We start from the raw sequence: 57,671 nt of genomic DNA, 5'->3' as shown, positions 1-57,671 counted from the left end.
GCCCATGCGGCAGCGGCAAGAAATACAAGCACTGCCACGGACAGAACGCTTAAGGAAAGGTGATTAACATGATCGAAGCCAACGTAAAGCATGATATGCGCGAAATCGCCAAGAAATTATCCAATCTTAGGGGGTCTCTTTGACTTAGATCTTAAGCAAGAGATGATCGCCAACTATGAGGAAAAAATGGCGGCGCCGGATTTTTGGGACGACAACGAGAAGGCCCAAGCGACTATCGCCGAGATGAACGCCGTGAAATCCTCCGTTGACCAGTACCTGGCGTTGCAGGGGGAATACGACGACATCGAAACAATGGCCGAGCTGGCTGAGGAGGAAGGCGACGAGTCGCTGGCGGCGGAGATTTCCGAATCCGTCACGGCTATGGTGAGGAAGCTTGAGAATTTCGAGCTTGGGCTGCTGCTCAATCAGCCTTACGACAAAATGAACGCTATTTTGGAGCTTCACCCCGGCGCGGGCGGCACCGAGTCCCAGGACTGGGGGCAAATGCTGCTGCGGATGTACACCCGCTGGGCCGAGAAACGCGGCTTCAAGGTAGAGACGCTGGACTACTTGCCCGGCGACGAAGCGGGGATCAAAAGCGTAACGCTGCTGATTAAAGGGTACAATGCGTACGGCTACCTGAAGGCGGAAAAAGGCGTACACCGCTTGGTGCGGATTTCGCCGTTTGACGCTTCCGGGCGGCGTCACACCTCGTTCGTGTCCTGCGATGTCGTGCCGGAGATCAGCGAAGACGTCGAAGTCGAAGTCCGTCCCGAGGACTTGAAGATCGACACGTACCGTGCCAGCGGCGCCGGCGGCCAGCACATCAATACGACCGACTCGGCGGTGCGGATTACGCACATTCCAACCGGGATCGTCGTGACATGCCAGAACGAACGCTCCCAGATCAAAAACCGCGAGCGCGCCATGACGATGCTTCGTTCCAAGCTGTACGAGCGCAAGCTCGAAGAGCAGCAGAAGGAACTGGACGAAATCCGCGGCGAGCAATCCGATATCGCCTGGGGCAGCCAGATCCGTTCCTACGTGTTCCACCCGTACAGCATGGTGAAAGATCACCGCACCTCGGTGGAGACGGGCAACATCGGCGCGGTCATGGACGGTGACCTGGACGCGTTTATCGACGGATATTTGCGCAGCCAAATTCGCTCCGAGGCCTAATTTCGTCCTTGTGCCGCATTCAACTATAGAACCGAAAACCCACCTCAGGCGAAGGGCTTGTCCCGCCTTGATCGGGTGGGTTTTTCTTTTTCGGGTGCATACATACATAATAGTTTTAGAAGCGATCAATAAGGAGGGGCCGCGGTGCCGCCGAAAACCCGCAAACGCAGATTTGGCGATTATATTCCTTTAACCGGACCGGTACGCCATGCGATCGACACGGCGATGATTTTCGTGGGATCGCTGATCACGGCGCTGGCCTTCAACTTGTTTCTCGTCCCGAACCACATCGCCTCGGGCGGCGTATCGGGGATTTCGATTATCGCGCAAGCACTGTTTGGCATGGAGCCGGCGTACACTCAATGGGCGCTGAATATCCCTCTTTTTGTCGCGGGGTATTTACTGCTCGGGCGGGATTATGCGATTCGCTCTTTGCTTGGCACGATCGTTTTGCCGTTATTCGTGTTTTTGACCAAAGATTTCCCGGTCCCAACGACCGATCCGCTGCTAGCCTCCTTATATGGGGGGATTGGCGTAGGCCTGGGGCTGGGCATCGTTTTTCGGGGGCGCGGATCGACCGGCGGTTTGTCCACGCTCGCGCAAATCATTCAGAAGTACAGCGGGCTCAGCCTGTCCGTTTGCGTCGTCCTGATGGACGGTACCGTGATTGCGCTGGCTATGTTTATACTGTCGCCGGAAAAGGCGCTGTATGCCTTGATCGGCCTGTACATCACCGGTAAAATCATCGACGCGATCGAGCTTGGCTTCAACTATACGAAAGTGGCCTATATCATCGCCGAAAAGACCGAACAAATCTCGGAGGCCGTGCTGTCGCAATTGGACCGCGGGCTCACCAAGCTGGACGGGCGCGGCGGATATACCGGCGACAAACGGACCGTGCTGATGGTGGTCGTGGGGCAAAGCGAGGTCACCCGGCTCAAAACGCTCGTGCAGACGCTGGACCCCACCGCCTTCGTTATCATCACAAATGCCCATGAGGTTTTGGGAGAAGGATTTAAGCGAGGCTAGGGAAAAACTCCTCTATAATTAGCGGTTAAAGTAACTTCGCTAATTATAGAGGAGTTTTTTTTAGTAAGCTTTAAGTTGAGGCTCAGTGAAAATTCAGATTGGGCGGTTATGATGGATTCCAGAAAACCAAAACCAAATTAAGGAAAGGCGGTTGGGGAGACCATATGAATAAGTCAGCTTTTATGAAAATAATGAGTGTGAGCATGTTGGCACTGCTGTTGCTAAGCGCATGCAACTCCACACAAGGACAAAGCAGCGGAGAGGCGGGAGCGGGCAACAGCGGCGCCGCGGCAACGGCCGAGGCCGATACCTCCGGAAACTCGTCTTCGGATACATCCGCCGCCGGGCAGCAAGCCGGTCCGGGCGGGGGCCAAATGGATGAAGGCCAAATGAAAATGATGCGAACCTTCCGCTCCTTGATTCGCATGGATGAACAGGAAGGGCTGGAGATTACGAAAGCACAGGCGGAATCGATGCTGCCTATCGTTCAGGAGGCCGTCACCGCAAGCGAATTGACGGACGATAATGAAGCCGGCATAACGGCTCTGCTCACGGAGCAGCAGCAAGCGTATTTGACGGAGTCCGCGTCGCAAATGGGCGGCAGGGGAGCGCGTGGCCAAGCGCCTTCAGGGGACGCAGGCCAAGGTGCACCGGGAGCCGGCCAGACGGGCGCATCGGATCAAGCGGCGGCAGGTACGGAAGGTGCTGCCGGAAGCGAGGCGGGAACGCCGCCGGAAAACGGCGGCCAGCCGACCACGCCGCCGCAAGGCGACGGACAAGCGCCGGCTGGCGACGGCCAGGATGCGGCCGAGCCGGCCGGGCGTAGCGGCGGTATGGGGCAGGGAGACACGGGCCCTGGTGGACCGGGCGGCATAGCCGACGCCGGCGAGCAGTTGATCGAGCTGCTGCAGTCCAAAACGACGGCTGCTGAATAATGCCTAATATACAGAATGAAGAGGGGCTCCGAAAGGAGTCCCTTCTTTGTTATGGAGGACAGCTTGATTGGATCAACTGCAAAAGTGCATTTGGTATTCCGTAAATCCCCATTTTGGAGCGCTTGAAGTGCAAAAGTGCATCTCATTTAAGGCCATACGATAAAAAAGTATCTTTTGACCGGAAATGAACTGCAGTTTTGCAGTTGGGCCGCCCATTTCGAGGAAATTCGACGAAAATCGCCTGCACTTTTGCATTTCAGCGGGTTTTGGAGAGACGGGGGCTGCCTTCCTGAGAGTATTCGATAGCCATGAAAGTCCCTTTTTCGTGCGTGTAAGAAACGTTGTTAGAGTCAAATCAAGCCATCATAGATGGACTGCTCGGTTTTCAGCGGAAACCGGACGCCCCGCTCCCAGGCCAGCTCGAATGACTCCAATTGGAGGTGCGGCGGAACATGCGGCCCCAACTTGCCGAATACTCGCTCAACGCTTAAGGTTTGCGATTCATGGGCTTCGAGCGCCCGGCGTTTGGCGTCCCAGCGGCTGGCGGCTTCCACGCGCAGCACGCTCGACTTATTCGAATCAAACGATCCGAATTGGTTATAGTACAACTTCTGTACCGTAGGCGCCTGGCCGCTAAATACCACATCATTAACGGCATAATGGATCACGATATGATCCTGATGCCCGGAAATGCCGTCCTCCGGAAACGTTACGACGACCTCGGCCTGATGGCGCTGTAAAAAATCGGCGATCTTCTCCCGCAGCAGGGCCGGGTCCGTTTCCTTCAGCTTGCCGTCCCCCATTCCTAGCTGCTCCACCGTGGAGATGCCTAAAATGTTGGCGGCTTTCTCCAATTCCAGGTCTCTTTTGGCGGCCAACTCCTCCCGGGTCATGGCCCCTAACCGCCCGGTTTTCCCCGCGTCTCCCCGGGTTGCCGTCAGCAGCACCGCATTGCCCCCTTCATCGGCGATTTGCCGGATCAGGTACGAACAGCCAAATGTCTCATCATCGGGATGAGCATAAATAAAAGCTACAGTTGTCATCATGAACCTCCTCCTTACTCTTGCTGTTTATGATTTACTATCTAACTATACTTTAATATGGCCAAGTCGTTAAGAGCGGCCGTTTCCTAACATTGTTGTGTAAATTTTTTGGAATGGGATTGTATTTATATAAGTTCACTCGTATAATAATACATATTTAATACGGTTTTATACATTCGAATGTTGGTTTGATAGAAACAGGCGAGCGAAGAAAGCGAGGGCAAGCAGGTGAACGGGGAAAAAGTAAAAGTTGCGATTGTCGGTTCTACGGGGTACGGCGGCGTGGAGCTGATTCGTTTTTTATGGGGGCATCCGGCGGTAGAGATCGTTTCGGTCATTTCGGCATCCAGCGCCGGAGCGCCGATCACGGAAGGGTTTCCGCATTTGTCGGATATTATCGTCCAGTCTTTGGACGCGGTGGAGCCGGAGGAAATCGCCGCCAAAGCGGATGTCGTATTTACCGCAACGCCATCCGGCGTCAGCGGCAAGCTGGTGCCTGAGCTGCTGAAGGCCGGGCTGAAGGTGATCGATCTTTCCGGCGATTTTCGGATTAAAGACGGAGACGTGTATGAAACATGGTATAAGCATGAGGCGCCGGACAGCCAGCTGCTGGACCGAGCGGTTTACGGACTTAGCGAAGTATACGGCGATGAGGTGCGCGGCGCAGGGCTGATCTCCAACCCCGGCTGTTATCCGACGGCGACCCTGCTTGGTCTGATCCCGGCACTCAGCGCAGGCTGGATCGATCCGGGCAGCATCATCATCGACGCCAAATCGGGCGTGTCCGGTTCGGGCAGAGGCACGAGCCTGACGACGCACTATGCGGAAATCAACGAAAATTTAAAAGCATACAAAGTGAATAAACATCAGCATATTCCCGAAATCGAGCAGGTTTTGTCCCAGGTCGCCGGCGAGCCGGTAACGGTGACGTTTACGACGCATCTGACGCCGATGACGAGGGGGATTATGAGCACGATGTACGCCGGGCTGAAGGGCGCATATACCGAGGAGGATTTAATTCAGCTGTACCGGCAGTTTTACAAAGGGCGTTCTTTTGTCCGTATTCGTGAAAATGGCATCTGGCCGGCGACGAAAGAAGTGTTCGGCTCGAATTATTGCGACATCGGGTTTGCGGCGGACCGGCGGACCGGAAGGCTGACGATTATTTCCGTGATCGACAACATGGTCAAAGGGGCCGCGGGCCAGGCGATTCAAAATTTAAACCTGATGATGGGCTGGGACGAAACGGCTGGACTGAATTACATCCCGGTATATCCGTAAGAATATTGGCTAAGGAGATGGAAAGGAGAACGTCATGGGAGTAGTTAGTTTATTTCGCGTTGCACCGGAGGGAAGCATTACCTCTCCAAAAGGCTTTCGGGCCGGCGGACTGCATTGCGGTTTGAAAAAAACATCGCGCAACGATTTAGGCGCGATCGTATGCGAGGTGCCGGCGGTGGCCGCGGCCGTGTACACGACGAACGTGTTCCAGGCCGCCCCGCTGAAGGTGACGCGGGAGAGCATCGCGTCGGGCGGGCGGCGGCTGCGGGCCGTCGTCGTCAACAGCGGCAACGCCAACGCCTGCACCGGCGCGCAAGGCGAAGCCGACGCGTACGCCATGCGCGCCGCGGCCGCCGCGGCGTTTGGGCTCGGCGAGCACGAAGTCGCCGTGGCCTCGACCGGGGTCATCGGCGAACTGCTGCCGATGGACCTCGTTTCCGCCGGCATCGCCGGTCTGCCGGCGAATTTGGCAGCAAGCGGCGAGGGCGCCGAGCGCTTTTGCCAGGCGATTTTGACGACCGACCTCGTGAAAAAAGAGGTGTGCGTCAAGCTCGACATAGGCGGGCGCGAGGTGACGATCGCCGGAGCGGCCAAAGGCTCGGGCATGATTCATCCGAACATGGCGACGATGCTCGCCTTTGTGACGACCGATGCCGCGATTGAGCCGCAGGCTTTGCAAAGCTTGCTGGGTGAGACGACCGACCTGACGTTTAATATGATCACGGTCGACGGAGATACCAGCACAAACGACATGCTGCTGGCGATGGCGAGCGGCCTTGCCGGTGGCGGCGAGCTTGCGCCGGGTCACGCCGATTGGGATGCCTTCACCGCCGCGTTCCGGTACGTGTGCGAGACGCTCGCCAAGGCGATCGCCCGCGATGGGGAAGGCGCCACGCGCCTTGTCGAGGTAACGGTCACGGGAGCCGTCAGCGATGCGTCCGCCCGCGCGATCGCCAAGACGATCGTCGGCTCGAGTCTGGTCAAATCGGCGGTGTTTGGCGCCGACGCCAACTGGGGCCGGATCATTGCGGCGGCGGGCCGCGCCGGCGAGCCGATCAACCCCGAGACCGTCGACATCAAGCTCGGCGACATCCTCGTGCTGTCGGGATCGCGGCCGATTCCTTTCGACGAGGATGAGGCGCTCGCTTACTTAAAGGGCGACACCGTGAATATTTTCGTTGACCTGCATAACGGCAAGGGTGAAGCGACCGCCTGGGGCTGCGATTTAACCTACGATTACGTGCGGATCAACGCCGCGTATCGGACTTAATTCATATATTTTGTTTTTGGAAAGGAGCTTTTGACGATGACAACGGCAGTAAACAGCGCCCCGGATGCCGCGGGTAAGCTTTCCGGAGGGCGGATGTTTGTCATGAAATGCGGAGGCAGCACGCTTGCGGAGCTGCCGGAATCTTTTTTCGGTGATCTCGTCAAGCTGCAGGAGAGTGGTGTTCAGCCGGTCATCGTGCACGGCGGCGGGCCGGCGATCTCGGAAAATCTCGGCAAGCTCGGGATCGAAAGCAAGTTCGTAAACGGGCTGCGCTATACCTCGGAAGAGGTGCTTGATGTGGTGGAAATGGTGCTGTCCGGCAGCATCAATAAAATGATCGTGCGGCGCATCGCCAAATCCGGCGGCAAGGCGCTTGGCCTGTCCGGCGTAGACGGCGGCCTGCTGCAGGCGAAGCCGGTGGCGGCAAGCCATGAAGTCGGCCTGGTCGGCGAAGTGACCGGCGTCAACGCCGATTTGGTTGGCGGCGTGCTGGATCTCGGCTACATGCCGGTCATCGCCCCCGTGGGCGTCGGCCCGGACGGTCAGCGCTACAACATCAACGCCGATACCGCCGCAGGCTCGGTAGCGTCCGAGTTGGGCGTGTCGAAGATGATTGTCGTGACGGACGTCCCCGGCATCATGAAGACCGTGAACGGGGAGAAGCGCGTGTTGGAGACGATCACCGTTCAGCAGATCGAGGACATGATTTTGGCCGGGGAAATTTACGGCGGCATGATTCCGAAGGTTCGCGCGGCGGTGGACTGCATCAGCGGCAAAGTCAAGGAAGTCGTCATCGTCAACGGCGCCGAACCCGGCGTGCTGGGGAAAGTGCTGTCCGGCGAAAAGATCGGCACCAGAATCGTCCGGATGCAGTAGCCCCATTGTTCCCGTTTGCGCTATAGTGCGTTATAGTTAGGTTAATAGAGTGAACGATAGGTACGGCGGACGCTAGATTACGGAGGTTAACTATATAAGTTGAACTAAAGAAATGCGGATTTCTACAGCATCTGAATTTAGTTAAATTGGAGAAATCCGCGAACAACAGCGATCGTAAGAACATTTCACACGGCTGCCCTGATCCGTACAATCAATAGTTCAACTTATATAGTAGCACGACCTCAAAATAACACGGCCCCATCAAAATAGCGGAACTTTAAGTTCTTATTTTCGGACATGAGCATGTTCATCCCCATTAGCGGACTTTTTTGTCCTTATTTTCCAAGGAACGGTGCGAAAAGGGTAAATTCTCTGTGATTCGGGAAAATAACGACATAAATTTCCTCTATTTCACGCAAAGTGGGAGATACCGCCGAAATAACGACATTTTTTACCGTTATGATACGTGTGCCGCCGCGAAAAGGGCTGCACAGCGAGCCGATTTTATTTCTTAATCATAGACAGGAGTGAAAAAGCTTATGGCACAAAGTGATCTTGCCTCAAACTCAAGCCCCAGCGCGATTTTCCCGAGCTACGCCCGGTATCCGATTCATCTTGTAAAAGGCCAGGGGAGCTGGCTGTGGGACGACAAAGGCAACCGCTATTTGGACTTTATGAGCGGCTTGGCCGTAGCCAATCTGGGACATGCGCCGGAAAAAGTGAAGGCCAAGGTGAAAGCCCAGCTCGACGAGTTGTGGCATGTCTCCAACCTGTTCCACATTCCGCAGCAGGAGACGGCGGCGCGGATGTTGACCGAGGTCAGCTGCGCCGATGTGGTGTTTTTCTGCAACAGCGGCGCGGAGGCGAACGAAGCGGCGATCAAGCTGGCGCGGCGGTACCATCAGAAGGTGAAGGGAACGGAACGTTATGAGATTATTACGTTCGAGCAATCGTTCCACGGCCGGACGCTGGCGACGCTGACGGCCACCGGCCAGCAAAAGGTGAAGGACGGCTTCCTGCCGCTGCCTGCCGGCTTTAAAACCGTGCCGCTGTATGACCTGGACGCGCTGAAGGCCGCCATCGGCCCGCACACCGCAGCGGTGATGCTGGAGATGGTTCAAGCCGAGGGCGGTGTGTATCCGGTCGATCAAGGCTTTGTGCAGGAGCTTGCGGCGCTGTGCCGGGAGCAGGGGCTCCTGCTGATCATCGACGAAGTGCAAACCGGCATGGGCCGGACCGGCAAATGGTTCGCTTACCAGCATTACGGCATTGAGCCGGACATTTTCACTTCGGCGAAAGGCATCGCCAGCGGGCTGCCAGCCGGCGCAATGCTGGCGAAGGAGTACTTGCGCGAGGCCTTCACGCCAGGAACCCATGCTTCCACCTTCGGCGGCAATCCGGTCATTGCGGCGGCGATCATCGCCACGCTCGAAACGATGAAGGAAGAGCGGATTCCCGAGCACGTGGACGAGATGGGCCGTTACCTAGTCAGCCGTCTGGAGGAAACGTTCCAGGCCGTTCCGTTCGTCAAGGAGGTTCGCGGCAAAGGCCTGTTGATCGGCATCGAATGCGCCGGACCGGTCGCGGATATCGTGACGCTTGGCCAGCAACAAGGCCTGCTGTTCGTCACGGCCGGACCCAACGTCATCCGTTTGCTGCCGAACCTGAAGGTAACGAAGGACGAAATCGATCAGGCCGTAGCAACGCTGGCCGATGTGATCGCAGCATATACCGCCAAGGAGGGGAAATAACCGATGACTTTGCTGGAGCAGGCGAAACGCAGCAGCATTAACCTGAGCGGACGTGATTTTATCGAATTAACCGATTATACTACGGAAGAGATCCACTATTTGATCGACCTGGCCGTTGAACTCAAGCGCAAACAGAAGAACGGCGAGGTGTACCAACCGCTCAAAGGCAAGACTATCGGGCTGATTTTCGAAAAATCGTCGACGCGGACGCGGGTATCTTTTGAAGTGGGAGTTTATCAATTGGGCGGCCATGCGTTGTTTTTGAGCAAAAACGATATCCAGCTCGGGCGCGGCGAGACGATCGCCGATACGGCCGGGGTGATGTCCCGCTATTTGGACGGCATGATGATCCGTACGTTCGGCCATGACAGAGTGGTCGATTTGGCCCGCTACGCTACTGTGCCGGTGATTAACGGCCTGAGCGATCTGGCTCACCCGTGCCAGGTGCTGGCCGACTTCCAGACGCTTTATGAGCATAAAGGGAAGCTGACAGGCTTGAAGCTGGCCTACATCGGCGACGGCAACAACATGGCGCATTCGCTGATGATCGGCGGGGCGAAGCTTGGAGTTCACGTATCGGTGGCGAGCCCGGAAGGTTACGAACCGGATCCGCAAATCGTGGCGGACGCGCAAGAAATCGCCAAAGCGACGGGCGCGCAGATTGAAGTGGTCCGCGATCCTAAGGCAGCCGTGCAGGACGCCGACGCGATTTATACGGACGTGTGGGCGAGCATGGGTTTCGAAGAGGAGCAAAAAATCCGGGAGACCGCCTTTAAGGATTATCAGGTCAACGAAGAGCTGGCGAAATACGCCAAACCGGACTACGTCTTTTTGCATTGTTTGCCGGCGCATCGCGGCGAAGAAGTCAGCGAAGGCGTGATCGACGGCCCGCACTCGATTATTTTTGACGAGGCCGAGAACCGGCTGCATGCCCAAAAAGCGCTGATGGCGGCTTTGCTCGGATAATTTGGGAGATGATGCCCGGGGAAGCCCGGGTTTCGCTTTGACAATCAACGAGGAGGATATCAGGATCATGGCAAAAGAAAAAATCGTGCTGGCCTATTCCGGGGGACTGGATACGTCGGTCATTCTCAAATGGTTAAAAGAAACGTACGACGCGGAGATCATTGCGTTCACCGCCGACATCGGCCAGAAGGAGGAGCTGGATGGGCTGGAAGCGAAGGCGCTGGCCACCGGCGCTTCGAAAGTATATATCGACGACCTGCGCGAGGAGTTCGCCAAGGACTTTATTTTCCCGATGTTCCAGTCAGGGGCTTTGTATGAAGGACAGTACCTGCTCGGAACGAGCATCGCGCGCCCGCTGATTGCGAAGCGTATGGTGGAAATCGCCCGCGCCGAAGGGGCGACGGCGATTGCGCACGGAGCCACCGGCAAAGGCAACGACCAGGTGCGCTTCGAACTAGCCGCCGCGACGCTGGCCCCGGAGATCAAAGTGATCGCGCCATGGCGGCTTTCCGAGTTCCGCGACCGCTTCCCGGGCCGCGCGCAAATGATCGCTTACGCCGAAGCGAACGGCATCCCGGTGACGGCCTCCGCGGCCAAGCCGTATTCGATGGACCGCAATCTGCTGCACATCAGCTACGAGAGCGGTGTGCTGGAGGATCCGTGGTTTGACGCGGCCGCGCCGGAGAACAAAGATATGTACCTGCTCAGCGTGTCGCCGGAGGATGCGCCGGATCAGCCGGAATATTTGGAGCTGGAATTCGAGCAGGGCAACTGCGTGGCGCTAAACGGCGAACGTTTGAACCCGCTGGCAGTGATGGAGAAGCTGAACGAGCTGGGCGGCAAACACGGCATCGGCCGCGTCGATATGGTGGAAAACCGCTTTGTCGGCATGAAAAGCCGCGGGGTGTACGAAACGCCGGGCGGCACGATCCTGTTCACGGCCCATCGCAAAATGGAGTCGCTGACGATGGACCGCGAAGTGATGAACCTGCGCGACAGCTTGATCACACGCTACAGCACGCTCGTGTACAACGGCTTCTGGTTTGCCCCGGAACGCCTGGCAGTGCAGGCTCTGGTGACCGAAAGCCAGAGGAATGTAACGGGCACCGTGCGCGTGAAGCTGTACAAAGGCAACATCATCGCCGCCGGCGTCAAGAGCCCGGTCAGCCTGTACAATCCGGACATCGCCACCATGGAGGAAGATCCGACCCAGGCCTACGACCAGGGCGATGCGACAGGGTTCATTCATCTGAACGCCCTGCGGCTTAAAGTAAGCTCCGGCGTGGAACAAAACAAAAGCAAGTAAGCCGTTGAACGAGCTTTATAAGTTACCTCTATAGCAGATAAGGGAGTGGATCAGGTGAGCAAACTGTGGGGAGGCCGCTTCACGAAGCAGACCAACCGTTTAGTCGAGGAATATACCGCCTCCATCGGGTTTGATAAAGCACTGGCCGAGGAGGATGTGCAGGGGAGTCTCGCGCATGTGACGATGCTGGGCAGATGCGGGATTCTGTCCGAGGAGGACGTGGACAAAATCAAGGAAGGCCTGCATGCCGTCTTGCACAAAATCCGGCGCGGCGAGCTGGAGTACTCCGTGTCGGATGAAGACATTCATATGAATATCGAAAAACAGCTGATCGAAGAGGTCGGCGGGGTCGGCGGGAAGCTGCATACCGGGCGGAGCCGGAACGATCAGGTGGCGACGGACATGCATTTGTACCTGCGCAAACGGGTCGTCGAATTCGTCGCCCTGCTGCAGGATTTGCAGGAGGCGCTGCTGGGACAGGCCAAAGCAAACCAGGATACGATCGTTCCCGGGTACACCCATCTGCAGCGGGCACAGCCGATTTTGTTCGCCCATCATTTGCTGGCGTATGTGTCGATGTTCCAGCGCGACATTGAACGCCTGCAGGACAGCTACAAGCGGATCAACGTGCTGCCGCTGGGGGCCGGGGCGCTGGCGGGGACGACGTTCCCGATCGACCGGCATTTCGTGGCCGAGCAGCTGCATTTTGACGGCGTTTATGAAAACAGCCTTGATGCGGTCAGCGACCGCGACTTTATTCTCGAATTTTTGGCGGACGCTTCGATTTTGATGATGCATCTGTCCCGGCTCAGTGAAGAGCTGGTGTTGTGGAGCAGCACCGAATTCCGCTTTATTGAGCTGGACGATGCGTTTTGTACGGGCAGCAGCATCATGCCGCAGAAGAAAAACCCGGACGTGCCGGAACTGGTACGCGGCAAGACGGGGCGGGTGTACGGCAATCTGATGGGGCTGCTCACCGTGCTCAAGTCGCTGCCGCTGGCGTACAACAAAGACATGCAGGAGGACAAGGAAGGCATGTTCGATACGGTCGCCACGCTGGAGGGGGCGCTGCAGCTGTTTGCTCCGATGATCGCCACGATGAAGGTGAACAAGGAACGGATGCGCGAAGCGGTGAACCAGGATTTTTCCAACGCGACCGACATTGCCGACTTCCTGGCGAACAAAGGCCTGCCGTTCCGCCAGGCGCATGAGGTCATCGGCAAAACGGTGCTGTACTGCATCCAAAACGGAAAATATTTGCTGGACCTTACGCTGGAGGAATTCAAACAGTTTTCGCCGCTGTTCGACAACAGCATCTATCAGGTGCTGCAGCCGGAAAGCGTGGTAAATGCACGGAATGTTTATGGAGGCACGGCAACCGGACAAGTGATCGCGGCGATCGAACGCGCGGAGCAGAAGCTGGAAAGCGGCCGGGCGTGGGTGCAGGAGTACGCGGAAAAAAGCAAATAAACAGCTGGCCCATGCTGGGCTGATCTGTAAATCGAAAGCAGCCATCGTCATTGACGAGCGGCTGCTTTTTTTGTTAGCGGACGGAACTCCTAAACCATTCCAATTTTGTATGAAAAAATGAAAGGAATCTATAATATTTTTCATTGAAATTTCAAAAATGCTCTATAAAAAGTGCCATAAACTGTCGAAATATAGATTATGCCACTTTATGTGAATGATCTTTAACCCCCTCCTCAATCAAACGTGATCCCTATCAACCCAGTTTACTTTTAAATCTTACACATACCGCAAAGGAGAGAGTTTAATGAAAGCTTTTTGGAATCGTCTGCTTAGTTTATTGGAAGTCAGGACATTGCGCAACCGGATGCTCCTTATTTTTGCCGTCTTGCTGATCATCCCGAACCTGGTCATCGCATATTCCAGCTATACCAGCGCCAGCGGGCAGCTGCGCTCCAAAATGGAGGAAAGCGTCAAATCGAACGTAAACCTGCTGGATGAAACGCTGAATCAAATCATCGAAGCGGAGAGCCGCAACGTCGAACAACTGGTGATGCAAATCGATTCGGCGCAAATCGACGCGAAGTCGCCCGAGGTCCAGGAGCTGATAGAATTATTTATGGAGAAACATCCCGAGCTGGAGGTCCTGACCGTCGGGAATCAAAACGGGGCGTGGATGAAAGCGCCGGATCAAGGCCAGCAGGACTATGATCCGCGGGATAGAGACTGGTACAAGGCCGCGATGAAGGCTCCGAATGAAACGGTTATCATCGACCCGTTCACTTCGTCGTCGACCGGTCACTACAATTTGTTCATCAGCCGCGCGTTGGCGGATGGACAGGGGGCGATCACGGTATCCCTCGATCTGGCTCAGTTGAACGAAATGGTTAAAACGATACGTCTGGGCAAAAACGGGTACATTTATATTATGGACCGGACCAGCAAGTTTGTGTCGCATCCGACAAATGCCGTTGGAGAAGAAGCGAGCGGAAATCAAATCGCCAAAATTCAGGGTACGGAATCGGGATTTATGGAGTATGTCAACCCAACTACAGACTTGCCGCAAAGCGTATTTTTCATGACGAACAAACTTACGGGATTCAAGATCGTCGGCGTATTGGAACTACAGGAATTTAGCGAGGCCTCCATGCCGATTTTATGGACATCCTTGATTGTATTGGGAATTTCGCTGGTGGTTGCCGGTATCGTGCTGTTTTTCGTCATCCGCAGCATTACCCGTCCGATCGAACGGTTGAACCGATCGGCGCGCCGGGTTAGTGAAGGCTACTTAAACGAAGACGTCGAAACCAAGCGGAAGGATGAAATCGGAGAGCTGGCCATGAATTACAACGGCATGCTGAATTCCTTGCGCACCATGGTACAGGAAATGTCCGAAACCGCCAGCCAGCTCGCCGCTTCGAGCGAAGAACTGACGGCCGGAACGGAGCAAAACGCGAAAGCGGTCGAGCATGTCGTGGAATTGGTGCAGGAAGCTTCGGGCGATGCGGAGAGTCAGGCTTCGTCTTCGGCCGAAAGCGCCAAAACGATGGACGAAATGTCCATGGGCATCCGCAAAATCGCCGAAGCTTCGTCTACCATTGTTCAGTCGTCTTCGCAAACGGTATCCGATGTGCAGAACGGCAGCGAGAAGGTTGCTCAGGTCGGGCTGCAAATGGAAGAAATTCGCCGCTCTACCCGCGAATCGGCGGAGCTGATGCAGCAGATGAACGAGCTCAGCGCGTTGGTCGCCGAGATGAGCGGCTCGATTTCGGACATCGCCGGGCAAACGAATCTGCTGGCGCTGAACGCGGCGATCGAGGCGGCCCGGGCTGGTGAAGAAGGCCGCGGCTTTGCGGTCGTGGCGGGCGAGGTGCGCAAGCTGGCCGAGCAGTCGCGCGGGACGGCGGACCTCATCCAGCAGCATATCGAACAAATGACCGAGCTTACCGGCAAGGCGTACCAAATGATCAAGCTGGACGTCAACGCAAATGTGGACCGGGGCATGTCCGTTACCGAAGAAGCCCAGCAGGCGTTCCGCGAAATCGAGCGCTCAACGCAGCGCATTTCGGAACAAATCCATGAAGTGTCGGCCATTACCGAGCAGATGTCGGCCAGCGCGGACGAAATCGCAAATTCGGTCGAACAGATTGCGACGACCTCGGCGAAAAGCCTGGAAAGCTTCCAAGGCGTAACCGCCGCCACCGAGGAGCAGCTCGCTTCGATGGAAGAGATCTCCTCGGCATCGGAAGGCCTGGCGCGGATGGCAGCCGATGTCAATGCGCAGATCGAACGGTTTAAGCTTTAAACGGCTTTCTTTTAACCTCATACCTCATTTCGCTGCGTGCGCCTCTGTTCCTGCAAAGGAAAGGGCCGCACGTTTTTTTTGAACCTGCGGAACTTCGGTAACCTGATAAGCAAGAAAAACTACCGACAGCCCACTACGTTGGGGATCTGTTTGCGAAGACCTCGGAGGACACGGAAATAGCGGTAAAAAATGTATCTATTTTCGGAAAGAAGGAGGTTTAGGTGGAATAAAGGATTTTTTTACCGCTATGTTTGGCGGATGTGGCCTGATTCGTGTTTTTTCCTAAGCTGTTATCAAAATAAGACCAAAAAGTGCCGCTATGCCGCCGGCAAGAGGCAAATTGTTATAAATAACGCCTAAAATTACCGTTATGCGATTCAGGATTTCTGGCCTGAGCAGCTTGGGTTAGATCACCGCGCGTCGACAAAACCTCGCCGGCCAGCGGCATACCCAAACAGGATGGTCAGGACCGAAAGGGCGACGATGGCGGCCAGCGGCGCGTTCCACCCTCCGCTGAGATCATGGATATAACCGAACAATGCAGGCCCAAGCGCCGCCACCAGGTATCCGACCGATTGGGCCATGCCGGACAGCTGACCGGCTTGCTCCGCCGTACGCGAGCGCAGCGAAAAAAAGACGATCACCAGGCTGAACGTCGTACCGCTGGCGATACCGAGCAAAACAATGAACAGCGGAGCGAGCGCCGCCGGACCAAGCCAGATTCCGCCGAATCCGATGAGGAAGAGAGCGGACGAAGCGGCGGTCAACACTTTTTGGTCATTCGTTCGCGCGGCGATGAGCGGCATCAGGAAGGAGCCGCCCATGCTGACGATCTGCATCAGCGAAAGCATCCAGCCGGCTTTTTCGGGACTCATCCCTTTCACCTGTAAAATATCCGGCAGCCACGAAACGCTCACATAAAACATAATCGACTGTGAGCCCATAAAAATGGTGACGAGCCAGGCTGTTTTGGAACGCCAAATTCCGCCTCGCCGGGCGGGAGCGCCTGCCGTCGTCCGGGAATGCTGCCCCTTGGCTTCGCCAGAGGCCGCAGGGCGGCGGCGAAGCTGCGGAACCCACGCCAAAGCCGCCACCGCCGCCAGCACGGCCCAGCAGCCCAGCGCTCCCCGCCAGCCCAGGGCGGTAGCGGCGAGCGGAACGCTAATGCCGGAGGAGATCGCCGCCCAGAGATTGAGGGACGAGGTGTACAAGCTGGTCATCAGCCCTACGCGCTGCTGGAAATCTCGCTTGATCAGCGCCGGAAGCAGGACGTTGCACACAGCGATCCCCACTCCGATCAGTGCGGTTCCGGCAAAAAGCGCCGCAATAGAGGGCAGCGATCGTATGATAACGCCGGCAGTCATGAGTACCATACTATAAAAAAGCGTTCTCTCCATGCCCCACAAAGCGGACAATGTGGGGGCGGCGAGCGCAAAAACGGCGAAGGCGATCAGCGGCAGCGTCGTCAGCATGCCCGACAGCGCATGGGACAAGCCGGTGGCGGCCTCGATTTGGCCGATCATGGCGCCGACCCCGGTGATCGGCGAACGCAGCGTGGCGGCGGTTAGCAGTACGGCGGCGATAAGCAGTCCGGCCGAGGCGCTGCGCGCCCCGGCGGCTTGGCCCCCGGCGGTCTGCCCTCCGGTGGCCTGCCCCCCGGAAACGGTCGTTGTTTTATGCATTGATGTTGAACCCTCCTTGGAAGAAAAACGAATCATAAAGCCGCTATTTGTAGTTTGAATCCTATATCGTACCTTTGATGCGTTTTTTGTCACATAGACAAGCTTACTCCAGTATACTTTAGTTGCCACAGCTTGTTAAACCTAAAAAGGGCTCAAAACCAAACTCCAGCATAGAACATAAGGGCGAAAAATGGCGTTATTCCGGCGATATCCGTCCATTTGAGAGAAATAGAGGCAAATTATGTCGCTATATTCCCCCGTCGCAGGAAATGCCCGTATTCTGGTACATTCATGGGAAAATAAGGGCAAAAAATGTCGCTAATGGAGATGAACATGCTAGGGCTCCGGATAATAAGTACATAAAGTGCCAAGTGCCGCTATGTTTGAAGGCCGACAGTTGGTCGTTCCGGTAGCCTGCTGTCATCTGCCGATTTCTAGGTTGAACCGTAAAAACTGCCGATTTCTGGTGTATTCGGTAATCCACTATTGCGTTTTTTCCGTAATATGGTAAACTACTAATCAAGTTAATCATTTAATTGCTGCGGTTAAATAGCCGGGAGTCAGGGGCTGGTCATCCGCAGGTCAGGCCGTGAAGCGCACGCCTTTTGTTTACGAACGTTGTCGTAGACGAAAGGCGTTTTATTTTTTCTTGGAGGTGTGATCAATGGCATTTGAGGAGTTGTATTCGCAGTGGATCGCTAGGCATTTGGCCTCGCGTCAAGGCGAGCGGGGAAGAAGGCTTAAGGAGGGGCATGGCCATGCGGAAAGTTTGTTTGTGGAAAAAGTTTGGTGGCCGTCATTCTGGAGTTTGGATCATCTGCACCCGGAATATGAAGTCAATGATTTTAAGGACGGGTATCGCTATCTCGACTTTGCTTATATCCGCTCAGGCCTGCTGCTGGCTGTGGAGATTGACGGGTATGGGCCCCACTTGCGCAACATCAGCCGGCTGCAGTTTTCGGATCACTGCCGCCGGCAAAACGACCTGATCCTGGATGGCTGGAAAGTGTTGCGGTTTACCTACGACGATGTGAAGGAGAGTCCGCGCTACTGCCAGCAGACGCTGCAGCAGTTTATGGGGAGATGGCTTGGCGAAGGGAAGACAGTTCCGGAGATCGACTACATTGAGAAGGAAATCATCCGCTTGTTTCTGCGGACGGGACACCCGCTTACCCCAAGCGATATTTGCCTGCATATGAGGGTGGAAAACAAAACGGCAAGAAAGTGGCTCCGCCAAATGGCGGGCAAAAATTGGATTGAGCCAGCCAGAGGCAGCGAGCGGATTCGGTCCTATCAGCTCAGTATGGAGGGCAAGCGATTTGTGATCTAGTCAGGTGTGCCAGGTGTGCCAGGTGTGCGATGTGGCTGAGATGGGAAGAGGGGCGGGGGACGAGTGAGGGGGGGCTAGCGGAGGGGAACAAGCGGATGGCTGGTTCCACTGATAAATAGCGCCCTTTTATGGGCCTATTTGACCGAAGGAGACAATTTCCGGGGAAATAACGGAATAAAATGTCTCTATTTTATGAAGATGGGCTATGCAGGTGCCTTTTTATGCGGGAGATTGCAAAATAACGCCATTTATTTCCGCTATTTTTGCCCCAGGGGATGAATTTTTCAAATAACGCCATAAAATGCCGCTACTTTTCGAGGATGTCGTGATTGGCCGGAAAGAGGAAGATGGTGTGGCCGACAAGCATGCATCTATCGGAAATTCGGCCCTTGCACGCCGTCCTCCAAAATTTGCTTAGGTGTGGATTTGTCTGAAGCCCCGCCTTTGCTACCCGAAGAGTTTTCGGTTCCACCGACAGCGATAACCGCCGGCTGCGCCGGGTAGATGTCTTCGGAGATGCGAATTCGTTCCACGGTGCGGCCGTCGATTTTTTTTATCCGGTACGTTTCGACGACATAGCCCTGCTTTCCTGGCAAGACCAGTTGCTTGCTTCCCGCAGGGAGCGCTCCGTTAACGACATGTTTTTCCGGCGCGGGGATCACTTCCATTGTACGCGATTCGATGGCATAGGCGACGTTTTCGGGCAGATCGCCAAACAGCTTGACGGTCAGCCGTTTGTTTTCGACTTCCGCGCGGATCAGAAGGTGGTGGCCGGATGTATTTTTAAAGCGGAAATTGATGTGGCCTTGCGCGAACGTAGCATCCTGTCCTTTGGGCAAATAGCTGACCGGCACGGAATGGTTGCGGCGCTCCACGATATCAAGCCCGGCGCGCACCGCCGCATTGTACAACGTGCTGGACACCTGGCAGATGCCGCCTCCCACTCCCGGTACAAGCTTACCCGCAAAAATAACCGGCGCTTCGCGGAACCCGTACGTTTTTTCCGCGTATTCCACCGCTTTGCCGTAGTCGAAAATTTCGCCCGGCGCCAGCACTTTTCCGTCAATGCTCCGCGCGGCCGCATCGACATTGTGGATTCTTCCCGCGCCGCTGGTCAGCAGCCCGGTGGAAAACTGCACGATTTTGCGGCGAATGCCTTCTTTTTTCAAGGTTGTAACCGTAACCTTCGGCTGAACCGTGCGCAGCGGGACAACAAGGCGGACGGGAGCGGAAGCGCCGGGGGCATATTCGCCCGGGCTCTTCTCGCCGGAGGCGTTCCCGTCTCCAGGGCCGGATCCATCTCCGGACCCGGGCCGCCGCCGCTCAACGAGCCTGCGGCTCCATTCCGTTTCCGCGGATTTTGCCAGCGCGGGCGCAAAGCGCTCCCAATCGACACGCTGCGCTGTTTTTTCGGGCAAGTAGCGGATTTGATCGTCAGGCGTAATCGTTCGGACCGCGTCCGTTGGATCGCCGAATTGAGACTTTTCCCAGGAGGGTGGAAAGATCGCATGCAGCTTTTTTTCATTTAAAGTAATCTTGAGCTCCCACTGCTTCGGGAAATTTTTGCGGGTTTGCACCCGTTCCCACAGCGTTCCGGCCCCCAACTGCCGGACCGCCGCACGAAAGGAGGAGGTGTCGAAGGAGATTCCGGTCTCCTGCCAGGTCAGCGTTTTTTCGCTTTCGTCTGCCGATAAAATCACTTTTTTCTTCAGTATCAGGGCAATCTCTTCATTCAGCAGCCCCAGCGCATCAGCACTTTGGCGGCCGCCCAGCGGGAGGCCGGCGACAACCGTTCCCCGAGGAATCGTGCCCTGCCCCGCATATAAATGCAGCCCGCCGAGCAGCAGCGAGCCGGTAATTATGACCAATCCGATGGAGATCATTGCCAAACGATTTTTTTTCATAACCCGCTCCTTCAACGGTTTGATCTTTACTTAAGGCTGGAAAAATCCTTGTACAACCATATATATGATGGAAAACAGGAAACTTTCGGGTACTCAAAAAGTAACATCTTTGTTACAATGTTAATCGGACTAAAATGAAATTGCTCAGGTTTTAAAGGATTTGGCAAGAACGTGTCGAATGTAAATTAGGGCTGTCTAATGTGCTGTCTAATGTTCAAAAAATAAGGTTTCGGAATCAAGGTTTAGGACGTGATGAAGTGATAGAGATGCAGGATGTCTGGAAGACGTATCCAAATGGAACCCATGCCCTGAAAGGGGTATCGGTCAAAATAGACCGCAATGAATTCGTTTATCTGGTTGGACCCTCCGGTGCGGGGAAGTCGACCTTTATGAAGCTTATATACCGGGAAGAGGTGCCCACCAAAGGGCAAATTTCCGTCAATGGTTTTAACATCGGCAAGCTTAAACCCCGCAAAATTCCGTATGTTCGCCGAAATATCGGCGTCATTTTCCAAGATTTTCGCCTGCTTCCAAAGCTTACGGCTTACGAAAACGTTGCGTTTGCTTTGGAGGTTATCGAAGCTCCCAAAAAAGTAATCAAAAAACGCGTGACGGAAGTGCTCGAACTGGTCGGGCTGAAAAATAAAGCAAACCGCGATCCTTCCCAGCTCTCCGGCGGCGAACAGCAGCGCGTCGCAATCGCGAGAGCGATTGTCAACAGTCCGTCCGTCATCATCGCGGACGAGCCTACCGGCAACCTGGATCCCGAGACGTCATGGGGCATCATGCAGTTGCTTGATGAAATCAATTTCCGCGGTACGACGATCGTCATGGCCACCCATAACAAAGAAATCGTCAACACCATGCGCAAGCGCGTGATTGCCATCGAACACGGCAACATCGTGCGAGACCAGCTGAGAGGGGAATACGGTTATGACTATTAGCACCTTCTTCCGGCATTTGCGGGAAGGCGCGAAAAGCGTGTTCCGCAACGGCTGGATGTCGGTGGCGTCGATTACTTCAATCATCGTTTCGCTGCTGATTCTCGGCGTGTTTATCCTGCTAGTGCTGAATGTCAACTCGTTTGTCGACGAAGCGGACAGCCAGGTGCAGATCAAGGCGTACCTGAATTCCAACGTCACCGAAGCCGTGCGCAATCAGCTTTCCAACGAAATTGGTTCGATGGCCGAAGTCAGCCGGGTGACCCTGATCCCAAAAGCGCAAGGTTTGAAGGATTTCAGGGAAAAGCTGGGGGAACAAGGCAAGGATTTGCTGGAGGGTTACGACGAAACGACGAACCCGATCCCCGATACGTTCCAGGTGGAAGTTGTCGAACCGACGACGATCCCTTTTGTGGCGAACAAGATCCAGGCGCTTAACGATAAATATGACGGCGACCCGATCTATAAGGTCAATTACGGACAAGGCACGGTCGAGAAATTGTTTAAAATCACGCGTTTGATCCGCAACATCGGGTTTGCGTTTGTAGCGGGCCTCGGCTTGATGGCGATGTTTCTCATCTCCAATACGATTCGCGTGACCATTTTGGCCCGCCGCCGTGAGATCGGCATCATGAAGCTGGTTGGCGCGACGAACAGGTTCATCCGCTGGCCGTTTTTCGTGGAGGGCGCGCTGATCGGCCTGATCGGCTCCCTCATTACGGTAGCGATTCTATACATCAGTTACAATCAACTGGTTCAGTCCGTGAAAGCGGACATTACGCTGGCGTTCCGGCTCGTGCCGGTCAGCGAAATCGGTCTGGAGATCGGCGGGCTGCTTGTCGGCCTGGGCCTACTGATCGGCATTTGGGGCAGCACGATGTCGATCCGCAAGTTTTTGAAGGTGTAGTGCGAGAAAACTTCGCGATAAGAAGTTGAAGTTGAATTATAATCCGAGTCAAAAATTCGACTTTTCAGCGCCGAGAAGGTTGGATGAAGCCGGGAGTGAGTAGCGGAGCGTAGGGTAGCCTACGTGAGCAACGGAGCGACCGGCTGAATTCAAGATTCGATGTCGGTATCACTCCCAGAGTTACTTCGCGATCAAAAGTTGAATTTTTGACAACATCTATAAGAAGGATGGGGAAACGAAGTTGAAAAAATGGGTATCCACGATCGCCGTAGTGTCCTTAGCCGCTTTGATCTTCCAGCCTGGCGAAGGCTCCGCCAAAACGATCAGCCAAATCGACAAAGAACTGAAACAGCTTCAGCAGCAAGCTGCCGAAGCCAAAAAGACGCAGGAAAAGGCCGCCGGCCAAAAGCAGGAAGCGCAGCATTACGTCAACAAAAACAGGAATTATCTCAAACAGCTGTTGGCGCAAATCGATGTGGTCAGCAACCAGTTGACGAAGATTTCCGTCGAAATCGATCAAACGAAAGAGGATTTGCGCAACACCGGGCAGCAGATGGAAGCAACGGAAGCGCGGATCAAGGAGCGCTCGCATTTGCTGGATACCCGGGTCCGGCTGATGTATACCGACGGGGCCGTCTCCTATTTGGATGTTTTGCTGTCCTCGACGAGTTTTACGGATTTTCTCGAACGCGCCGATTCGCTGCAGGCGATTATTAATCAGGACCAAGTTCTGCTGGAGGAGCATAAACGGGACAAAGAACTGATCGCGAAGCAGCAGGCGCAGCTAGAGAAGGACTATAAGAAGGTCAAACAGCTGTATGCCGATGCCGAAGACCGCAAAAGCGAGCTTGAGACCAAAGAAGAAGAGAAACAGCAACTGATCGCCCAATATAGTTCGGAGATCGAAGAATCCGACGATATCAGCGAAGAGCAGGAAAAGCTGCTGGTTGAGCTGGCGACCAAACGGGCTGCCCTTGAAAAGGAAAAGAACAAGCTCAAGGCGGCTCAGGTCTATACTTACAGAAAGAGCTCCTCAGGTTCCGGCGGTTTTAAGGGGAACGGCGGCGACTTTGGTCTTCCGGTGAACGGGGCCCGGATTTCTTCAGGGTACGGAACGCGAATCCATCCGATTACCGGGGTGAAGAAGAAGCATACCGGGGTGGATTTTGCGGCACCGCAAGGAACCGATATCCATGCCGCGGAAGACGGGGTCGTCATCGTCGCCGAATGGTGGAGCGGTTACGGGAACGCGGTAATCATCGACCATGGCGACAACGTTTGGACGCTGTACGGACATATCCGCAACGGCGGGATTAAAGTCGAAACAGGACAGAAGGTCAAAAAAGGCGAAAAAATCGCCGAAGTCGGCAGCACCGGCAATTCCACGGGGCCTCACTGCCACTTTGAGGTGCGGATTAACGGGACACCGGTAGACCCGATGCCGTATTTATAATAAAATAGCGTTATGATGCGATAGAAAAAACGGATACCGCCCGGCCGGGACGGATTATCCGTTTTTCCGTTGTTCATGCGGGATTGGTAAATATTTATTATGGACAGAACATATACTATGGGACGTTCCATTTTTGGACTTGCTGGGCCTTACCTACTGTTTGGCCGATCAATCGGAGGCGGTGAATTTATTTATGTTTAAAGGACGTACGGTTACATTTCTTGTCGTGGTGTCCATGCTGGTCAGCTGCTTGCTGACCTTAACTTTGACGGGCGAATGGAGTTTCGCCGGTTCTGCGCCGCTGCGCAGCGGGCTGTTTGCCGACAGCACCGGGCAAAGCAGCAAAGCCGGCATCGAGAAAATCGAAAAGGCGCTGGCCCTGGTGGAAAAAAATTATGTCGAAGACGTCGACCAGAAGAAGCTGGTGGACGGGGCGATCGACGGTATGATGGGCGCGTTGGGGGACCCTTTCTCGTCCTATATGGCGCCGGACACGGCGCAGCAGTTCTCGGAGCAGATCGAAGGCTCTTTTACCGGCATCGGGGCGGAAGTGTCGATGGAAAACGGCAATGTAGTTGTCGTATCCCCGATCAAAGGCTCTCCGGCCGAAAAGGCCGGGATTCAGCCGAAGGATATTTTGCTGTCGGTGAATGGCGAATCGTTTGAGGGGCTTAGCCTGAATGAAGCGGTAGCCAAAATCCGCGGCCCGAAAGGGACGGAAGCCAAAATCAAAGTGAAGCGGGCCGGCTCGGACACGACGCTCGAATTTAAGATCGTCCGCGCCGATATTGCCCTGGAAACGGTATATTCCCGGATGGAGAACGGCGGCGTTGGCGTGATCGAGGTCACCGAGTTTTCGATGAACACGGCGGAACGCTTCAAGGAGGAGTTGGCTTCTCTGGAGAAGCAGGGGATGAAAGGGCTGGTCATCGACGTGCGCAACAACCCGGGCGGCGTGCTGACCGTCGTCGAGGACATGTCCGAACAATTTGTGCCGAAAGGCAAGGTTATCGTGCAGGTTGAAGACAAAAACAAACGCCGCGATCAGACCTTGTCGAAAGGCAGTGGCAAAAAGTATCCGGTCGTGGTCGTCACGAACAAGGGCAGCGCCAGCGCTTCGGAAATTTTGGCCGGAGCGCTGCAGGAATCGGCCGGAGCGAAACTGGTCGGCGAGGCGACGTACGGCAAAGGTACGGTTCAATCGAGCTACACGCAGGAAATGGGCGACGGCAGCATGCTCAAAATCACGATCGCCAAGTGGCTAACGCCGGGCGGCGAGTGGATTCACAAAAAAGGCATCCAGCCGGATGTCCCCGTGTCGCAGCCGGATTATTTTTCGGTAGCGCCGATCAATAAAGAGAAAACGTTCAAATATGATATGCTGGGCGACGATATCAAAAGCGCGCAAACGATGCTGGACGGCTTGGGGCTGGACCCCGGACGCAAGGACGGGTACTTCGACAAGAAGACGGAGAGCGCCTTGAAGAAATTCCAAACAAGCCAAAACATGGAGCCGACCGGCTTGCTGGACGCCAAAACGGCGGAAGCGCTGGAGAGCAGCGTCATCGAGCAAATTCGCGATCCCAAAAATGACATGCAGTTAAAACGGGCGGTAGAGGAAATTCGGAAGGAAATCGCTTCGTAAGCGTCGAATCCATAGGAAGGCTGAAACTTAGCCTTCTTTTTTCTTTGTTTGTTTGCATTTTGAGCCAGATATAAATACACCTAGAAAAAGACGCTTCGGGAAACGGTCCGAAGTTGTCCGCTTGTTGCGAAAAGGAGCGTGAACACCCTTTGGATCTTATTCTTGAAGGATTGTGGAGTTTGGCGGAAACGGTAGCGCAGTTGTTTTTGCAGCCTTTTTACTATATTTCCATCATCATGATCGCGCTGCTTTATCGCCGGCAGGTGCTGCTGGAGCGCAAGTTGTTTCATGCGCGTCTGCATAGCTGGGGCGCTCAAACGTGGCGTACCGTTATCGCCGGTCTGTTGGCGGGCATTGCGGTATCCGTCCTATTTGCCTTCCTCGGAATGGATCTGACGCTGGAAGGCATCGTCTGCATCTGGGCCGTTACGATCGTGCTGCTGCTGCTGCGTGTCCGGTATTTATGCCTTGCCTACTCGGTGGGGCTGCTGGGGATCGTGCAGTTTGGCCTGAACCTGTTTCCGGGCTTTGCCGGGACGGGATGGGCCGCCGAAATCGTGCGTATCGTGAGGGAACTGAATATTCCGGCGCTGTTGTGCCTGGTCGGGCTGCTGCATATTGCGGAAGGGCTGCTTGTCCGCTGGCAGGGGGCTTCGTTTGCCGGTCCGCTGTTTTATGAAGGCAAGCGGGGCAAGCTGGTCGGCGGTTACCAAATGCAAAGCCTGTGGGCGGTGCCGCTGTTTTTGCTGGTCCCGATGGAGACGACGGGAAATGTGCTGCCGTGGACGCCGTTTTTTGGCGGTGACGCCTGGCAGGGCGGTTTTGGGATGATCGGACTTCCGATTATCATCGGTTTCTCGGAAATGACGATGGGCCTGCTGCCGAAGGACAAGGCCCGCGTGTCGTCCGGGCGCCTGCTGGCGTACGGCGCGGTGGTGCTGGTGCTGGCGCTGGCCGCCGCGTGGTGGAGCCCGCTGATGCTGCTGGCGGCGCTGGCGGCGTTTCTGCTGCACGAAGGGCTCGTCTGGTACAGCCGCTATGAGGAGCAGCAGCGCAGCCCGCTGTTCGTGAACCCGCAGGGCGGGGTGAGGGTGCTCGCGGTGCTGCCGGGGAGCCCGGCGGACGAGCTTGGCATCCGGGCCGGCGAAACGATCGTCAAAGTAAACGGTACGCCGGTGCCGACCAAGGAAGATCTGCACGCGGCGCTGCGGATCAACCCGGCTTATTGCAAGCTGGAGGTGCGGAATCTCGCGGGCGAGAGCAAATTCCTCCAGCGGGCGATTTACGCCGGCGATCATCACCAGCTCGGCGCGATTTTGGCGCCGGACGAGCTGGCGCCGGCGGCGGTGCGGCTGCAGCCGCTATCGCTGCTGCAGCTTGTGCGCCCGCGGCGGAGCGCCCGTGCGGTGCGGGGCGCTCGTGCGAGCGGCGGCGGTGGCGGGAGCGCCGCCGCCGCGGGGGGAGCGGGCCCGGCGGAAGCGGGCGGGCCCGGCCCTGGGGCCGCTGCGCCGGCTTCGCGGGCGGCGCAGCGGCAGGGCGGCTCGGCGGCGGACGGCCCGCCCGCCGAGGTGTAGCGCCCGCGCGGTGCGGGGCGCTCGTGTGAGCGGCGGCGGGGGCGGGAGCGCCGCCACCGCGGGGGGAGCGGGCCCGGGGGAAGCGGGCGGGCCCGGCCCTGGGGCGGCTGCGCCGGCTTCGCGGGCGATGCCGCCACCGCGACGCGCACTCCCGCGCTGTATATGTTGCGGTCGCGGAGCACAGCCAAAGTGGCAGACAACCAGCGTCCACGGGCTTTTCCGCGAATGCGTGCTTTTCTCTGCGAGCGTTGTATTGCAGAATAACCGCCTGGATGACCGTCATCCAGGCGGTTATTTTTGGATCGTCTGCCCTAACGGACACAGCAGCCCTTATTTGACTGAAATCACCTGTTTTTTTGCCCTAACGGACTGAGATGCACTTATTCCACTCAAACTGATGCTAAATTCCGCGTTTGTTGGTCAATAAGGTCTCTCCAGTCCTTTAGACTGGGAAATGACGCGGGAAATTACAAATAAGGTCTTTCCAGTCCGTTAGGAGACGTCCGTTAAAGGCACACTTTGCCTCACGTCTACCACATGCTTAACTGTACGCTAGTTGAATGCTAGGAGTACATAGGTTTCGCACTAGTCAACAACTTATCAACACACTCATCAACGTACTCATCAACACACTAATTAACACACTAATTAACACACTAATTAACACACTAATCATCACACCTACTTGCAGTCCCACGCTAGTCTTATGTCCACCGTTACGGTACTCTTAAGTTGTTCGCATCACTAGCCTTACGCCCACTCCTACGGTTTCTCAAAATGTCGCATCACTAGCCTTACGTCCACTCCTACAGTATTCTCAAATTGTCGCATGACTAGCCTTACGTCCACTCCTGCGGTATTCTCAAGTTGCCCACATCACTAGTCTTACGACCACCCCTACGGCATTCTAAAATTGCTCGCATCATTGGTCTTACGCCCATTCCTACGGTACTCTCACGTTGCTTGTATCACTAGCCTTGCGGGATTTGTGAGACTAGTTCACCACTTAAGTTGATACGTACGATAGCGGACATTTCCACCGGCTACAAACAAAATTTGCTTATCGACCAGTTCCAACAAAATGCGTCTGGTTTGACGAACCGATATTTGGAGATGTTCCGACAACTCGTTGGGCGTAAAGGGCCGCAACATACGGCGTGCGAACCGAACCGATTCCGCCTCCAACCAATTTAGCTCCGATTGTACATCGACAGCAACAAATTTTCGATAAACGAGAGCACTAACTGTTGGCATTGTTTGGGTTCGTCCATAATCGACAAGTACGCAATCGGCAAAAAAGTCCAGCCATCAAGTGCCAACAGACTGTGGCGCCAGCATAAGTCTTTAAAGCGTCTTACGTCGAGATCCCTTGCATGGGGGCCGTATCCTTGAATTTCAATGCCTCCTTTTGCCGTGTCCGGCATATACGCCAGATCCAAATAACGATAGCCGTTATTGAAATCCCGCACCTCCGATTCCGGATACAGATGATCGAAATTCCCCACCGCAGGAAACCAGACCCGACGTAAAAATTCCATTGTTCCGTGCCCCAAACCATGCTCAAGTATTTCGATCCGTCTATGATTTTTCTCTTCGGCAATATTAAGCCGCATCCATTCCTCAAAAGCTTGCTCAAACCGCATCCAAATTTCAACTCCCTTATCAACTAGTAAAAACACCGCCTCGATACATCAACCCGGGACAGGGCAGATACATCGAAACGGCGCGTGCTTCACGACCTATTCAAATATAGTTTAACGTTATTTCCATGTTCAGGCAACAGGGATGGGGAATCCGCAAAAATTGAACTCCAATGAACCGTACAGCTTGGCACTAGAGGATTTCGGAATCAAATGTCTAATACCTACTAAGGAAAACATGTGAACCGGGGCTGGCGTGGGGTTGTTGAAAAACAAATGCCTGGTCATCCGAATGAGGAACAAAAAAGGACTTCAAGGGCGACATGCTTCAATTTCAAGGGGAGAACAAGGACGTGCTAGAAAATGACGTTTAAACTATTAAAGTTAACCGAGGCCAACGCGCCTACCTATCTGCCTGTGATTTTTCAGTGGGCTGCCGACGAGACTGAAAAAGAGTACCATACTTGCCGTCCGATCAGAGAAATGGATAGTTACGAGGCATATAGAGAGAAGGTGACTTCCGGACTAAACCACGGAAAACTCCATTACATTATGATTGATGTTGAGGAAAATGAGGTTGTCGGCAAAATAAGCCTTTTTGATTATAATCCGAGGAATCGCAGTGCGGAATTTGGTTACTATGTTCCGACTTTGCATAGGGGCAAGGGAGTGGGACGCCGCTTGGTTCATCTATTCTTGAAAGAAGTGTTCCATGATCAATATTTAAATTTGAATAAAATCTATGCCACAACTGCAGCTTACAATAAACCTTCGATCAAGCTATTGGAGCGTTTCAACTTCAAATTCGAGGGCGCATATAGGGAGCATTACTGGTTTAGTGACGGTACAGTTTGCGATCAATACCACTACTCTTTACTAAAAAAAGAGTTAAGCGTGTGACAAACGGGGCTGATCGAGGCCACCGCGCAGAACCTAAACAAGGAGTGGGCGGGTTAATTCCCGAGCACTCCTTGTTTGCATCCATATTATTTGTTTCCGCCATTCCGAGGTACGTAAACTCTGCCGTGGAGGGCTTCCTCGGCCCATTTGGCCGATTCGGTTCCGGCTACCGGACCTTTTAAAATCGGATCGTCCGTGGACGACATCCAATTCGCCACTTTGCGGCGCAGTTCTTCGGCCACCTCCGCGTAGCCGGGATCGTGGATCAGATTCGTATATTCCAGCGGGTCCTTCTCCAGGTCGTAAAGCTCCTCCGGTTCGTTGGCGACATAAAACTGCTCCCGCACGTCCGGACCGGAAATACTGCGATGAATATCTACGGGCATGTAAATTTTCGGACCGTCTATAAAATTCTTGACGTATTTGAATCGGGCCGTACGGATGCCGCGCATCGGGTGGTACTTGTCATGCCAGGTCAGCTCGCAGAAAAATTCCTCCCGGGTCGGCGCATCATCGCCTCGCAGCAAGGGGGTGAAGCTGATGCCGTCGATATTTTCGGGAATCGGCGCTCCCGCCAGCTCAAGCAGCGTCGGCAGCATGTCGATATTGCATAGAAGCTCAGCGATGACCCGTCCGTTTCCTTGAATCCACTTGGGCCCGTACATGATCAGGGCCGTCTCCAGTCCGGCGTCCTTCATCGTTCCTTTCGCACGCGGAAAAGCGATGCCATGATCCGTGGTGTAAATAATCAGCGTATTCTCTAACAGCCCCGTCTCTTTCAGCGCGGCCTTGATCCGGCCTACGGCTTCGTCAAGCACTTTGACGGACCCATGAAATTGGGCAAAATCGCGACGGATATTTTCGGTGTCCGGCAAATAAGCAGGCACCTGCACGTTGTCTGCGTCGTCTTTGATGTTATCGTATTCGTCAAAAGAGCGGTGCGTCTCCCAAAAGCCGATATTGGCGAAGAACGGGCGGCCTTCCTCGACCGCCGCGGCCTTTTCCCGTAAATATTCGATCGCCGCATCCGCTACGCCTGGGGCTCTGGAGCCTTCGACTCCCATATATCTGTCATACCCCAGCTTGTGGGTTGAACTGTATATGCCCTTTTCGGTTTCGCCGATCGTTTCGTGGCTGAAGCCGATCAGCGCGGTTTCATAACCGGCTTTTTTCAATTCCATCGGCAAAGTAGACTCGTCCTCGTGGATATGAAAATTTAAGTGGGCCAGCCCGATCAGACCATTATTGTGCGGATATTTGCCGGTTAGGATGCTGCCCCGGCTGGGGCTGCATTGGGGAGCCGGACAGTAATACTGGTCGAAGCGGATCCCCTTTTCGGCCAACTCGTCAAGCTCCGGGGTCGGCACTTGATGGCCGTAGCAGCTAAGGTATCGTCCCGTGTCGTGAGAGATCATGAAGATAATGTTCGGTTGATTCATTGCGGTGACATCTCCTTTATCATTGGAGCATTTCTTCCAGCTCCGTTTTAATCAGGGCGACATGCGGGCCGTAAATAATTTGCACCCCTTTGCCTTTTACAATGACGCCTTTGGAACCGGTCTTTTGCAGCTCTTCCTTGGATACTTGGCTTTCATCCCGGACCGTAACGCGAAGCCGTGTTGCGCAGCAGTCCAAATCTTCAATATTGGCTTTGCCCCCCAGCGCCGACAGGATCGCTACTGTCTGTTGATCGGCATTTCCGGACGAACCGGCTGCGGCAGATTCACTGCCGGAAATGTCTTCATCTTCTCTGCCTGGGGTTTTCAGGTTGAGCTTCGTGATCAAAATACGGAACGTGAAATAATAAACGATAAAAAAGCCAATTCCCACAAGCGGCACAAGAATCCAGTTCGTTTTGTCGTTGCCCTGCAGGATGCCGAACAGCGTAAAGTCGATCAGCCCGGCGGAGAACGTCATGCCGACCGTGATGTTAAGGATGTGAGCCAGCATATAGGCGACTCCCCATAGCGCGGCGTGAATCACAAAAAGCAAGGGCGCCACGAACAAAAAGGCGAATTCCAGCGGCTCGGTGATCCCCGTCAGGAAGGAAGTGATCGCCCCGGTAAGCAGGAGGCCAAGCACTTTTTTCTTGTTTTCCGGCTTGGCGGTATGATACATGGCCAGTGCGGCTCCAAGCAGACCGAACATCATCGGGAAATATTTTCCGCTCATGAAGCGGGAGACGCCGACAAAGTACTGTTGGGTATTATGGTCCGCAAGCTGGGCGAAAAATATATTTTGCGCTCCCTGCACCTCAACCCCGTTGACGACCATGCTTCCGCCGAGCGCCGTTTGCCAGAACGGGAGATAGAAAATATGGTGAAGTCCGAGCGGTCCCAGCAATTTTACAATGAATCCGAACATAAAGGAGCCGAAATAACCCGTGCGGTCGACGATGCCGCCCAAGCTGGCAATCCCGGATTGCACCGGCGGCCAGACGACAAACATGACCATCCCCAGCAGTACGGCCGAGAAGGAACAAATGATCGGAATAAAGCGGGAGCCGCTGAAAAAACCAAGCCATTGCGGCAGTTTGACTTTGCCGAACTTTTTATGCAGATAGTAGGTCAAGAGGCCAACGATGACGCCGCCGAATACGCCCGTTTGCAGCGTTTGAATCCCCAGAATCATCCCTTGGCCTACGTCGGCCAGCTTTTCTTTGGCCAGCTTCCCGGTAACGACCAGAAGCGCGTTAATCGACGCATTCATCACCAGATAAGCCAGCAACGCGGCGAGCCCGGCTACGCCTTTGTCCGACTTCGCCAGTCCGACGGCGATCCCGATGGCGAAAATAATCGGCAGGTTGCTGAAAATAATTTGCCCCGCAAAGCTCATAATGGTGAAGATAGCCTGCAGCCACGGCTGGTCAAGAAACGGATAGTTGCCTAGCGTGTTGGGGTTGGTGAAGGCTCCCCCGATCCCCAGCAGCAGCCCGGCGGCAGGGAGTACGGCGATCGGCAGCATGATCGCTTTGCCGAAGACCTGGAATTTGCTGAACAAGCTTTTAAGCATAATGATCCCCTCTTTTCTAAGTTGTGAGTGATTCCGGGAAAACAAAAAGACCTAAAACGTTCAAGAGCAAAAAGGCTTTAAGCGCTCTTAAACATTTTAGGTCTTGCCTGCTTTCCAGTAACAATCCCCGATATGAAATTTCTTGGATACGGTTACATTGTAGACGGTTAAAATTTTTTCGTCAAGCCTTAAATATTTTCTAGGATGCGCTGCAGATGCAGCGCAATATACGCCATTTCCGATTCCGGAAAAGCAACGCCGTATTTTTGGTGAAGAAAAGATGCGGCATTTTGCGCGGTTTTGTAGCCTTTTTTATATTTTTTCTTAATGACTTTCAGCATGTCGTCGTCCAGCGTATGAAACGGTTTATTCTCGTAAAAGCGGTGGATGGCGTATTCCAGGTGCGTCAGCAGGCGATGATAGGAAATGCTGTCGCTGCTGATGCTTACGCCCAGATCCTTAAGCATAAAATCGCTGGCATCCTGCAGAATCAGCGCTTTTTTGATGGAGTCTTCGATATGGGCGTCCCCCATTTTGGCGGTATGGATATGCAGGGCGATAAAAGCCGCTTCATCCTCGGGAAACGTGATCCCCAGCTTCTCCTGCACATAGCGGAGCGCCCATTGCCCGATCTTAAATTCTTCGCGGTAAAGAATGCGGATTTCGTTCATCAGCTTGTTCCGGACTTCGATGCCCTGGTTTAAACGCTCGATGGCAAAGGTCAGGTGATCGGTTAAGGAAATATGAATGTGGTCGCTCAATTTCATGCCAAGCTGCTGTTCCGCGTAGGAAATAATATCCTCCCCCGCGGCAATATGAGCTTCGGGAACGGTGCTGAGAAGCTCCTGGAACTTGTGGCCCTCCTCCTTCAAAACGAAGGTCTTCTCGATCTTGCTCTGATCGATGACATCGTTTTTTCCTTTCTGAAACGCGATTCCCGCCCCCATAATTATTTTCTCGCTGTCCCCTTCTTTTACAACAACGGCGTTATTGTTCAGAACACGGCTGATTTTCATGAATCTTGCTCCTAGTCTTTAGTTCGTTTTGGTATAAACAACCATGTCCAGGCGTCAATTAAAGCTAATATTCCCGGAGAACAGTTAGTTCATGCCGCCAAAACGGAATTAGGTATACTATAATCTCGGATTTCCCCAAAAATCAACCCGGTTGCCAGAAAATAATTTATTTAAGTTTCTTTCAAAATGGATTTAAGCTGATATAATAACATTAGCTTTACCAGCGCAGATTAGCTTTATCAGCGTAGAAAGGAGAGGTAGGACGTGGATCAAGATCATAACAAGGCTACACCTTCTTGCTGTTCCCCGAAACGTTCAAAACCGGCTGCTGTCCGGCTGGGCAGTGGAGCCGCGGCATTTTCAGCGAACAGCGGGCGCCCTAAAGCGGCGGGAGTGCAAAGCAACATGATCCGCTTGGAGGGCGGGACGTTTTTGATGGGCACGGACGACAAAGAAGGCTTTCCTACGGATGGCGAAGGACCGGTAAGGGAAGTGACGGTGTCCCCGTTTTATATAGATTCCTACGCGGTAACCAACCGGCAGTTTTCTGAGTTTGTCCGGGCTACAGGCTACCGTACCGATGCCGAGAAATTCGGCAACTCGTTTGTATTTCATCTGTTTCTGCCGCCGGATGTGCTGGCCGATACGACGAATGTTGTCATGCAAACGCCGTGGTGGCGGCTGATCGAGGGGGCCGACTGGCAGCATCCCGAAGGGGCTGATTCCGGGCTTCAAGGAAGGATGGATCACCCCGTGGTCCATGTCTCTTGGCACGATGCGGAGGCATACTGCCGTTGGGCCGGCAAACGGCTGCCGACGGAAGCCGAGTGGGAATATGCCGCACGCGGCGGGCTGGTGCAGAAAAAATTTCCGTGGGGAGATGAACTCACCCCCGAAGGCAAGCATATGTGCAATATCTGGCAGGGGAAATTTCCCGTTCAGAACGAGGCGTTGGACGGATACGCGGGGACCGCTCCGGTAAATGCGTTCGAGCCTAACGGCTACGGTCTGTACAATATGGCGGGGAATGTCTGGGAATGGTGCGGGGATTGGTTCGACGTGCGTTACCACCGGACCCAAGACAACGTAAATCCGAAAGGTCCGTCCAAGGGAAATGTGAAATCCATGCGGGGCGGTTCGTATCTGTGCCACCACTCTTATTGCAATCGGTATCGGGTTGCGGCACGAAGCCGGAACTCGCCCGACAGCTCGTCCGGAAATGCCGGATTCCGCTGCGCCGCCGATGCTTGACGGTTAACCGGGGTTCTTTTTTCGGGAATCTAGCTTGCGGTTTGACAAGAAAAAACCATTCAAGTAAGATAAGTTTGCCAATAAAAGTGCGAGTTCAAAAAGCCGGTTTTTCAGAAAAGATGACTTTTTGAGCAACCTCTAAAATATCGGGGTTTGTTACTGTGAGCAGGCAATGCCCAAAACGAGTGATAAAGAGCGGTCCTCTTTATTTCGTTTTGGGCTTTTTTATTTTTGATTTTATAAAAATGGAGGATGGGGACTATGTTGCCTTGGACCAAAAAAAGCAAAAAACAAGCTGGGGATTTGGTAATAACCGCGCCGGTCAACGGGCTGGCTGTACCGCTTGATCGTGTGCCCGACCCGGCATTTGCCGAGCGGATGATGGGCGAGGGAGTTGCGATTGAGCCGGCCGAAGGAAAAGTGTATGCTCCGTTTGATGGAGTTGTCGCGCAACTGATCAAATCCAAACACGCCGTGATCCTTGAACATGAATCCGGCGCTCAACTCCTGATTCACATCGGCGTCGATACCGTTTCGCTAAAAGGGGAGGGCTTCACGCCCCGGGTAGAGACCGGAGACCGGATCAAGGCGGGACAATTGCTGTTGGAGTTTGATATCGCCCGGATTGTTGAAGCCGGCTTTCCGGTTATAACGCCGCTCATCGTTCCTGAAGGAATTGATGCCGTGCTTGAAGTTCACGCACATGAAGGAGAAGCGGCCGTCGGTATAGATCCCGTACTCACCATTAAACTGGCTTGATTTTTGACTACGCCGATTCGATTATAGCAACCCAGGAACAGGGGGGCATCGGAACGGCGTGTGTTTTTAAAATTTAGAATTGTCATGGGAAGAAGGATGGCCCGATGGGATCAACTGCAAAAGTGCATTCTATATTCCGTAAATTGTCACTATAGAGCGATTGAAATGCAAAAGTGCATCTCTTTTGAGGCTATCCGATAAAAAAGCAGCTTGTGGCCGGAAATGAACTGCACTTTTACATTTGAACCACCGGTTTAGAGGAGTTTCGACAAAAATCGCCTGCACTTTTGCATTTCGTGGGATTTCCCCTTTTCCTTGTATCGCAGTGTGGTGGGAGTGATCTGTAGTTTCCTTCCACGCAAAGTTTCAGTACGTTCAAGTTCCCGAATAGCGGCTTCAAGCCCCGCGTTCCAGCGCTGTAAAGCCATGCTCGACCTGCTTTTAAGTTGGTTTTCTTGCGTTTTTATGGAGGTTATGGGAATAACGATAAAAAAGGGGCTTATTTTCGTGAAAAAAGGGAGTGCAGCAAAAATAGAGGAACTTTTTACCTCTATTTATAGAAAGATGGGGGCAAACGGAGGCTTTTTCCAAACCTAGTCCCCAAATAACGGAAAAAATTTCCCCTATATTTGCGCTGGAAGGAGGAGACCTCAAAATAAAGACATAAATTGTCTCTATTTCCGGCAGAGCTTAGTTTTGGCACATCAGAAGACCGCCGAAGTGAATTCCTTCGGCGGTCTTTGCGCCGGAAGCCCCTCAGTCACTGCTGCAGTTGCCGCAGCACGGTGATTTCCACGCGGCGGTTTTTTTGGCGGCCTGCGGCAGTGTCGTTGTCGGCGGCCGGACGGGTGTCGGCGTAACCGGCGTATTGGAAATGCTGCGGATCGAGCTGCTCCTTGTCGACAAAAAAGCGGAGCACCGACAACGCGCGCGCGCCCGACAGCTCCCAGTTGTCCTTGAATTTGGACGACCGGCCGATCGGCTGGCTGTCCGTATGGCCTTCAATGCTGATGACGGTGTCGAGCTGCCCGAACAGGCTGGCGAGCTTGGACAGCGTTTTGGCCGAACCGTTTTTCAAATCCGCTTTGCCGGTGTCGAACAGGAAGTGATCGCTAAGCGTGATCGAGATGCCTTTCGGCAAATCGGCCACATGAATTTGCTCCTCCAGACTGTTCTCCTTAATGTACGCCTCGATCAACTGCATCAGGTTGCTCAGTTCTTCCTCCTGCTTGCGGAACGCCAGCTCGCGTTCGGTGAGCGGAGCCTGGCCGGAGCCCGCTTGAGCGGACGCCTGCTGGCCGCCGTTCCCGCTGCCGCCGTTCCCGCTGCTGCCGTTCTGGCCCGCACTGCCGCTTCCTTTACCATTCTGGACGGTGGAGGAGGGAGTTTTGGCGTTGTAGCTGTTGAGCGAACCGGTAACGCCGGCACCTTTATCCAGGATAGAGTTCCCATTGCTGAACGTCATTTGCAGGGACTGGGTGACGACTTCGTATTTTTCCACATCGAGCCGGCTCATTGCGTACATGATCACGAAAAAAATAAGCAGCAGCGTGATCAGATCCGCGTATGTAATCATCCAACGGTCCTTGGCATCTTGCTGTACCGCGCGGCGCTGCCGCCGCTGCCTCCCATGACCCGGAACCTCAGGCTTGTGATTACCGCTTGGCGATCCCGGACTAATCATATTTCATTCTCCCGGGAATCCACGTTGAACCGTGTATTCGGGCCAAGCTCGGCTCCCGTCCCCTGACCCGGTGTCCGGGCGTCGGCTACATACGACTCCAGCTTGCGGCGCACCAGCAGCGGATGGTCCCCGTTTTGAATCGACAAAATGCCCTCGATCATCATCTCCATCCGGTCGACTTCCTCTTCGCTGCGCGCTTTGATTTTGGAGGCGATCGGGAGGAAAATCAAGTTCGCGCTGGCTACCCCGTACAAAGTGGCGGTAAAAGCGAGCGCGATCGACGGCCCCAGCGCCGTCGGTTCGCTCAGGCTGCCGAGCACGTGGATCAGGCCCATTACCGTGCCGATGATGCCCATCGTCGGCGCGTAGCCGCCGGCCGCTTCGAAAACTTTGGCGTAGCTTTCATATTTTTTTTCCAAAGCGTCGATTTCGAGGTTCATAATTTGCTGGACCATGCTCCGTTCGGTCCCGTCCACGACAAGCTGAATCCCTTCGCGCAAAAAAGGATTCGGGTAGTCCGCCGCTCTTTTTTCCAGGGCAAGCACCCCTTCGCGCCGGGCGACCATGGACATGCCGACGATGTCTTCGATCAGTTCGCCCGAGTCCTGGGTCCGTGAGGAGAACGCGAGCGCCAGCCCCTTCGGCACCGTACGCAGCTTGGAGACCGGAAAGCTGATCAGCACCGCGGCGATCGTACCTCCAAACACGATAAGGGCGGAAGTGATCTGCATGAGCCCAACAAGCTCCCCGCCTTCCCACAAAAAACCGCCGACCAGGGCGACCAGACCGAGAATGATGCCAAGTAACGTTGCGATATCCATCGAGTGTGTACAACTCCTATTCTTCGACTTACCGTTTGCATCTATAAGATGAAAAAGGTATAATACATGGGAACACGCATTCCTATTTTGTAAATTAAGGAAGGTGTATAGTTTATTCATCGGAATCATGACCGATCCTGTTTAACAAACGAACACGATTAGGAAATTGGTCTCATTTATATATAGGTAAGACTAGGTAGAATTATGGAGTAACTTGTCGGATCCTCCTCTAGTATTTCATTTTAGACGATAGGGTGATGTTGGACAATGAGTGAAATTGTATTTAGCGATAATAAATTCGAGCTCGTCTCCGAGTTCACTCCGCAAGGGGATCAGCCGGAAGCGGTGAAACAGCTTGTTGAAGGCGTACGTGCCGGGAAAAGGCATCAAACGCTGCTTGGCGCAACCGGAACGGGCAAGACGTTTACGATCGCCAATACGATTGCGCAGATTGGCAGACCGACGCTGATCATCGCCCACAACAAGACGCTGGCGGCGCAACTGGCCAGTGAGTTTAAAGAATTTTTCCCCAACAACTCGGTGGACTATTTCGTCAGCTATTACGACTACTATCAACCGGAAGCCTATATTCCTTCCTCCGATACCTATATCGAGAAAGATTCCAGCATCAACGAAGAGATCGATAAACTGCGCCACTCCGCGACGAGCTCGCTGTTTGAACGGCGGGACGTCATTATTGTGGCGAGCGTGTCGTGCATCTACGGCCTCGGTTCGCCGATGGAATACCGCAATTTGGTGCTGTCGCTGCGGGTGGGGATGGAGAAACCGCGCAACCAGATTTTGAGCCGGCTCGTGGATATCCAGTACCAGCGGAACGACATCAATTTCGTGCGCGGTACGTTCCGGGTGCGCGGGGACGTGCTAGAGATTTTCCCGGCTTCCAAAGGGGAGCACGCCATTCGGGTGGAATTTTTCGGCGATGAAATCGAACGGATTACGGAAATCGACGTGCTGACCGGCGAATTGGTCGGCGAGCGCGAGCATGTGGCGATTTTCCCGGCATCCCACTTCGTTACGCAGGAGGAGACGATGCGGATCGCGCTCGTCAACATCGAGCGTGAGTTGGAGGAGCGGCTGGAGGAGCTTCGCTCGAAAGGAAAGCTGCTGGAGGCTCAGCGGCTGGAGCAGCGGACGCGTTACGACATTGAGATGATGAAGGAAGTTGGCTTCTGCTCCGGGATCGAAAACTATTCCGGGCCGCTGACGTTCCGCGAGCGGGGGGCTACCCCTTATACGCTGCTGGATTATTTTCCCGACGACTTCCTGATCGTGATCGACGAATCCCACCAGACGCTGCCGCAAATCCGGGCGATGTACAACGGTGACCAGGCGCGCAAAACGGTGCTGGTGGAGCACGGCTTCCGTCTGCCTTCAGCGCTGGATAACCGGCCGCTCAGGTTCGAGGAGTTCGATGCCAAGGCGAAGCAACTGATTTACGTATCCGCGACGCCGGGGCCTTACGAGCTGGAGCATTGCAATACGATGGTGCAGCAGATCATCCGGCCGACGGGCCTGCTCGATCCGGTGATCGAGGTGCGGCCGACGAAGGGGCAGATCGATGACCTGATCGGCGAAATCCGCGACCGCATCGATAAAGACGAGCGCGTACTCGTGACGACTTTAACCAAGAAAATGTCCGAGGATTTGACCGACTATTTAAAAGAAATCGGCATCAAGGTAAGGTATCTTCATTCCGATATCAAAACGTTAGAGCGGATGAGTATTTTGCGCGACCTGCGGCTTGGCACGTTCCATGTGCTGATCGGCATCAACCTCTTGCGCGAAGGGCTGGATTTGCCGGAGGTGTCGCTGGTGGCGATCCTGGACGCCGACAAGGAAGGTTTCCTGCGGTCGGAGCGCTCCTTGATCCAGACGATCGGGCGGGCGGCCCGGAACGCGGATGGCCGGGTGCTGATGTATGCGGACAGCATCACGGAATCGATGGACCAGGCGATCAAGGAAACCGAACGGCGGCGCACCATTCAGATCGCTTACAACGAGAAGCATGGCATTACGCCGCAGACGGTCCGCAAGAAGGTGCGCGATGTCATCGAAGCGACTAAGGTAGCCGAAAGCAAGAGCGAATATCTGGCCGATGCCGCCAAGGTGAAGATGTCCAAACGCGACCGCGAAGCGATGATCCGCCGCTTGGAAGCCGAAATGAAAGAAGCGGCGAAAAACCTCCAGTTCGAGCGGGCCGCCGAGCTGCGCGACGCGATTATGGAGCTTAAGGCGGAGTAAGCGGCAACGGATTGGGGTTAAAGCAAAAAGCAGCTTGAGTCAGCAGTTCAAAAATCCGGAAAGCCGGACTTTTGAACTGCCTCAGTTTTAATATAGATGTTTAAAAATTCGGCTTTTTGGCACTGAAGTGTATGCTTTGCGGATGTACGTTTTGGGTACGTGAGCAACTGAAATGTTTCCGTAGGAAACATGCTTCGGAAGCATATGCTTGGCCCGGCTGAATTCAAGATTCGACGCCGAATCATCATCTTAGAAATTAGCATCGTGATCAAAAGATGATTTTTGAACTACCTTTAAAGGGAGATGAAAGCGTGGCTAGTGAGAATATAGTCATCAAAGGCGCCAGAGCGCACAATTTGAAAAATATCAACATCACGATTCCGCGCGACAAGTTCGTGGTGTTAACGGGCTTAAGCGGTTCGGGCAAATCCTCGCTCGCCTTCGATACGATTTATGCCGAGGGGCAGCGCCGTTACGTCGAGTCGCTGTCCGCGTATGCCCGGCAATTTTTGGGCCAGATGGAGAAACCGGACGTGGACTCGATCGAGGGCTTGTCTCCGGCGATTTCCATCGACCAGAAGACGACGAGCCGCAACCCCCGTTCCACCGTCGGAACGGTGACCGAAATATACGATTATCTCCGCCTGCTGTTCGCCCGGGTTGGGCATCCGCACTGTCCGGAGCACGGCATCGAGATTACGTCCCAGACGGTCGAGCAAATGGTCGACCGCATTATGCAATATCCCGAACGCACAAGATTGCAAATTTTAGCCCCCGTTATTTCCGGGAAAAAAGGCGAGCATAAAAGCTTGTTCAGCGAAATCGCCAAACAAGGCTTTGTTCGGGTGCGGGTTGACGGCGAGCAGCGCGATTTGTCGGAAACCATCGAACTGGAAAAAAACAAAAAACACTCCATCGAAGTTATCGTCGACCGGATCGTGGTGAAGGAGGATGTCCGCAGCCGGTTGGCCGACTCGATCGAAACGGCGCTGAAAATGTCCGGTGGCCAAATTCTGGTCGACATCGTCGGCCAAGAGGAGCTGCGGTTCAGCTCCAATTTTGCGTGCCCGATTTGCGGATTCAGTATCGAAGAGCTGTCGCCGCGGATGTTTTCGTTCAACAGCCCGTTTGGCGCTTGTCCGGAATGCGACGGGCTTGGCGTCAAAATGATCATCGACCCCGATCTGCTCATCCCCGATCCGTCGAAGACGATTGAGGACGGCGCGTTTGAAGCGTGGGCCGGAGGCACATCGAATTACTATCCGCAGTTTTTGAATTCCGTTTGCGAACATTACGACATTCCGCAGGATGTGCCGGTGTCCGAACTGACGAAGGATCAAATGGATAAGCTGCTGTACGGAACGGGCGACACGAAAATCCGCTTCCGTTATCAAAACGATTTCGGGATGAGCAAGGACGCTTACGTGACGTTTGAAGGGATCATCCCGAACCTGGAGCGCCGTTACCGGGAAACCGCCTCGGAAGGCATCCGCGAGTTTATCGAAGAATTTATGGGCAGCAAACCTTGCGGCAACTGCAAAGGCCATCGATTGAAGAAAGAAACCCTCGCCGTCACGGTCAACGAGCAAAATATGGCTTATGTGACCTCGCTGTCGATCGGCGAAGCGATGGAGTTTTTCAGCGGGCTGGAGCTTAGCGAAAAAGAAAAGCAAATCGCCCACCTGATCCTGAAGGAAATCAACAACCGGCTTGGTTTTCTCGTAAACGTCGGGCTCGATTACCTGACGCTCAGCCGGGCGGCGGGGACGTTGTCCGGCGGGGAAGCGCAGCGCATCCGGCTGGCGACGCAAATCGGTTCGAGCCTGATGGGCGTGCTGTATATCCTGGACGAGCCGAGCATCGGCCTGCACCAGCGGGATAACGACCGGCTGATCTCCACGCTGGCGCATATGCGCGACATCGGCAACACGCTGATCGTTGTCGAGCATGACGAAGACACGATGCTGGCCGCCGATTACATCATCGATATCGGACCGGGGGCGGGGATTCACGGCGGCGAGGTGATCTCGCAAGGAACGCCGAAGGAAGTTATGAACGACCCGCGTTCCCTGACCGGCCAATACTTGAGCGGCAAAAAGTTCATTCCGGTGCCTTTGCAGCGGCGCAAACCGGACGGACGCTGGCTGGAGATCAAGGGAGCAAAGGAGAACAACCTGAAGAACATCAACGTCAAATTCCCGATCGGCGTGTTTACGGCTGTGACCGGGGTATCCGGTTCGGGGAAATCGACCCTGGTGAACGAAATCTTGAAAAAAACGCTGGCCCGCGATTTGAACAAGGCGAGAGTCCGGCCCGGCCAATACAAGGAAATCAAAGGGCTTGAGCACGTCGATAAGGTCGTGGACATCGACCAGTCGCCGATCGGGCGGACACCGCGTTCGAACCCGGCCACGTATACCGGCGTATTCGACGACATCCGCGATCTGTACTCGCAGACGAACGAAGCGAAGGTGCGCGGCTACAAGAAAGGGCGCTTCAGCTTCAACATCAAAGGCGGCCGCTGTGAGGCCTGCCGTGGCGACGGTATTATCAAAATTGAAATGCACTTCCTGCCGGATGTGTATGTGCCTTGCGAGGTGTGCAAAGGCAAACGCTACAACCGCGAGACGCTGGAAGTGAAATATAAGAATAAAAGCATTGCCGATGTGCTGGAGATGACGGTGGAGGATGCGACGGAATTTTTCCAAAACATCCCGAAAATCCACCGCAAGCTGCAAACGCTGCTTGACGTCGGGCTGGGCTACATCAACCTGGGACAGCCGGCGACGACGTTGTCCGGCGGGGAGGCCCAGCGCGTGAAGCTGGCTTCGGAGCTGTATCGCCGCAGCACCGGCAAGACGATCTATATCCTGGACGAACCGACCACCGGGCTGCATGTCGACGATATCGACCGGCTGCTCAAGGTGCTGCATCGTCTCGTCGATTCCGGCGACACGGTGCTGGTCATCGAGCATAATCTGGACGTGATCAAAACGGCCGATTACCTCATCGACCTCGGTCCGGAAGGAGGCAGCGGCGGCGGTACGATCATCGCCACCGGCACGCCGGAAGAGGTCGTGAAAGTGGAAAACTCCTACACCGGCCGTTACTTGGCCCCGGTTCTCGAGCGCGACGCGGAACGCACCAAGGAGCTTGAAAAGCTGGAAGTGGAAAGCCGCGAAGTGGGTTAAAACTATCCGCAGGACGTAATGCAGTAATGCAGAGTAATGCGTAAAGAATTGCAGGAAGAAGTATAGAAGAAGTTGTAGAAAAAGTTGTAGAAAAAGTGTTTAAGACAGTCTGCGGCGGTCCCTTGTGATTGCGGGCAGGCTGTTTTTTTGTCCGATTAAAGTAGGGTTCCATATGACGGGGGTGTGGACTTTTTGGTAAGAGGAAGATGGAGTTTGTGTGGCGACAAATATAGTGTTAGGACGGAATTAATTGCATTTCCTGCATTTGGGATGGCATGTTTGAGTCGGATGAGAGCAACAGTTGTAAAAAGTGCAATTAAATATAGGGTATAGAGGTTGGCCGCAACTAAGCTCTGTTTTAAATGCAGGTTATGCAATTAAAACAAAGGATTCAGCCAAATTTCCGAAAGTAATTGTAAGTTTTGCACTTATTCACTGCTGGCCTAGTAAATGAGGAAGGGGCTGGCATCAATCACCAGCCCTTTGCGATGCAATATCCGGTATCACGTTCTTTTACGAGGCAACCCCGGCCGCTAAAATGCTGCTGAGCTTCTCTTGGAAGGCGGGAGCGCCAACCCGGAGCACAAAGCTGTGGAAAGATTCTCCGGCGGTGCGCTGCTCTTTATAGAACAGCAGGAGCTGTTCCAGCACCTGAGCCACTTGATCGCCTTTGACGCGGCCTTTCAAAGCCTGGTTAAACTGCGCTTGCGATCCGTTTGGTCCGCCGCCTAAAGTGCCGCCCACGGCGATGTCGAACGCGTCGACCATGCCTTCTGGCGTTTTTACCAAAGAGCCTTGAAGTCCGATGTCGGCGATATGCTTCTGGCCGCAGGCGTTCGGGCAGCCGATGAAGTGGATGCGAACTTTTTCGTCCAGTTCGATGTTCTGGTCCAAATATTCGGCGACCTCGGCGGCGCGGCGTTTCGTTTCCACAATCGCGAGATTGCAGAACTCGTTGCCCGTGCAGGAGACAGTGCGGCTCATAAAAGGCTTCGGAAACGGCGTCAGCCGCTGCAGAACGGGAGCTTTTAGCGCTTCCTCCAATTTATCGTCCGGAATACCGCTTAGCAAAATGTTCTGGGACATCGTGGTGCGGATTTTTCCGTCACCGTATTGATCGGCCACATCAGCGAGCTGTACCAGCTCATCCGCATTGAGACGGCCGACGGGAACATTTAGGCCGAAGTAGTTCAAGCCCGCTTGCTTTTGCGGATGTACTCCGTCGAAATAGGCGGCTTGCCAGCCCACCGTTTTGTCTTCACCGCGCGAAGGCAGGTCACCGATTAATTCGATCAGCTTGTCTTTGAATTTTTCCGGCCCCCAATCGGCAACCAGGTATTTTAGGCGGGCTTGATGGCGTTTCTCACGATATCCGTAATCCCGGAAAATCGTCGTCACGCCGACCGCCACCTTCAGCACGTCCTCCGGTCTCACGAAAATGTCCAAGGGTTTCGCCAGATGCGGCTTGGCCGAAAGACCGCCGCCAACCATCGCGTGAAAACCGATTACCTCTTCGCCATCGATCGTTTTGACGGCCGGGACGAAGGAAAGATCGTTGATCTCCGCCTGCGCGTTGTTATAAATGTTGGAAGAGATGGACATCTTGTATTTACGCGGCAGATTCGAAAAATCGCGGTTCAGCAGGAAAAAGGTATTCACTTCTTCCACGATGTCCGTCGTGTCGATCAGCTCATCCTTATCGATGCCGGCAAGCGGGTTGCCGACGATTGTACGCGGGCAGTCGCCGCAGGCTTCAAACGAATAAAGGCCGACTTCATCCAGCCGCTTAAAAATATCCGGCAAATTCTCCACGCGCAGCCAGTGGAATTGAATCGCCTGACGGGTCGTGACATCCACGAGCCCGCGTCCGTACAGCTTGGCGATTTCGGCTAACGCCCGGGCTTGCTTGGTGTTCATAATCCCGGTGTTGATCCGCACGCGCATCATAAAATGGCCGTCCTTCGGTTTTTGCTGATATACGCCGGCCCATTTGAAGCGGTCCATGTCGTCCGCCGGGATGGAGTCATACCCTTGGACTGCGTATTCCTCGATGATGGTGCGAATGACGTCCAGGCCGTCTTTTTCCAGTTTAACGAATTCGAATTTGTTTAATTTCTCCGGCTCTTTTGTCCAAATCGGCTCATATGCCATGCGTTACCCTCCTTGTATGATCAAATCTATAATTCCGACAGATTAACTATGATATAAGTAACATTATGGTACCATAGTTATGAAGGAGCGTAAACCGATACAAGGGCTTTTGGACATAAGACTTCCTTATGGAAAAGCAAAGTTCAGGTAATAATGGAGATGTCAATGAATAAATGTGCAAAAAGAGGTAAAAATCGAACCTTTGGCGTTATTTTTTTGACAATTTTTTGTCTTTCCTCTTGCATCCGGCGGGGCGGGAAGATAACATAGAAGAAGATATGTCATTTCGTGGATTTCAAGAGGAGGTTTCGCGATGTTGCTCGCCGCAGCGGGAGAAACGACAACGACGTTTAACGGATTCGATATTTTTATGATTTTGTTCACCGTGATCATTTTGATCGGCGTGGTCCGCTTGTTCAAAGAACGTCCGAAGAAAAATCTGTTCGCCATCGCCTTTGGCATTATCAGCCTGCTCGTGTTTCTGGTGTCCGACGCCATCATGATCAAAGGCTGGTTCGGTTAAGCTTCGGGTACATAACCCTCCGTGCAGTGAAATTTACGGGCATCTTATTCCGGGCGGAATGTGATGCCTTTGAATTTTTTTTCGCGCAAAGTCTTTACGAATCCGCAAAGTGTAATATAATGGAAATAGGTGAAGCACACCTTGATATCGTATATCGATGATCGAGGTGTGTTTTTTTTTATGTATAAATGGGTTATTTTTTCAGAAAGGGATAATTAAGGAGGTGGAAAGAAGTTGAGGGAGAATTAGTACATCATGGAAAAATAAGTTTGGGAGAGGATGCGAGATGAACAAGAAGTTGCTTGCCATTTTTCTGTGTAGTGTAGTTGGATTAAGTTTTCTTCAAAGTGGAACTGGTGTAAATGCAGATCGTTCTGAGCCTATTGTTGGTACTCCGAAGCTTGCTGTATTGATTGATGGGCGTAAGGTTAAATTTGAAGGCGGAGATCCCTATGCCGAAAATGGCCACGTTCAGGTACCGCTGCGAGGAATAGGCGAGGCGTTGGGGGCGGAAATTAAGTTTTCCGATAAAACGGTGACTTACAGTAAAGACGGAAAAATGATCGTTCTGACTTTGGGAAGTAAAGTTGCTGCTATTAACGATAAAAATGTAACGATGGATGCCGCAGTCAAAGCCGTCAGAGGGCGTACCTACGTTCCGCTCCGATTTATTAGCGAAAACCTGGGGGAAAACGTGAGTTGGGATCAGGTAGGAAATTGGGTGTGGATCGGGTCAAAAGAAGTTCCTACGCCGGAGGAGGCGGGGATCGATGGACAATCACTAGATGATTTTAATACGTTTTTTGGAACGAAAACAATTTATTTAGATGGAAAAAAGGATGTTCATGTGTTTTCAGAAGAAGATCTCCCTTTAAAATTTAAAGATTCTGTAAGTGAAACTATTATTTACGATGTGTGGAAGGTAAAACAGGGATCAAAGGAGGGTATCAGAATAAGGTATTCTAAGCTCCCAATGAATATTTATTACTTAACGAACACTTTCCAGCCTCGCGGTCGAAGTGCCATTGAAAAAATTACGAATTCGGATAAGACTCAGACTTGGACATTTCAAACTACAAGCCAAATAGATTCTGATATCCACAAAGATAAGAACTACAAAGATTTTAATATTAGTCAAGCGAAGTACATTGGCTTTTGGTCTGGGACAGAATCTATTGAATTGCTAAAAAATCCGTTCAAATAGGATTGATGTCAATGAGGTTTAAACCTTTTTTGCAAAGAGTGGTGCTCTTAATTTTAATGTTCGTGGTAGTAACATTACCATATCGTGTTTTTGCTGGTACACTTCCAACGACACAGGACCCTAATGATCCCAACAAATTTTATTTTGTTGCCCTATTTTATTATGAGATTTGGAGATATTCAGACGGGGTTACATGGACATCTGAAGGAGAACCAGGACAATATAAGAATATTACTTTCAACTATTCTTTTGATTTTACTGATCGCAAAATAAAGAGTGTTATCGTAAAGAAATTTGATCCCAATATGACAAGCCCGAATGCATTAGACTTATATTATAAATCCCGGTATCAAAAAGAAAGGTGGGATCAGAGAGTAGGTAATGTAAGTGATAGTTATCAGTCTGAAATTGTTTCAGGGTCTTTAAGAGGTATTGGAACATCAACAGCAACATTTACGGTAAAAGTTATTAATGGTCATTTAACTGCTAATAGTGAGCCGGAAATTACTTCAGAAGGTCGCCCTGATCTTGGAGAGAATGTAGTAGGGTATCGGTATTATTTCCCCTCACTTATTACGATCGAACTTGAGCCTATTGAAGGACAAGCCATCATTAAACATTTCACTACTACCGGGAAGTCATTAGATGGGGTTGAGGAATTCAGTGACCGGACGGAAACACTTGTGGTAGGTCAAGATTATGCATATACTCATACTCCAGAATCAGCAAGTTATAAATATAAAGGTTATCGAAAAAGTACGGTGGATGAACCTTTGGGTGGCCCCAATGCGACAGGCGATCCACCTGGATTTAGGTATGATGGCGGTTTCTCTACATATTATGTTTACTTCTATTACGAGCGGGAGGATGAGCCGCAAACCGGCAAATGTACCGGGCCTTCCCCAAACGGGAACGTGATCGATGTGCCGCTTAATGATCCCACGGTCAGCGCGGTGATCAAAGCGGACAGACGTGGAGATGAGGAGTTTGACGTGCTGGACGGGATTCCGACCTCGGAGAGCTTGTATGGGAATGTGCTGGCGAAAAGTTATTTGACACAAAACAAGTTTGTGGAAATGGGCGGAACTTGTTCATATAAAATAACGGTCAGCCGGGAGTATACCTTGACGTGGGACCCGGGGAAAAAGGTGACGGATGAGAATGGTAAAACGCATACCGAACCTGATCCGCATACGGCGACGGAAACCCTCACGAGGTCGTACACCATTGAGCGGGAGTATTCGTTTTGGGTGATCGACAATCTGGAAGTTTATAAGATCAACGAGGCTGGGCTTTGGAATTACGCTTTTGATGGCGGGGGGATACGGATCCAGCCTAGCGGATATTCGCCGCCAAGCTACAAGGGGTCTCAAACCGGCGGGTACACGCCGCCCAGTCCGCCCGGCAAGGTGGAGGCTCCACCCGGAAGTAAAAGCGGCGGAAAGACGAAACCGAGCATATCCGGAGAAAACCTGGAATCCTTCGCGGAGGATGCCGTCGAACATGTGAAGGTCAAAAACGATGCGTTGACGTTTAACGGGAGCACGATCATGGATGGCACGCAAACGGAGGTGCATGGGCCAAGGCCGGGGACGATTCCGGTGGCGCCGCAAATCGGTGAAAACGTGCTGTACAGTCCGGGCAACGTGATTCCGACCAGCAAAACGAACAAAGCCGATCAGCCCAGCACCGGGACGATTTATTACGGGCTTATGAGCGGAAATATCAACGGCGGGGCGGATCAGTCTTTTCCGATCTATGGCATTAATTCGGTGACGGTGCATACGCCGGTTGTGATCTATCCCAGCGTCTCGGACGACCGGGCCCACAATCAAAAAACGACTCCAGCCCAGGGGCGTTCCGCGATTATTCTCGATCGGCCTTTTACCGTGGAAATGCCAAACAGCGGACAGCATGCGAATTATCTCGGATATGGGAATCGGAACTATCTCAAATACATAGGCAGCAAGCAGGTGCGTTTCCCGTTTGACGTGTACGACGGAACGAAATCGGCTTTTTATCCTAAGAATACGTGGATCGAAGTGGACAAAAGCGAGGAGTCGTTTGCGTTTTTCTTGCCGGTGTGGGTGGATGAGGGTTTTTACGACGTCGAGTTTCGGACGATAGCGCACAATGCGCCGTCCGGGGCCACGGATCAGACCAATGCCAACCTTAATCTCAAGCACCATATCGCTTACGATACCGTGCCGGTGGATGCGATCGGGCGTGTGTACGATTTTCACGTGACGGATATAGCCGACTATAACTGGGAAAACGTGTTCCGGACCGAAAAAGGCGGGCGAACACCGACCGGCGCTTCTTATTGGGTGGGCTTGAACGGGATTGACGGGGCGGTTCGCGGCAATACGAGCCGGTACACGCTGCCGATCCGCCCGGGCAGCCATCCGCTGTACAGCAACGCCGTGATCAAGAAGGGCTACCATTTCAAATTTGATCTCAAAACGAAAGGGAATATGTTTGGGGCGCAGGATCAGATCGCGATTACGCCGGCGTTTTATTTTATCGATGCGAAAAAAGGGACAAGGACCCCCGTCGATTTGTACTACCATACCGGCAGCAAAAGCTACGTCAAAATCGGCTCGCCTTCCGACAAAGTGCGGCGTTACGTCATTCTGAACGAGCGGCTGCGGAACGTGCCGACTGAAGTGTTGACCGATACGGCGCTGTACAAATACGATCACTATTATTCGTTCAGCCAGGTGGCCGGGATCGGGCGAAGCCAGTTCGTGCAGAACTTTATCCGCAAAACGACGAGGCAGCGGACAGCCGTGGGCAGTTTCAGCCTGCTGCGGCTGCCGGAAGGCGTCCGGACGTTGATCGGACCAAAAACGGATCTGCCGTCCAGCGTCGATCCGGCCCGGGTCAATGCCGCGGTGCAAAAATGGTACGGGGAGTACAGCCTGCCGGCCGACCTGTACGCGGTGGCAGCGGGTACGAATGTGGCCGAGTACGGGCGGACGCACGGCGGGCTGACGGACAAGTCGCCGATTTTTTTGAAGGACGGGTACATTGCCGTGAACTTCAACATCGAGACGGTGCGGGAGGGGAACACAGATAGGCCCCACCTTCAATATATCGATGCCCCGCTGATGAACCAGTGGTACGGGATGGAAGGGTTTAAGCGCAGCGTGGCCGATCCGTACGGACGGACCTTTTCGCTGATGGACGGGGACGTCGTGTTCTACCACGCGGACCAATCGAGCCGGGGCGATTTCCGCTCTATGGTTACGCATTAAGAAAAGTTTGGGAAGACTCCTTTCTCTAGTTTTTGGGGAAGGAGTTCTTTTTTGCTCACGGGTTCGCAAGTTCTATGCTACAATGTTCTAGTCTATTAACGAGCGAGTGAGATGCGGGAGGACCATAGAGTTATGAAACCAAGTCCGTTTATTGCAGTGGAAGGCGCGATTGGGGCCGGTAAAACAACGCTGGCGACAATGCTCGCTAAGCGGTTTGATTTTCCGCTCCTGAAGGAGATTGTGGAGGAAAATCCGTTCCTGGACAAGTTTTATCAGAACAGCGGGGATTGGAGCTTTCAACTGGAAATGTTTTTTTTGTGCAACCGGTACAAGCAACTGGAGGATACGGCGCTTAAGTTTGTGTCCCGGCGCGAGCCGGTCGTGTCGGATTATCATATTTATAAAAATTTGATTTTTGCCCAGCGCACGTTGAAAGGGGCCCAGCTTGACAAATACCGGAAGATTTATCATCTGCTGACCGACGATTTGCCGAAGCCTAACTTCATCGTGTTTATCCAAGCGGATCTGGCGACCCTGCAGCAAAGAATCGCGAAACGCGGCCGGAGTTTTGAGCAGGACATCGATCCCGGTTATCTGGAGCAGTTAATCGAGGATTACGAGACGGCCATGGCCCACATAAAAGCGAATGAACCTGAAACGGTTGTCATCACGGTTGACGGCAATGCGATGGATTTTGTCGAGCATCCGGATCATTTTGAACAAATCGTTGCCGAGATAAAGGAGCGCATGTAAACGATGAGCCATGATTTTCACATCCCCAAAGACGTTTTGATCACGGTCGCGGGCACCGTGGGCGTCGGCAAGTCCACGCTGACTGCCGCCTTGGCGGCCCGGCTCGGTTTCCGCACTTCGATGGAGAAGGTCGATCAGAACCCCTATCTGGAGAAGTTCTATCACGATTTTGAAAGATGGAGCTTTCATCTGCAAATTTATTTTTTGGCCGAACGGTTTAAGGAGCAAAAAGCGATTGTCGAAGCGGGCGGCGGGTTTGTGCAGGACCGTTCGATTTACGAGGATACGGGTATTTTTGCCAAAATGCATGCCGACCAGGGGACGATGTCCAAAACCGATTACGAAACGTACAGCAGCCTGTTCGAGGCGATGGTGATGACGCCGTATTTTCCGCACCCGGACGTGCTGATCTATTTGGAAGGCGAGCTGTCTTCGATTTTGAACCGTATCCGGCTGCGGGGCCGGGAAATGGAAATCCAGACCGATGTATCCTATTGGGAGCATATGTATGAGCGATATGCCAAATGGATTGAGGAATTTAACGCTTGCCCGGTGCTGCGGCTGAACATCGACGAATACGACGCCACGGACGAGGCCTCACTGGATGAGATCATCTGCCAGGCGGCGGAGATCATTCAAGCTTCGCGGGCGCGGCGAAGCAAATAAGCTGGGTACAAAACCTCTGCATCCCATTTACGGGAGCGGAGGTTTTTTGTAGCTGGCGGGCGTGGCAGGCTGTATGGTTTTTTTCGGCTGCGGACCCGCGGCATCGCTGAGCATGTTTTTTCCTTGTGAATGGATGGAAAAGCTAGAGTACGCCAGCAATGTCTGCTAGAATATATAAGTTGACGGATGATTAAATTTTGAACTTTTATTAGGTATGAATATAGATTTAAGACTTTGTGCCGGCTTAAGCCGGTTTTAGGAGGATATACATGAGCAAGTCAGGATTGACAAGGCAGGATGTGGAGCTGCTGGCGCCGGCGGGCGACTGGGACTGCATGCGGGCGGCGGTGGCGAACGGGGCGGACGCGATTTTTTTTGGCGTCGAGAAGTTTAATGCCCGGGCGCGGGCGAACAATTTTCGCATGGACGAGCTGCCGGAAATCATGGCGTTTTTGCACAGCTATGGGGTCAAAGGGTTTTTGACGTTTAACATTCTCGTGTTCGAGGATGAGCTGAAAGAGGCGCAGGAACTGGTGGAGGCGTGTATCAACAGCGGCGTGGACGCGGTGATTGTGCAGGACCTCGGGCTGGTGAAGCTGATCCGCGAAATATCGCCGGATTTTCCGATTCACGGATCGACGCAGATGACGATTACTTCGCCGGAGGCGGTGGAGTTCGTCAAGCCGTGGAACATGGAGCGGGTCGTTTTGGGACGGGAAAACAACCTGAAGCAGATCAAGGTGATCGGGGAGCAGGCGAAGCTGCCGATGGAGGTGTTTGTGCACGGGGCGCTGTGCGTGTCGTATTCCGGCCAGTGCCTGACCTCGGAAATGTGGGGCGGGCGTTCGGCCAACCGCGGCGAATGCGCGCAGGCGTGCCGGCTGCCGTACGACCTCATGGTCGACGGGGAAAAGAAACCGATGGGCGATGTGGCGTATCTGCTGTCGCCGAAGGATTTGGCGGCGATCGACATTATGCCGGAGCTGATCGAGGCAGGCGTAACTTCGTTCAAAATCGAAGGGCGGCTGAAAAGTCCGGAGTACGTGGCGAACGTGGTAAGCAAATACCGCAAGGCGATCGACCAGTATTTTGATGGGGAGCGCGCGCGGCCTTCCAAGGAGGAGATCCGCGAGCTGCAGCAGAGCTTTTCGCGCGGCTTTACGCACGGGTTCCTGGAAGGGACGAACAATAAAAAGCTGGTCGACGGAACGTTCCCGAAAAGCCGGGGCGTGTACCTGGGCCGGGTCGAAAAAGTGCTGCGCGACGGCGTTGTCTGCAAGCTGGAAGCACCGCTTAAGCGCGGCGACGGGATCGTGTTTGATGCCGGGGATCCGACGAAAAAAGAGGAAGGCGGACGCGTTTACGACCTGCGCCGCAAAGGCGTGAAGCAGGAGGGCGAGGCCGGCGAGGGCTGGATCGTGGACATCGTGCCGGGCCGGAATGACGTGGATTTACGACGGCTGCATGTCGGCGACCGCATTTGGAAAACGAGCGATCCGGCGCTCGATAAACGGCTGCGCCAAACGTTTGAGACGGACAAGCCGTACCGCGTGTTTCCGGTGCATGTGCGCGCCGTCGGGCATCCCGGCGGGCTGCTGACGACCTTCTGGACGGATGTGCAGAAGGGGACGATGGTTCGCGTCGACTCGGAGCTGGAGCTCGAGGTGGCGCAAAAACGGCCGATGGACGCGGCGCTGCTCGAAGAGCAGTTCGGGCGTCTCGGCGGCACGGTGTTTCAGCTCGAGAAGCTGGATGCGGAGCTGCATGGCGACGTCATCCTGCCGATTCGAGAGCTGAACGGCATCCGCCGGCGCGCGGTGGAGCTGCTCGCCGCCGAGCGGCCGAAGCCGCCCGTGTGGACACGGGCTTCCAGACCTGCAGCCGCTCCGTCGCAGCGTGTCGCTGCAGCCAGCAGTCCACGCCGCGCGCCCGTAAAGCACGGTGAAGCGCAGCTCACCGCGCTGTGCCGCAGCCTGCCGCAGGTGCAGGCTGCGCTCGAAGCCGGCGTTTCGTTTGTTTACGCCGACTTCGAGTTTATCAAGCAGTTCCCGGCAGCGGTTGAAGCCGTTCATGCCGCCGGCAAGCAAATTGCGCTGGCGACGCCGCGCATCCATATGCCGGGCGAAAACGGCTACCACAACAACATCCTGCGCCTTCAGCCCGACGCGGTGCTGGTGCGCAACACCGGAGCGCTGTACTATTACCTGCGCCACCGCATGGAGAATCCGTCGGCCGTGCATCCGCAGCTGATCGGCGATTTTTCGCTGAACATCGCCAACCACAAAACGGTGGAGTTGTTCCTGGAAGCCGGCTGCGACATCGTTACGCCGTCCTATGATTTGAATATCCAGCAGATGGTCGACCTGCTGCGGGTCAGTAGGGCGGCCGACATGGAAGTCGTCATTCATCAGCATCTGCCGATGTTCCATACCGAGCACTGCGTGTACTGCACCTTCCTCAGCGAAGGCACCGACTACACCAACTGCGGCCGTCCGTGCGAACAACACCGGGCATCGCTGCAGGACCGCATCGGCATGTCCCACCCGGTCCGGGTGGACGAAGGCTGCCGCAACACGGTGTACAACGCGATCGAGCAGTCCGGCGCGGAATATTTGAACCATTTCCTCGAGCTTGGCGTGCCGCGATACCGTGTTGAATTCCTGGAGGAGACGCCGGAGCAGGTACACGAGGTCATCGACCTGTACAACCGTGCCCTGCGCGGTGAAATCAGCGGAACCCAAGTCTGGAAAACGCTCAAAGCCACCAACCAGCTCGGCGTCACCCGCGGACAACTTGTGAAGTAAATACGAAGGGAGTCTACAGTGGTTCTAACTGCTCAGGCTCCCTTTTTGTATGCACAGAATTTTTCTCCATGCAGAGAAATCATCGCATCACAGAAAATAGCGGAACAAAATGGCGTTATTTTCGCTAGTCCCCCGGCACCTTGTAGGATAGAGGAATTTTTTGGCGTTATTTTGCGGGGGAAGGCGGTAAAAACGGCAGATATCCAGAGCGCCGGGAGAAGTAAGGCCATAATTTACCGCTATTTTTCCAGTGAAAGAAGAAGTCACCCCAATAACGCCTAAGAAGTCCTTTATTTGTGGGCCGCGCCATCGCTCAGTCCAGCACGGTTACCACCACCTCTGGCCGAAAACAACACTCAGAAGCCGCAGTCGGACGCACCGCCTGGAAGCTCGGCTGTGGGGGGGCCGGTTACCGCCCCCGACTAGAAACCTGCCCCTCCCAGAAGCGCCGCCCGAAACAGCACCTGAAAGCCCTCAGCCGAAGGCGTCTCCCGAAGACGCGGCTAGCATCCCCAGTTACCTTCGCCGGCCAGAAGCCCGTATCTTCCGAAAGTGCCTGCCTGAATCGCACCTCTAAGAATTTGACCCTTGGAACCAATTTTATAGGCCCAAGGCAAATTCCGGGAGGTGTTTTTTGGTATTGAACAAGATTTAACAATGGATTGACGTTCGGATAATACAGATCGCTTATGATGAAATGCTGGTCCACTGAAGGAACCGGCGATTCTAAGGAGGGAGGGCTGTGATGCGATGAATTGGCGGCCGACTATACAAAGCACGTTGAAAGCACTGCTATACTTGCTGCCCGCTTTTGCGGTCATCGGGGTATTTACGGTGTATCCGCTGTTCAAGTCGCTGGAGCTCAGCTTTTTTACGGAATACGACTATTTTAAGGATATCGTTTACGCCACGGGATGGGGCAATTATGCTGCAGTGCTGCATGATCCCGATTTTTGGCTGGCCATGCGCAACACGCTGCTGTTCGTTGTCGGAGGCGTACCTGTGTCGGTGGCGCTTTCCCTGCTGATCGCGCTGATGCTGAATGCCAACATCCGGTTTCGCGGCTTGTTCCGGACCGTCTATTTTTTGCCGTATGTTACTTCGCTGGTGGCCGTTGCCGTCGTTTGGCAGTGGATTTACCACCGGGATTACGGCATTCTCAACTACTTTCTTGGCTGGCTGGGTATCGATCCCGTTTCGTGGCTGAACACGCCGCAGCTTTCGATCCCGGCGCTTGTGCTGATGTCCATCTGGAAAAGCCTCGGCTACAACATCATCATCTTTCTGGCGGGGCTGCAAACGATCGACAAGCAATACGAGCAGGCCGCCAGCGTCGACGGGGCGAATTATGGGCGCAGGCTGTGGCACATCGTTCTGCCGCTGCTCTCGCCGACTACTTTTTTTGTCACTGTTGTCTCGGCGATTTCATCGTTTAAGGTGTTTGACGAGGTGTACGCCCTGTTTGGCGGCGGAGGCGGGAAGGCGGGGCCGTCCGACAGCGCGCTGACGATCGTGTTTTACGTATTTCGCAAGTTTTACGCCGAATGGGATTTTGGCACGGCTGCCGCGGCTTCCTATTTGATGTTTATCGTCATAGCTCTCATTACGGCGCTGCAATTTTATATCGGCAAAAAGAAGGTGCATTACTGATGGCCCCAAAAACGCATTTTCTCCAACAAGAGGCGATCCGTGCGGTGGGGCGTGCGTTGATCTACGCGGTGCTGATCGTGGGCGGTCTGACGATGATTTTGCCCTTTTACTGGATGATCACGACGTCCCTCAAAACGCCGGATGAAGTGGTGATGATGCCGCCGCAATGGATTCCGTTCTGCTGGAAATGGGACAATTACCGGATTGCCTGGGAGGCGGCTCCCTTTGGCCGTTATTTGCTTAACAGCGTCATCGTGACACTGCTGAGCACCCTTGGCGAACTGATCACGTCGATCCTGGCTGCCTTTGCTTTCGCACGGCTTCGCTTTTACGGCCGGGAGTTGCTGTTTTTTCTGCTGCTCGCCACCATGATGATTCCCGGTGAAATCCTGCTGGCGCCGAATTTCGTGACCTTGACCGAACTCGGCTGGATCGACCGCTACGAAGCGTTGATTGTTCCCTGGACGGCCAATGCGTTTGCCATCTTTTTGTTCCGGCAGTATTTTCTCGGCATCCCGGACGAATTGTATGCGGCGGCCCGGATCGACGGCAGCGGCGATTTCCGTTATTTATGGCGTATCATGGTGCCGCTGTCCACGCCGGTGATCATCACCAGCGCGCTGATCAAAGTGATCGGCAGCTGGAACGCGTTCCTGTGGCCGCTAATCGTCACGAACTCGGCGGAAATGCGCACCTTGCCGGTCGGCTTAACCGCGTTTGTCTACGATACCGGCAAAAACTACGAGCTGCTGATGGCCGCCTCGTCGATGATCATCCTGCCGATGATCGCGCTGTATCTGGTGATGCAGAAACATGTGGTCGAAGGCATTGCCCGCACCGGAATCAAGGGCTGACACGAGAATCCTGTAAAGGTGGTGATGGCCGGGAGTAGTTCGCGATGAGATTACCAGGTGACGTTGTCGGAACAAACGCTGTTAATCGTTCAAAAAAAGAAAGCGAGGGAAACGCATGTTGCGAAAAAAGGGAATTGTAGTCCTCATGCTTTGTTTGATCATGCTGGCCGTTACGGCCTGTGGAGGGGGAGCCGGACAGGCGAACTCGGGCAATGCCGGGAAAAATCAGACGGCGGGCGCCGCCAATACCGGAGCTGGCTGGAATACGGCAAGCGGGACGGAGGGGAGCGCTGAAGCCGGTCCCGGTTCCATTACGCTCGACCAGCCGGTAACGATCGAGTTCTGGCATGCGATGTCCGGGCATCTGGAAGAGGTGCTGCAGCAGTTGGCCGACGAATTCCATAACCAGAGCCCGAATATTACGGTTAA

The 57,671-nt window shown here is 54.0% G+C and carries 41 protein-coding genes and 1 pseudogene (2 of these 42 cut by a window edge); 32 read left to right on the top strand and 10 right to left on the bottom strand.

Features of this window, described 5'->3' with window-relative positions; all coding sequences use genetic code 11:
• The 4 genes from secA to EHV15_RS04270 all read left to right on the top strand — a co-directional run.
• A protein-coding gene (gene secA, locus EHV15_RS04285) for a preprotein translocase subunit SecA (RefSeq protein ID WP_128630148.1) crosses the window boundary here: on the top strand, positions 1-53 show its final stretch. 2,455 nt of this gene lie to the left of the window's left edge; the window shows 53 of its 2,508 coding nt (coding positions 2,456-2,508); its start codon lies beyond the left edge, outside the window; the stop codon is at positions 51-53.
• A 15-nt stretch (positions 54-68) separates the two neighbouring features.
• Positions 69-1,179, top strand: a protein-coding gene (gene prfB, locus EHV15_RS04280; RefSeq protein ID WP_128630147.1) for a peptide chain release factor 2 whose coding sequence is annotated in 2 segments (ribosomal slippage) — positions 69-140 and positions 142-1,179 — 1,110 coding nt in all. Because the reading frame shifts where the segments join, the coding sequence is not laid out codon by codon here.
• 144 nt (positions 1,180-1,323) lie between these two features.
• Positions 1,324-2,208, top strand: a complete 885-nt coding sequence (locus EHV15_RS04275; RefSeq protein ID WP_178075757.1) for a YitT family protein — start codon at positions 1,324-1,326, stop codon at positions 2,206-2,208.
• 203 nt (positions 2,209-2,411) lie between these two features.
• Positions 2,412-3,143, top strand: coding sequence for a hypothetical protein (locus EHV15_RS04270; protein WP_128630146.1), 732 nt, complete (start codon positions 2,412-2,414; stop codon positions 3,141-3,143).
• Between the two features lie 350 nt (positions 3,144-3,493).
• Here the strand turns inward: EHV15_RS04270 and EHV15_RS04265 are convergent, their stop codons facing one another.
• On the bottom strand, positions 3,494-4,189 hold the full coding sequence (locus EHV15_RS04265; protein ID WP_128630145.1) for a PIG-L deacetylase family protein: 696 nt from the start codon (positions 4,187-4,189) through the stop codon (positions 3,494-3,496).
• A gap of 225 nt (positions 4,190-4,414) precedes the next feature.
• Here EHV15_RS04265 and argC point away from each other — a divergent pair, with 225 nt between their 5' ends.
• The 8 genes from argC (at position 4,415) to EHV15_RS04225 (ending at position 15,408) form a co-directional block, all read left to right on the top strand.
• A complete protein-coding gene (gene argC, locus EHV15_RS04260; RefSeq protein ID WP_128630144.1) occupies positions 4,415-5,467 on the top strand; it encodes an N-acetyl-gamma-glutamyl-phosphate reductase in 1,053 nt (350 codons plus the stop codon).
• A 34-nt stretch (positions 5,468-5,501) separates the two neighbouring features.
• A complete protein-coding gene (gene argJ / locus EHV15_RS04255) occupies positions 5,502-6,737 on the top strand; it encodes a bifunctional glutamate N-acetyltransferase/amino-acid acetyltransferase ArgJ (protein WP_128630143.1) in 1,236 nt (411 codons plus the stop codon).
• Positions 6,738-6,773: 36 nt separating this feature from the next.
• On the top strand, positions 6,774-7,613 hold the full coding sequence (argB, locus tag EHV15_RS04250; protein WP_128630142.1) for an acetylglutamate kinase: 840 nt from the start codon (positions 6,774-6,776) through the stop codon (positions 7,611-7,613).
• A gap of 539 nt (positions 7,614-8,152) precedes the next feature.
• Entirely contained in the window at positions 8,153-9,364 is a 1,212-nt protein-coding gene (locus EHV15_RS04245; protein WP_128630141.1) for an acetylornithine transaminase, read from the top strand.
• Between the two features lie 3 nt (positions 9,365-9,367).
• On the top strand, positions 9,368-10,330 hold the full coding sequence (argF, locus tag EHV15_RS04240) for an ornithine carbamoyltransferase (protein WP_128630140.1): 963 nt from the start codon (positions 9,368-9,370) through the stop codon (positions 10,328-10,330).
• 67 nt (positions 10,331-10,397) lie between these two features.
• A complete protein-coding gene (locus EHV15_RS04235; RefSeq protein WP_128630139.1) occupies positions 10,398-11,636 on the top strand; it encodes an argininosuccinate synthase in 1,239 nt (412 codons plus the stop codon).
• 54 nt (positions 11,637-11,690) lie between these two features.
• Positions 11,691-13,106, top strand: a complete 1,416-nt coding sequence (argH, locus tag EHV15_RS04230) for an argininosuccinate lyase (protein ID WP_128630138.1) — start codon at positions 11,691-11,693, stop codon at positions 13,104-13,106.
• A gap of 304 nt (positions 13,107-13,410) precedes the next feature.
• On the top strand, positions 13,411-15,408 hold the full coding sequence (locus EHV15_RS04225) for a methyl-accepting chemotaxis protein (protein WP_128630137.1): 1,998 nt from the start codon (positions 13,411-13,413) through the stop codon (positions 15,406-15,408).
• A gap of 410 nt (positions 15,409-15,818) precedes the next feature.
• Here the strand turns inward: EHV15_RS04225 and EHV15_RS04220 are convergent, their stop codons facing one another.
• Entirely contained in the window at positions 15,819-17,090 is a 1,272-nt protein-coding gene (locus EHV15_RS04220; RefSeq protein WP_128630136.1) for a CynX/NimT family MFS transporter, read from the bottom strand.
• Between the two features lie 664 nt (positions 17,091-17,754).
• On the opposite strand from EHV15_RS04220, the gene EHV15_RS04215 reads away from it, so the two are divergent.
• A complete protein-coding gene (locus EHV15_RS04215; protein ID WP_128630135.1) occupies positions 17,755-18,420 on the top strand; it encodes a DNA-binding response regulator in 666 nt (221 codons plus the stop codon).
• Between the two features lie 371 nt (positions 18,421-18,791).
• Here the strand turns inward: EHV15_RS04215 and EHV15_RS04210 are convergent, their stop codons facing one another.
• Positions 18,792-20,324 carry a VanW family protein gene (locus tag EHV15_RS04210; protein WP_128630134.1) on the bottom strand — a complete coding sequence of 511 codons (1,533 nt, stop codon included), beginning with the start codon at positions 20,322-20,324 and terminating at the stop codon, positions 18,792-18,794.
• A 257-nt stretch (positions 20,325-20,581) separates the two neighbouring features.
• Between EHV15_RS04210 and ftsE the strand changes: the two genes are divergently transcribed.
• The 5 genes from ftsE to EHV15_RS04185 all read left to right on the top strand — a co-directional run bounded on the left by ftsE (position 20,582) and on the right by EHV15_RS04185 (position 26,844).
• Complete coding sequence (gene ftsE, locus EHV15_RS04205; protein ID WP_128630133.1) at positions 20,582-21,268, top strand: cell division ATP-binding protein FtsE; 687 nt, start codon at positions 20,582-20,584, stop codon at positions 21,266-21,268.
• The gene (ftsX, locus tag EHV15_RS04200) at positions 21,258-22,172 is read left to right on the top strand and encodes a permease-like cell division protein FtsX (RefSeq protein ID WP_128630132.1); all 915 of its coding nucleotides are present in this window, start codon (positions 21,258-21,260) and stop codon (positions 22,170-22,172) included. Before ftsE ends, ftsX begins: the two co-directional genes overlap by 11 nt.
• Before the next feature lie 241 nt (positions 22,173-22,413).
• Positions 22,414-23,625, top strand: a complete 1,212-nt coding sequence (locus EHV15_RS04195) for a murein hydrolase activator EnvC family protein (protein ID WP_128630131.1) — start codon at positions 22,414-22,416, stop codon at positions 23,623-23,625.
• A 193-nt stretch (positions 23,626-23,818) separates the two neighbouring features.
• Complete coding sequence (locus EHV15_RS04190) at positions 23,819-25,270, top strand: S41 family peptidase (RefSeq protein ID WP_128635167.1); 1,452 nt, start codon at positions 23,819-23,821, stop codon at positions 25,268-25,270.
• 149 nt (positions 25,271-25,419) lie between these two features.
• On the top strand, positions 25,420-26,844 hold the full coding sequence (locus tag EHV15_RS04185; protein WP_246061306.1) for a PDZ domain-containing protein: 1,425 nt from the start codon (positions 25,420-25,422) through the stop codon (positions 26,842-26,844).
• A gap of 999 nt (positions 26,845-27,843) precedes the next feature.
• Here EHV15_RS04185 and EHV15_RS04180 read toward each other — a convergent pair.
• Positions 27,844-28,487, bottom strand: a pseudogene (locus EHV15_RS04180) (transcriptional regulator).
• A gap of 360 nt (positions 28,488-28,847) precedes the next feature.
• On the opposite strand from EHV15_RS04180, the gene EHV15_RS04175 reads away from it, so the two are divergent.
• Positions 28,848-29,384 carry a GNAT family N-acetyltransferase gene (locus EHV15_RS04175; protein ID WP_128630130.1) on the top strand — a complete coding sequence of 179 codons (537 nt, stop codon included), beginning with the start codon at positions 28,848-28,850 and terminating at the stop codon, positions 29,382-29,384.
• Between the two features lie 86 nt (positions 29,385-29,470).
• Here EHV15_RS04175 and EHV15_RS04170 read toward each other — a convergent pair whose 3' ends face one another.
• The 3 genes from EHV15_RS04170 to EHV15_RS04160 all read right to left on the bottom strand — a co-directional run bounded on the left by EHV15_RS04170 (position 29,471) and on the right by EHV15_RS04160 (position 33,412).
• Complete coding sequence (locus tag EHV15_RS04170) at positions 29,471-30,823, bottom strand: sulfatase family protein (protein WP_128630129.1); 1,353 nt, start codon at positions 30,821-30,823, stop codon at positions 29,471-29,473.
• A 19-nt stretch (positions 30,824-30,842) separates the two neighbouring features.
• Positions 30,843-32,396: a PTS transporter subunit EIIC gene (locus EHV15_RS04165; RefSeq protein ID WP_128630128.1), complete on the bottom strand. Its 1,554-nt coding sequence runs from the start codon at positions 32,394-32,396 to the stop codon at positions 30,843-30,845.
• Between the two features lie 188 nt (positions 32,397-32,584).
• Positions 32,585-33,412: a PRD domain-containing protein gene (locus tag EHV15_RS04160; protein ID WP_128630127.1), complete on the bottom strand. Its 828-nt coding sequence runs from the start codon at positions 33,410-33,412 to the stop codon at positions 32,585-32,587.
• Positions 33,413-33,676: 264 nt separating this feature from the next.
• On the opposite strand from EHV15_RS04160, the gene EHV15_RS04155 reads away from it, so the two are divergent.
• Together EHV15_RS04155 and EHV15_RS04150 are read left to right on the top strand one after the other, a co-directional pair.
• Positions 33,677-34,663 carry a formylglycine-generating enzyme family protein gene (locus EHV15_RS04155; protein WP_246061304.1) on the top strand — a complete coding sequence of 329 codons (987 nt, stop codon included), beginning with the start codon at positions 33,677-33,679 and terminating at the stop codon, positions 34,661-34,663.
• A gap of 261 nt (positions 34,664-34,924) precedes the next feature.
• Positions 34,925-35,422: a PTS sugar transporter subunit IIA gene (locus tag EHV15_RS04150; RefSeq protein ID WP_128630126.1), complete on the top strand. Its 498-nt coding sequence runs from the start codon at positions 34,925-34,927 to the stop codon at positions 35,420-35,422.
• 760 nt (positions 35,423-36,182) lie between these two features.
• Here EHV15_RS04150 and EHV15_RS04145 read toward each other — a convergent pair.
• Together EHV15_RS04145 and EHV15_RS04140 are read right to left on the bottom strand one after the other, a co-directional pair.
• Positions 36,183-37,106 (bottom strand): OmpA/MotB family protein, encoded by a 924-nt coding sequence (locus tag EHV15_RS04145; RefSeq protein WP_128630125.1) that lies wholly within the window; start codon positions 37,104-37,106, stop codon positions 36,183-36,185.
• Positions 37,103-37,927: a flagellar motor protein gene (locus tag EHV15_RS04140; protein ID WP_128630124.1), complete on the bottom strand. Its 825-nt coding sequence runs from the start codon at positions 37,925-37,927 to the stop codon at positions 37,103-37,105. Before EHV15_RS04140 ends, EHV15_RS04145 begins: the two co-directional genes overlap by 4 nt.
• 267 nt (positions 37,928-38,194) lie before the next feature.
• Between EHV15_RS04140 and uvrB the strand changes: the two genes are divergently transcribed.
• Both uvrB and uvrA read left to right on the top strand, forming a co-directional pair.
• Positions 38,195-40,189 (top strand): excinuclease ABC subunit UvrB, encoded by a 1,995-nt coding sequence (uvrB, locus tag EHV15_RS04135; protein WP_128630123.1) that lies wholly within the window; start codon positions 38,195-38,197, stop codon positions 40,187-40,189.
• 311 nt (positions 40,190-40,500) lie between these two features.
• Positions 40,501-43,380, top strand: a complete 2,880-nt coding sequence (gene uvrA, locus EHV15_RS04130) for an excinuclease ABC subunit UvrA (RefSeq protein ID WP_128630122.1) — start codon at positions 40,501-40,503, stop codon at positions 43,378-43,380.
• 513 nt (positions 43,381-43,893) lie between these two features.
• Here the strand turns inward: uvrA and EHV15_RS04125 are convergent.
• A complete protein-coding gene (locus tag EHV15_RS04125) occupies positions 43,894-45,531 on the bottom strand; it encodes a nitrite/sulfite reductase (RefSeq protein ID WP_128630121.1) in 1,638 nt (545 codons plus the stop codon).
• A 313-nt stretch (positions 45,532-45,844) separates the two neighbouring features.
• On the opposite strand from EHV15_RS04125, the gene EHV15_RS04120 reads away from it, so the two are divergent.
• The 9 genes from EHV15_RS04120 to EHV15_RS04080 all read left to right on the top strand — a co-directional run.
• Positions 45,845-46,054 carry a hypothetical protein gene (locus EHV15_RS04120; RefSeq protein ID WP_036619413.1) on the top strand — a complete coding sequence of 70 codons (210 nt, stop codon included), beginning with the start codon at positions 45,845-45,847 and terminating at the stop codon, positions 46,052-46,054.
• Between the two features lie 286 nt (positions 46,055-46,340).
• Positions 46,341-47,258, top strand: coding sequence for a copper amine oxidase N-terminal domain-containing protein (locus tag EHV15_RS04115; protein ID WP_128630120.1), 918 nt, complete (start codon positions 46,341-46,343; stop codon positions 47,256-47,258).
• Between the two features lie 773 nt (positions 47,259-48,031).
• Positions 48,032-50,515 (top strand): DUF5704 domain-containing protein, encoded by a 2,484-nt coding sequence (locus EHV15_RS04110; RefSeq protein ID WP_246061302.1) that lies wholly within the window; start codon positions 48,032-48,034, stop codon positions 50,513-50,515.
• A 132-nt stretch (positions 50,516-50,647) separates the two neighbouring features.
• Complete coding sequence (locus EHV15_RS04105; RefSeq protein WP_128630118.1) at positions 50,648-51,268, top strand: deoxynucleoside kinase; 621 nt, start codon at positions 50,648-50,650, stop codon at positions 51,266-51,268.
• Between the two features lie 3 nt (positions 51,269-51,271).
• Positions 51,272-51,934 (top strand): deoxynucleoside kinase, encoded by a 663-nt coding sequence (locus EHV15_RS04100; RefSeq protein ID WP_128630117.1) that lies wholly within the window; start codon positions 51,272-51,274, stop codon positions 51,932-51,934.
• 269 nt (positions 51,935-52,203) lie between these two features.
• Positions 52,204-54,738 carry a U32 family peptidase gene (locus tag EHV15_RS04095; protein ID WP_128630116.1) on the top strand — a complete coding sequence of 845 codons (2,535 nt, stop codon included), beginning with the start codon at positions 52,204-52,206 and terminating at the stop codon, positions 54,736-54,738.
• 750 nt (positions 54,739-55,488) lie between these two features.
• Complete coding sequence (locus EHV15_RS04090; protein ID WP_128630115.1) at positions 55,489-56,388, top strand: carbohydrate ABC transporter permease; 900 nt, start codon at positions 55,489-55,491, stop codon at positions 56,386-56,388.
• On the top strand, positions 56,388-57,242 hold the full coding sequence (locus EHV15_RS04085; RefSeq protein WP_128630114.1) for a carbohydrate ABC transporter permease: 855 nt from the start codon (positions 56,388-56,390) through the stop codon (positions 57,240-57,242). Before EHV15_RS04090 ends, EHV15_RS04085 begins: the two co-directional genes overlap by 1 nt.
• Before the next feature lie 115 nt (positions 57,243-57,357).
• Positions 57,358-57,671, top strand: the start of a protein-coding gene (locus EHV15_RS04080) for an ABC transporter substrate-binding protein (protein WP_246061300.1). Its footprint extends 1,084 nt past the window's final position; only the first 314 of its 1,398 coding nucleotides appear in the window; its start codon is at positions 57,358-57,360; the stop codon falls past the right edge of the window.

Origin of the sequence: Paenibacillus oralis (assembly GCF_003863965.1) — a bacterium.
GTDB lineage: Bacteria > Bacillota > Bacilli > Paenibacillales > Paenibacillaceae > Fontibacillus > Fontibacillus oralis.
The sequence above is the reverse complement of the archived record's forward strand: the minus strand, read 5'-3'. Positions and strand labels throughout refer to the sequence as shown.

What these genes read in the sequence shown, in the direction of transcription:
- EHV15_RS04270 (WP_128630146.1), top strand. Translation starts at nt 2,412, where the DNA reads ATGTTGGCACTGCTGTTGCTAAGCGCATGCAACTCCACACAAGGACAA.
- EHV15_RS04265 (WP_128630145.1), bottom strand. Translation starts at nt 4,189, where the DNA reads ATGATGACAACTGTAGCTTTTATTTATGCTCATCCCGATGATGAGACA.
- argJ (WP_128630143.1), top strand. Translation starts at nt 5,502, where the DNA reads ATGGGAGTAGTTAGTTTATTTCGCGTTGCACCGGAGGGAAGCATTACC.
- argB (WP_128630142.1), top strand. Translation starts at nt 6,774, where the DNA reads ATGACAACGGCAGTAAACAGCGCCCCGGATGCCGCGGGTAAGCTTTCC.
- EHV15_RS04245 (WP_128630141.1), top strand. Translation starts at nt 8,153, where the DNA reads ATGGCACAAAGTGATCTTGCCTCAAACTCAAGCCCCAGCGCGATTTTC.
- argF (WP_128630140.1), top strand. Translation starts at nt 9,368, where the DNA reads ATGACTTTGCTGGAGCAGGCGAAACGCAGCAGCATTAACCTGAGCGGA.
- EHV15_RS04235 (WP_128630139.1), top strand. Translation starts at nt 10,398, where the DNA reads ATGGCAAAAGAAAAAATCGTGCTGGCCTATTCCGGGGGACTGGATACG.
- EHV15_RS04225 (WP_128630137.1), top strand. Translation starts at nt 13,411, where the DNA reads ATGAAAGCTTTTTGGAATCGTCTGCTTAGTTTATTGGAAGTCAGGACA.
- EHV15_RS04220 (WP_128630136.1), bottom strand. Translation starts at nt 17,090, where the DNA reads ATGCATAAAACAACGACCGTTTCCGGGGGGCAGGCCACCGGAGGGCAG.
- EHV15_RS04215 (WP_128630135.1), top strand. Translation starts at nt 17,755, where the DNA reads ATGGCATTTGAGGAGTTGTATTCGCAGTGGATCGCTAGGCATTTGGCC.
- EHV15_RS04210 (WP_128630134.1), bottom strand. Translation starts at nt 20,324, where the DNA reads ATGAAAAAAAATCGTTTGGCAATGATCTCCATCGGATTGGTCATAATT.
- ftsX (WP_128630132.1), top strand. Translation starts at nt 21,258, where the DNA reads ATGACTATTAGCACCTTCTTCCGGCATTTGCGGGAAGGCGCGAAAAGC.
- EHV15_RS04190 (WP_128635167.1), top strand. Translation starts at nt 23,819, where the DNA reads ATGTTTAAAGGACGTACGGTTACATTTCTTGTCGTGGTGTCCATGCTG.
- EHV15_RS04175 (WP_128630130.1), top strand. Translation starts at nt 28,848, where the DNA reads ATGACGTTTAAACTATTAAAGTTAACCGAGGCCAACGCGCCTACCTAT.
- EHV15_RS04170 (WP_128630129.1), bottom strand. Translation starts at nt 30,823, where the DNA reads ATGAATCAACCGAACATTATCTTCATGATCTCTCACGACACGGGACGA.
- EHV15_RS04165 (WP_128630128.1), bottom strand. Translation starts at nt 32,396, where the DNA reads ATGCTTAAAAGCTTGTTCAGCAAATTCCAGGTCTTCGGCAAAGCGATC.
- EHV15_RS04160 (WP_128630127.1), bottom strand. Translation starts at nt 33,412, where the DNA reads ATGAAAATCAGCCGTGTTCTGAACAATAACGCCGTTGTTGTAAAAGAA.
- EHV15_RS04150 (WP_128630126.1), top strand. Translation starts at nt 34,925, where the DNA reads ATGTTGCCTTGGACCAAAAAAAGCAAAAAACAAGCTGGGGATTTGGTA.
- EHV15_RS04145 (WP_128630125.1), bottom strand. Translation starts at nt 37,106, where the DNA reads ATGATTAGTCCGGGATCGCCAAGCGGTAATCACAAGCCTGAGGTTCCG.
- EHV15_RS04140 (WP_128630124.1), bottom strand. Translation starts at nt 37,927, where the DNA reads ATGGATATCGCAACGTTACTTGGCATCATTCTCGGTCTGGTCGCCCTG.
- uvrB (WP_128630123.1), top strand. Translation starts at nt 38,195, where the DNA reads ATGAGTGAAATTGTATTTAGCGATAATAAATTCGAGCTCGTCTCCGAG.
- EHV15_RS04125 (WP_128630121.1), bottom strand. Translation starts at nt 45,531, where the DNA reads ATGGCATATGAGCCGATTTGGACAAAAGAGCCGGAGAAATTAAACAAA.
- EHV15_RS04120 (WP_036619413.1), top strand. Translation starts at nt 45,845, where the DNA reads ATGTTGCTCGCCGCAGCGGGAGAAACGACAACGACGTTTAACGGATTC.
- EHV15_RS04115 (WP_128630120.1), top strand. Translation starts at nt 46,341, where the DNA reads ATGAACAAGAAGTTGCTTGCCATTTTTCTGTGTAGTGTAGTTGGATTA.
- EHV15_RS04105 (WP_128630118.1), top strand. Translation starts at nt 50,648, where the DNA reads ATGAAACCAAGTCCGTTTATTGCAGTGGAAGGCGCGATTGGGGCCGGT.
- EHV15_RS04100 (WP_128630117.1), top strand. Translation starts at nt 51,272, where the DNA reads ATGAGCCATGATTTTCACATCCCCAAAGACGTTTTGATCACGGTCGCG.
- EHV15_RS04095 (WP_128630116.1), top strand. Translation starts at nt 52,204, where the DNA reads ATGAGCAAGTCAGGATTGACAAGGCAGGATGTGGAGCTGCTGGCGCCG.
- EHV15_RS04090 (WP_128630115.1), top strand. Translation starts at nt 55,489, where the DNA reads ATGAATTGGCGGCCGACTATACAAAGCACGTTGAAAGCACTGCTATAC.
- EHV15_RS04085 (WP_128630114.1), top strand. Translation starts at nt 56,388, where the DNA reads ATGGCCCCAAAAACGCATTTTCTCCAACAAGAGGCGATCCGTGCGGTG.